General features: G+C 73.6%; 43 protein-coding genes (2 of these 43 only partly in view). 24 read left to right on the forward strand and 19 right to left on the reverse strand.

What is annotated here, in order from left to right; all coding sequences use genetic code 11:
• The 3 genes from ACSRUE_RS45190 to ACSRUE_RS45200 form a co-directional block, all read left to right on the forward strand.
• Positions 1-673, forward strand: partial view of an MlaE family ABC transporter permease gene (locus ACSRUE_RS45190; protein ID WP_437761690.1) — the 3' portion only. 281 nt of this gene lie to the left of the window's left edge; 673 of the gene's 954 nt are visible here — the last part of the coding sequence; its start codon lies off the left edge, out of view; its stop codon occupies positions 671-673.
• Positions 674-699: 26 nt separating this feature from the next.
• Entirely contained in the window at positions 700-1155 is a 456-nt protein-coding gene (locus ACSRUE_RS45195) for a hypothetical protein (protein WP_441288968.1), read from the forward strand.
• Positions 1156-1262: 107 nt separating this feature from the next.
• Positions 1263-2921: a phytoene desaturase family protein gene (locus ACSRUE_RS45200; protein WP_441288969.1), complete on the forward strand. Its 1659-nt coding sequence runs from the start codon at positions 1263-1265 to the stop codon at positions 2919-2921.
• A gap of 34 nt (positions 2922-2955) precedes the next feature.
• Here the strand turns inward: ACSRUE_RS45200 and ACSRUE_RS45205 are convergent, their stop codons facing one another.
• The 5 genes from ACSRUE_RS45205 to ACSRUE_RS45225 all read right to left on the reverse strand — a co-directional run bounded on the left by ACSRUE_RS45205 (position 2956) and on the right by ACSRUE_RS45225 (position 15436).
• A complete protein-coding gene (locus ACSRUE_RS45205; protein ID WP_437279621.1) occupies positions 2956-3372 on the reverse strand; it encodes a YkgJ family cysteine cluster protein in 417 nt (138 codons plus the stop codon).
• A gap of 22 nt (positions 3373-3394) precedes the next feature.
• A complete protein-coding gene (locus ACSRUE_RS45210; RefSeq protein WP_441288970.1) occupies positions 3395-9373 on the reverse strand; it encodes a hypothetical protein in 5979 nt (1992 codons plus the stop codon).
• On the reverse strand, positions 9370-14142 hold the full coding sequence (locus ACSRUE_RS45215) for a hypothetical protein (protein ID WP_441288971.1): 4773 nt from the start codon (positions 14140-14142) through the stop codon (positions 9370-9372). Before ACSRUE_RS45215 ends, ACSRUE_RS45210 begins: the two co-directional genes overlap by 4 nt.
• Before the next feature lie 335 nt (positions 14143-14477).
• A complete protein-coding gene (locus tag ACSRUE_RS45220; RefSeq protein WP_441288972.1) occupies positions 14478-14774 on the reverse strand; it encodes a polyhydroxyalkanoic acid system family protein in 297 nt (98 codons plus the stop codon).
• A gap of 56 nt (positions 14775-14830) precedes the next feature.
• Positions 14831-15436, reverse strand: coding sequence for a peptidyl-prolyl cis-trans isomerase (locus ACSRUE_RS45225; protein ID WP_441288973.1), 606 nt, complete (start codon positions 15434-15436; stop codon positions 14831-14833).
• Between the two features lie 398 nt (positions 15437-15834).
• Here ACSRUE_RS45225 and ACSRUE_RS45230 point away from each other — a divergent pair, with 398 nt between their 5' ends.
• From ACSRUE_RS45230 to ACSRUE_RS45245, 4 genes are all read left to right on the forward strand, one after another.
• Positions 15835-20127 carry a tetratricopeptide repeat protein gene (locus tag ACSRUE_RS45230; protein WP_441288974.1) on the forward strand — a complete coding sequence of 1431 codons (4293 nt, stop codon included), beginning with the start codon at positions 15835-15837 and terminating at the stop codon, positions 20125-20127.
• A gap of 37 nt (positions 20128-20164) precedes the next feature.
• Positions 20165-20656 carry an N-acetyltransferase family protein gene (locus ACSRUE_RS45235; protein WP_437761698.1) on the forward strand — a complete coding sequence of 164 codons (492 nt, stop codon included), beginning with the start codon at positions 20165-20167 and terminating at the stop codon, positions 20654-20656.
• An 822-nt stretch (positions 20657-21478) separates the two neighbouring features.
• Positions 21479-21625: a hypothetical protein gene (locus ACSRUE_RS45240; protein WP_441288975.1), complete on the forward strand. Its 147-nt coding sequence runs from the start codon at positions 21479-21481 to the stop codon at positions 21623-21625.
• 61 nt (positions 21626-21686) lie between these two features.
• A complete protein-coding gene (locus tag ACSRUE_RS45245; RefSeq protein ID WP_441288976.1) occupies positions 21687-22271 on the forward strand; it encodes a glutathione S-transferase family protein in 585 nt (194 codons plus the stop codon).
• A 16-nt stretch (positions 22272-22287) separates the two neighbouring features.
• Here the strand turns inward: ACSRUE_RS45245 and ACSRUE_RS45250 are convergent, their stop codons facing one another.
• Positions 22288-23157 (reverse strand): isocitrate lyase/PEP mutase family protein, encoded by an 870-nt coding sequence (locus ACSRUE_RS45250; protein ID WP_441288977.1) that lies wholly within the window; start codon positions 23155-23157, stop codon positions 22288-22290.
• Positions 23158-23346: 189 nt separating this feature from the next.
• On the opposite strand from ACSRUE_RS45250, the gene ACSRUE_RS45255 reads away from it, so the two are divergent.
• Positions 23347-24195, forward strand: a complete 849-nt coding sequence (locus ACSRUE_RS45255; protein ID WP_441288978.1) for an alpha/beta fold hydrolase — start codon at positions 23347-23349, stop codon at positions 24193-24195.
• Positions 24196-24223: 28 nt separating this feature from the next.
• Here ACSRUE_RS45255 and ACSRUE_RS45260 read toward each other — a convergent pair whose 3' ends face one another.
• Entirely contained in the window at positions 24224-24463 is a 240-nt protein-coding gene (locus ACSRUE_RS45260) for a DUF378 domain-containing protein (protein ID WP_441288979.1), read from the reverse strand.
• Between the two features lie 115 nt (positions 24464-24578).
• A complete protein-coding gene (locus ACSRUE_RS45265; RefSeq protein ID WP_441288980.1) occupies positions 24579-25388 on the reverse strand; it encodes an SIR2 family NAD-dependent protein deacylase in 810 nt (269 codons plus the stop codon).
• Positions 25389-25751: 363 nt separating this feature from the next.
• Here ACSRUE_RS45265 and ACSRUE_RS45270 point away from each other — a divergent pair, with 363 nt between their 5' ends.
• The 5 genes from ACSRUE_RS45270 (at position 25752) to ACSRUE_RS45290 (ending at position 32501) form a co-directional block, all read left to right on the forward strand.
• Positions 25752-27626: a vWA domain-containing protein gene (locus ACSRUE_RS45270; RefSeq protein WP_441288981.1), complete on the forward strand. Its 1875-nt coding sequence runs from the start codon at positions 25752-25754 to the stop codon at positions 27624-27626.
• Between the two features lie 35 nt (positions 27627-27661).
• Complete coding sequence (locus ACSRUE_RS45275; protein WP_012233229.1) at positions 27662-28507, forward strand: ribokinase; 846 nt, start codon at positions 27662-27664, stop codon at positions 28505-28507.
• Positions 28508-28623: 116 nt separating this feature from the next.
• Positions 28624-29730, forward strand: a complete 1107-nt coding sequence (locus tag ACSRUE_RS45280) for a hypothetical protein (RefSeq protein ID WP_441288982.1) — start codon at positions 28624-28626, stop codon at positions 29728-29730.
• Between the two features lie 3 nt (positions 29731-29733).
• Entirely contained in the window at positions 29734-30774 is a 1041-nt protein-coding gene (locus ACSRUE_RS45285; protein ID WP_441288983.1) for a retropepsin-like aspartic protease, read from the forward strand.
• A gap of 269 nt (positions 30775-31043) precedes the next feature.
• Entirely contained in the window at positions 31044-32501 is a 1458-nt protein-coding gene (locus ACSRUE_RS45290) for a cyclic nucleotide-binding domain-containing protein (RefSeq protein WP_437761710.1), read from the forward strand.
• Here ACSRUE_RS45290 and ACSRUE_RS45295 read toward each other — a convergent pair whose 3' ends face one another.
• The 5 genes from ACSRUE_RS45295 to ACSRUE_RS45315 form a co-directional block, all read right to left on the reverse strand.
• Positions 32502-33071, reverse strand: coding sequence for a hypothetical protein (locus tag ACSRUE_RS45295; protein WP_193790775.1), 570 nt, complete (start codon positions 33069-33071; stop codon positions 32502-32504).
• Between the two features lie 145 nt (positions 33072-33216).
• The gene (locus ACSRUE_RS45300; protein ID WP_437761711.1) at positions 33217-35355 is read right to left on the reverse strand and encodes an ATP-binding protein; all 2139 of its coding nucleotides are present in this window, start codon (positions 35353-35355) and stop codon (positions 33217-33219) included.
• A gap of 87 nt (positions 35356-35442) precedes the next feature.
• Entirely contained in the window at positions 35443-36531 is a 1089-nt protein-coding gene (locus tag ACSRUE_RS45305) for a MaoC family dehydratase (protein WP_441288984.1), read from the reverse strand.
• A 207-nt stretch (positions 36532-36738) separates the two neighbouring features.
• Positions 36739-38508, reverse strand: a complete 1770-nt coding sequence (locus ACSRUE_RS45310) for an acyl-CoA dehydrogenase family protein (RefSeq protein WP_441288985.1) — start codon at positions 38506-38508, stop codon at positions 36739-36741.
• Between the two features lie 401 nt (positions 38509-38909).
• A complete protein-coding gene (locus ACSRUE_RS45315; protein WP_437863441.1) occupies positions 38910-39821 on the reverse strand; it encodes a polyprenyl synthetase family protein in 912 nt (303 codons plus the stop codon).
• 98 nt (positions 39822-39919) lie between these two features.
• Here ACSRUE_RS45315 and crtD point away from each other — a divergent pair, with 98 nt between their 5' ends.
• Genes crtD through ACSRUE_RS45330 form a run of 3 tightly spaced genes read left to right on the forward strand, consistent with a single transcriptional unit; the run spans position 39920 to position 42866 of the window.
• On the forward strand, positions 39920-41497 hold the full coding sequence (crtD, locus tag ACSRUE_RS45320; RefSeq protein WP_441288986.1) for a 1-hydroxycarotenoid 3,4-desaturase CrtD: 1578 nt from the start codon (positions 39920-39922) through the stop codon (positions 41495-41497).
• Positions 41494-42378, forward strand: coding sequence for a carotenoid 1,2-hydratase (locus ACSRUE_RS45325; protein ID WP_437744088.1), 885 nt, complete (start codon positions 41494-41496; stop codon positions 42376-42378). Before crtD ends, ACSRUE_RS45325 begins: the two co-directional genes overlap by 4 nt.
• On the forward strand, positions 42375-42866 hold the full coding sequence (locus tag ACSRUE_RS45330; protein WP_437761717.1) for a beta-carotene hydroxylase: 492 nt from the start codon (positions 42375-42377) through the stop codon (positions 42864-42866). The genes ACSRUE_RS45325 and ACSRUE_RS45330 overlap by 4 nt, the downstream gene beginning before the upstream one ends.
• Positions 42867-43031: 165 nt before the next feature.
• On the opposite strand, the gene ACSRUE_RS45335 is transcribed toward ACSRUE_RS45330, so the two are convergent.
• The 3 genes from ACSRUE_RS45335 to crtI are packed head-to-tail and all read right to left on the reverse strand — an operon-like array spanning position 43032 to position 47051.
• The gene (locus ACSRUE_RS45335; protein WP_441288987.1) at positions 43032-44510 is read right to left on the reverse strand and encodes a lycopene cyclase; all 1479 of its coding nucleotides are present in this window, start codon (positions 44508-44510) and stop codon (positions 43032-43034) included.
• Positions 44507-45463, reverse strand: coding sequence for a phytoene/squalene synthase family protein (locus ACSRUE_RS45340; protein WP_441288988.1), 957 nt, complete (start codon positions 45461-45463; stop codon positions 44507-44509). The genes ACSRUE_RS45335 and ACSRUE_RS45340 overlap by 4 nt, the downstream gene beginning before the upstream one ends.
• Complete coding sequence (crtI, locus tag ACSRUE_RS45345) at positions 45444-47051, reverse strand: phytoene desaturase family protein (RefSeq protein WP_441288989.1); 1608 nt, start codon at positions 47049-47051, stop codon at positions 45444-45446. Before crtI ends, ACSRUE_RS45340 begins: the two co-directional genes overlap by 20 nt.
• 173 nt (positions 47052-47224) lie before the next feature.
• Between crtI and ACSRUE_RS45350 the strand changes: the two genes are divergently transcribed.
• Entirely contained in the window at positions 47225-48139 is a 915-nt protein-coding gene (locus tag ACSRUE_RS45350) for a MerR family transcriptional regulator (RefSeq protein ID WP_441288990.1), read from the forward strand.
• A gap of 36 nt (positions 48140-48175) precedes the next feature.
• Here the strand turns inward: ACSRUE_RS45350 and ACSRUE_RS45355 are convergent, their stop codons facing one another.
• Entirely contained in the window at positions 48176-48757 is a 582-nt protein-coding gene (locus ACSRUE_RS45355) for a YtfJ family protein (RefSeq protein WP_441288991.1), read from the reverse strand.
• Between the two features lie 277 nt (positions 48758-49034).
• Between ACSRUE_RS45355 and ACSRUE_RS45360 the strand changes: the two genes are divergently transcribed.
• Both ACSRUE_RS45360 and ACSRUE_RS45365 read left to right on the forward strand, forming a co-directional pair.
• A complete protein-coding gene (locus ACSRUE_RS45360) occupies positions 49035-49499 on the forward strand; it encodes an Hsp20/alpha crystallin family protein (protein ID WP_437761723.1) in 465 nt (154 codons plus the stop codon).
• Positions 49500-49597: 98 nt separating this feature from the next.
• The gene (locus ACSRUE_RS45365; RefSeq protein WP_441288992.1) at positions 49598-49978 is read left to right on the forward strand and encodes an Hsp20/alpha crystallin family protein; all 381 of its coding nucleotides are present in this window, start codon (positions 49598-49600) and stop codon (positions 49976-49978) included.
• A gap of 233 nt (positions 49979-50211) precedes the next feature.
• On the opposite strand, the gene ACSRUE_RS45370 is transcribed toward ACSRUE_RS45365, so the two are convergent.
• On the reverse strand, positions 50212-50919 hold the full coding sequence (locus tag ACSRUE_RS45370) for a hypothetical protein (RefSeq protein ID WP_441288993.1): 708 nt from the start codon (positions 50917-50919) through the stop codon (positions 50212-50214).
• 437 nt (positions 50920-51356) lie between these two features.
• Between ACSRUE_RS45370 and ACSRUE_RS45375 the strand changes: the two genes are divergently transcribed.
• From ACSRUE_RS45375 to ACSRUE_RS45385, 3 genes are all read left to right on the forward strand, one after another.
• Positions 51357-53111: an adenylate/guanylate cyclase domain-containing protein gene (locus ACSRUE_RS45375; protein WP_441288994.1), complete on the forward strand. Its 1755-nt coding sequence runs from the start codon at positions 51357-51359 to the stop codon at positions 53109-53111.
• A 151-nt stretch (positions 53112-53262) separates the two neighbouring features.
• Positions 53263-55059, forward strand: a complete 1797-nt coding sequence (locus ACSRUE_RS45380; RefSeq protein WP_441288995.1) for a glutamate--tRNA ligase — start codon at positions 53263-53265, stop codon at positions 55057-55059.
• A 67-nt stretch (positions 55060-55126) separates the two neighbouring features.
• The gene (locus ACSRUE_RS45385; protein WP_437761728.1) at positions 55127-56053 is read left to right on the forward strand and encodes a glutamate--tRNA ligase family protein; all 927 of its coding nucleotides are present in this window, start codon (positions 55127-55129) and stop codon (positions 56051-56053) included.
• A 12-nt stretch (positions 56054-56065) separates the two neighbouring features.
• Here ACSRUE_RS45385 and ACSRUE_RS45390 read toward each other — a convergent pair whose 3' ends face one another.
• The gene (locus ACSRUE_RS45390; protein WP_441288996.1) at positions 56066-56275 is read right to left on the reverse strand and encodes a hypothetical protein; all 210 of its coding nucleotides are present in this window, start codon (positions 56273-56275) and stop codon (positions 56066-56068) included.
• 155 nt (positions 56276-56430) lie between these two features.
• Here ACSRUE_RS45390 and ACSRUE_RS45395 point away from each other — a divergent pair, with 155 nt between their 5' ends.
• Entirely contained in the window at positions 56431-56634 is a 204-nt protein-coding gene (locus tag ACSRUE_RS45395) for a hypothetical protein (protein ID WP_441288997.1), read from the forward strand.
• 520 nt (positions 56635-57154) lie between these two features.
• Positions 57155-57471 carry the 5' end (the start) of a hypothetical protein gene (locus ACSRUE_RS45400; protein ID WP_441288998.1) on the forward strand. 322 nt of this gene lie beyond the right edge of the window, so only the first 317 of its 639 coding nucleotides appear in the window; the start codon lies at positions 57155-57157; its stop codon lies beyond the right edge, outside the window.

Genomic DNA, 57471 nt, shown 5'->3' on the forward strand with positions numbered 1-57471 from the left:
GATCCGCTCGACCCTCTATCAGATGGAGGCGCTCGGCGTCCGCTCGGCCGCCATCGCGTCGGTGACGGCGCTCTTCGTCGGGATGGTCATGGCGGTGCAGTTCGCCATCGGCCTGCAGAAGTTCGGCGGCATGGAGTACACGGGCCGCATCATCGGCCTGTCGTTCTCGCGCGAGCTGGCGCCGACGCTGACGGCGGTGATCGTCGGCGGCCGCATCGGCGCCGGCATCGCGGCCGAGGTCGGGTCGATGGCCGTCACCGAGCAGATCGACGCGATCCGCGCCCTCGGCGCCAGCCCGCTGAAGAAGCTCGTCTTGCCGCGGCTGCTCGCGAGCGTCGTGGTGATGCCCGTGCTCGGCGCGTTCGCGCTCGTGCTGGGCTTCGGCGGGGCGATGCTGGTCTGCGCGACCGAGTTCGGCATCCCCGCCGGCTTCTTCCTCCGGACGGCGCTCGGCTCGGTCACGTTCATGGATTACTTCAGCGGGATGTACAAGACGCCCTTCTTCGGGGCGATCATCGCGCTCGTCGGGTGCCACTTCGGGCTGATCACGCGGGGCGGAACGGAGGGCGTCGGCCAGGCGACAACGCGCACGGTGGTGGTGACGTCGATCACCATCCTGATCGCCGACTTCTTCCTGACCAAGATGTCCATCCTGCTCTTCCCGACCCGGTGAGCAGGGGCGGTCCGGGAGGCGCCCAGATGCCGCCGCCGACGTCGCAGCGAACGCTGGCCGGGCTCCTGCCGGTGCTGCTGTTCGGGGTGCCGTTCGGGGTGACCGCGTGCCAGGGGGACGCCGGGAGGGAGGGCGGGGTCGCGGAGGCGAGCGACGGCGGCGCCGCGCTCCCGGAGGGCACGCCGGCGCCGCGGCGGCCGACGCGGCACTACCACCTCCGCCGGACGGACGACGGGTGCGAGATCTTCTGGATCGACGGGGATCTCGTCTCCGCGTCCCAGGCGGTCGTGTGCCCGGCCGACCTCGAGGTGGGCGAGCGCCTCCGCCTGACCGGCAAGACTTGCCTCCGCGAGTCGGCGCAGACCCCCGCGCGCGCCGTGCCCGTCGTCTGCCCGCTGCCGCTCATGAACATGGAGAAGGCGGACAGGGTGCCGCCCGACGCCGGCGCGCCGCCCGACGCCGGCAAGCGAGACGGCGGGTAAGCGACGGGGAAGCGACGGGGAAGCGACGGGCAAGACGCGGGGCCATCGAGGGCACAAGCGCGCAGCCGGCCACGTCCCTGGAGCATCGTAGTCCGGGGGGTAGCGTCATGCGACACGCGGATACCGTCGTGATCGGATCGGGCGCCGGCGGGCTCACCGCGGCGCTCGCGCTGGCGCGCGCGGGACAGAAGGTGCTCGTCGTCGAGCAGCACTACCTGCCCGGCGGGTGGACACACAGCTTCTCGTTGAACGGGTACCTGTTCAGCCCGGGAGTCCATTATATCGGCGGGCTCGGCCCGGGGGGCGCCGTGCGGCGGCTCTACGAGGGGCTCGGGCTCTCGGGAGATCTCGAGTTCTGCGAGCTCAACCCGGACGGGCTCGATCACCTGATCATCGGCGACGAGCGGCTCGACGTGCCCAAGGGCCTCGATCGGCTCATCGCCCGGCTCACGGCGCGGTTCCCGCACGAGGCCGCGGGGATAGCGCGGTACTTCCGTGTCCTGCGAGCGGTCAACGACGATCTCGGGCGGCTCGAGGCGATGCTCGAGTTCCCGAGGGTGCTGCTCGCGCCGTTCAAGGCGCCGAGCCTCGTGCGCTGGGGCCTCCGCACCCAGGAGGATCTGCTGGACGCGACGATCCGCGATCCCCTGCTGCGCGCGTTCCTGTCGGCGCAGGGGGGCGATCACGGGCTGTCGCCGTCGCGCGTGGCGCTGCCGGTCCACGCGGGCATCGTCTGCCATTACATGGATGGCGGGTACTACCCGCGCGGGGGCGCGAAGCGCATCCCGCTCGCGATGATCAGGGCCCTTCGCCGGCTCGGCGGGCAGGTGCGGACGCGCGCGCGGGTGAAGCGGATCCTCGTCGAGCGAGGGAGAGCGGCCGGCGTCGAGCTGGAAGGGGGAGAGGTCCTGCGCGCGGCGAGCGTCGTCTCGAACGCGGACCCGGCGATCACCTATGGAGAGCTGCTGCCGCCCGAGCTGACCGCCCGGGAGCGCCGCAAGGTCCAGCGGATGGAGTACTCGGTCAGCCTGCTCAGCGTGTTCTGCGCGGTGGACATGGACCTCCGGTCGATGGGTTACGACTCGGGCAACTACTGGTGGTACCGCGGGCGGGACGTGGGGCGCCTCTACGAGCGCATGGAGCACCAGCTGCCGTGCGGGGCGGTGGACGGGCTGTTCCTGACCATCACGACGCTGAAGGACCCGGGGCACCCGACCCGGGGCAACCACCACACGATCGAGATGTTCACGTTCGTGCCCCACGGCCCCTTCACGCGCTGGGAAAAGACCCGCACGGGCGAGCGAGGGGCGCACTACGAGGCGTTCAAGGAGTCGATCGGAGATCAGATGATCGCGGCGGCGGAGAACGTCATCCCGGGCATCTCGCGCGCGCTCGTGTTCCGCTCGGTGGCGACGCCGCTGACCAACGACTTCTACTGCGCCACGTACCGCGGCGCCGCCTACGGCACCGCCAAGACGAGGTGGCAGCTCGGCCCGCTGTCGTTCTCCATCGGGACGAGGATCCCGGGGCTGTACCAGTGCGGGGCCAGCACGCTGAGCCACGGGGTGGCAGGCGCCGCGATGTCAGGCCTCATGGCCGCGCAGCGGATCACGGGCGCGGCGCGCGCGGAGGATCTGCTCGGGCCGGCCGACGGCTCGCTGCGGACCTACCCCGCCGATCGGCCGGAGGAGTGGCTGCAGGAGCGGAGGATGGCGAGCGCGGCGGCGCAGGCGGACACGGGCGACGAGGTGCCCGAGTGGACGTGAGGGGACGTGAGCCGCGCTGCCGCCCTGTCGAGCGCTAACCGGCCGGCGTCCTGGACCGGAACGTGATCTGCACGAGCGGCATCACGTCGGGATCGTCCTGTGTCTCCCGCTCGAACTGGAGCACGTCGTAATAGCCGCACCGCGGCCTGCCCGGGTAATCGCGGCAGACCTCGGGCCGGGCCTCGTAGATGGTGCAGCCGCGGGTGGTGAGATCGAGGAAGCGGCAGACCCGGCCGAGCACCGGATCCGACTGCCGCCGGAGGATGCGCTCGTCGTTGTAGCGCTTCGTGAAGCGCGCCTCGGCGGCCTCGAGCGTGAGGCCGAAATGGCGGGCGAGCCGGCGCAGGTCGCGCGGCGTGACCTCGACCCGCTCGTAGATGGAGCAGCAGTAGGCCGGGCACTTCGAGCAATCGTAAGAGACACGGGGCTTGGCCTTGAGGGTCGTCGTCATGGATCGTGGGGGGGACGTGCCTTCACTCGTTGAAGCCGAGCTGCTCCCGCGCCTCGGTCAGGCCGTCGCTCACGGCGAAGACGATGAGGTCGCGCGCCTCCGCGTTGCGCCCGATCCAGGTGACGCGCTCCTTGCCCGCGGCGGGCGGCGCGTTCGTGTTGCCGCCGGACCAGGCGATGCCCGTGAGGACGACGTTGATGTCACCCACGGCGAGGAACGCGGCCCGGTTCCCCCAGCCGTTGATCGCGGTGTTCAACGTCGAGGCGCGGTTGCCGATCGAGCCGATGACGTCGGCGGCGAGCACGCTGATCTTCGGATCCACGCCGCCCGCCATCACCCGCTCGATGCGGCCGTGGTACTCGCGCAGGCGCCCGGCGTCCGCGCCCTGCGGCGACCACGTCGGGACGAACACCTTCAGGTAAGCCGCGAGCAGCGGCCAGAGATCGATCGGCGCCGTCCGCGAGAAGGCCGAGGCGTTGGTCTGGAGGATCTTGACGGCGCGGTGGATGAGGGCGACCCGGACGTCCTCGCGCGGCGAGGTGACGAGCGCCTGGCCGAGGACGATCTTGGGCGGGCTCGTGGACGCCGGCACGCAGACGGCGCCGAGCGCGCCCGTCATGTAGACCTGCAGGCCGGGGAGGCCGTACGCCGCGCCGATGCCGCGCGCCAGATCGGTGATCTCGGCGTGCTGGGGCGGCAGCGGCGTCGCGCGGATCGAGTCGAGATCGAACGACACCGCGGCGTCGAGCAGCGGGCCCGTCTTGAGCAGGAGCTCCCGGAACGCCGGGGTCATGAGCTCCGGCGCGAGGTGGGCGTCGAGGCGGGCCGCGCCGGCGGCGTTGCCCGCGCCGCCCATCGCGGCGTCGCGGCCGTCGAGCGCGTCGACCGTCGCGCGCGCGATCCGCGCGGCGCCGGCGCGGCCGCGGAGCTCCGCGACCGTCGCGACCGTCGAGAAGAGGTAGGGCTCGAAGCGGCCGGTGTTGAGCGCGCGGCGCGCGTCGGCGAGGGCGCGATCGAGCAGGGTCGTCGCCGCGGCGGTCTGCTCGGTGCGCTGGTAGTAGCGGGCCAGCGCGCCGAGGGCGAAGTCGTCCTTCGGCCACGTCTTGCGGGCGGTGAGCAGCGTGGCCTCGGCCTTCTTCGCGTCCCCCATCGCCTCGTAGATCTCGGCGAGCTCCGCGGTGCGGCGGCACTTCTGCTCGGGCGCCTCCGCGGCGCTGATGAGGAGGTTCTGCTGCTCGAGCGCGCGGGCGCCGTCGCCGGCGCGCTTGTAGAGCGAGACGAGGCGCTCGCGCGCGCTCACGTCGCCCGGCGAGCGCTTCAGGATCTCCTGGTACGCGAGCTCGGCGCGCTCCGCGTTCGGGAGGTGCTCGTCGTAGAGCTCGCCGAGGCGGAGGTAGATCGCGACCTGCTTCGCGGGCTCGGGCACGAGGCGCGCGAGGCGGATCCACGCCTGCTCGGCGCCGGCCCAGTCGCCCTCGCCGGCGCAGACGTCGGCGAACGCGGACAGGGCCTCGACGTGATCGGGGTTCGCGTCGAGCGCGGCGGCGAGCGCGCGCTTCGCGGCCGCCGCGTCGCCGACGTCGGCGAGCGCCCGGCCGCGCAGGACCTCCATCTCGACCCGCTCCGCAGGATCGGTCACCGCCTCGAGGCGGCGCTCGAGGAGCGCGGCGAGCTCGGCGCGCGCCCCCTCGGCGATGTAGATGGCCCTGAGCCGCGAGAAGACGTCGGCGTACGACGGATCGACCGTGGCGACCGCCTCGAGGACGTCGCGCGCCCGCGCGACGTTCTGGACCTTGTCCTGCCAGAGCACGGCCGCGGCGTAGAGCGAGTGCGCGCGCCCCTCGGGGCCGACGCTCGCGCCCGCGGCGGACTCGAGCGCCGCGGCGGCGGCCGCCGGGTCGCCGCCGCGATCGAGCGCGTCGGCGAGATCGAGGTGCGCGACGAGGTAGTGCGGGACGAGCGTGATCGCGTGCCGGAAGAAGGCGACGGCGTCCTCGATCGAGCCCGCGAGCAGGGCGTCCCTGGCGGCGCGCACCGAGAGGGCCGCGGCCTCGGACGGGCGATCGGTGCGCTCGATGAGCTGGCGATCCGCCTCGATCGCGACGGCGTGATCCGCCTTCGCGCGGGCCTGGGCGGCCATCTGGCGCAGCGCCCAGATGCCGCGGGGCTCGTTCCTGTACGCGATCTGGACCGGCTCGAGCGCCTCCTCCCACGGGAGCACGCGCAGGCGCAGCCGCGCCGACAGGAGCGCGTGGGCGATCGCCTCCGGGCCGTCGAGGACACGGGCGATCTCGAGGGCGATCGGCTCGAGCTCCTCGTCGCGGCCCTCGCCGATGAGGTACGAGGCGACCCGGCGGAGCGTCGGCAGGTGGTGCGGCGTCTCCTCCAGGATGGAGCGGCGCCAGAGCAGGGCGCTGCCGGCGTCCTTGCGCCCGTGCTCGTCCAGCTCCGCGAGGCGCTCGTAGATCTCGAGGCGCTCCGCGGCGTCCGCCGCCTCGCGGGCGCGCGGGATCAGGGCGTCGACGAGCTCTCCCGTGCCGTGGCCCGCGACGGCCGCGCGGTAGAGGGCGATCGGCGCGAGCGCGTTGTCCCCGGCGGCGATCGCCTGGCGGGCGCACGCGGCGGCCTGCGCGAGATCGCCGGCGCGCTCGTGGTCGAGGGCGGCCTCGAGCGCGAGGCGAGCGGCCTCGGCGCCCGCGGCGGCGCGGTCGTCATCCGAGCGGCCGGCGTCGCCATCACCGCCTGCGTCGAGGGCGCGCAGGAGCTCGGCGGCGCGCTCGGCGCGCCAGGAGGCGCGGTCGGCGGGCGGCTCCGGCGCGAGCCGCTCGAAGAGCTCGCGCAGGCCGATGTCCTGGGGGCGCGAGCGGTGCGCCGTCTCGAGGAGCGACGCCGCGGCCGCGGGGTCGGCCTCGGCGACGAGGAGCGCCTCGCGGACGAGATCGTGGGCCCGCTCGAGGGGGTCGGCCGCGCCCTCGCGGCGGGTCCTGAGCCACTCGAGCAGGCCGTCGCGGTCCACCCGGGCGCGCGCGCTCCGCTCGCCGAGGTGGAGCGCGACGGGGAGCTTCGGATCGATCTGGGCGGCGCGCGAGAGCAGGCGCTCGCCCTCGTCGTTGTCGCCGCCGTCGAGCAGGCGGATCGCGGCCTCGGTGACGAGCACAGCGGCCCGCGGCCCCTCGTCGAGCGTGAGCGCGTGCTCCGCGAGGATGCGGGCCGCGCCGACGCCGCTCTCCTGCGCGGCGCGGGCGCGCGCGGCGCCCTCGTGCTGCGGGTCCGCGGCGCGGGCGCGATCGAGATCGCTCATCGCCGCGCGCTGATCGCCCGCGACCTCCGCGAGGACGGCGGCGGCGAGCGCGCTGTCGCGCTCGGACGCGACCTCGCGCAGCGACGCCACGGCCCTGGCGACGCGGGCGCCGCGATCGCCGTCGAGATCGAGCTCGAGCGCGAGCGCCCGGAAGAGCGGGCTCTCCGGCGCGGTGTCGCCGTAGGTGACGACCGCGCGGGAGAAGGCGTCGCTCGCGTCGACGCCGCCCTCGGCGGGGACGGCCTCGCGCGAGAGCGCGCGACCGAGGGCCGCGGCGGCGCGGGCCCTCGGGCCGCCGAGGGGGCGCACGCCCCTCGACGCGGGCGCGCCGTCCACGACGGAGGCCACCGCGGCGTCGCCGCCGGCGTCGCTCAGGGCGGCGCTCGCGGCGGCGCAGAGCGGCGCGAACTCGGGCTCGTCCGCGAGGGCGTCGAGCCACGGGTCGATCTCGCCGGCGGCGCCGCCGGCGAGCGCCGAGAGGACGATGCGATCGGCCGGCGAGAAGGCGCCGTCGTCGTCGAGCGTCGCGTCGCGCACGGCCGCGGCGTCGCCGAGCTCGATCGCCTGCGCCGCGAGGGCGCGGCGCGCCTGGCCGCCGTGCGAGCCGGCGGCGACGGCGCGGAGCGCGCCGAGCGACGCCGGGCGGGTCTCCTTGCGCGCGGCGCTCAGCGCGGCGGTGAGCCACGCGACGGCGGGCGCGAGCGAGGTGCCGCGCAGGGGATCGAGGGTCGCGAGGCCCTCGGCGAGGTCGCCGGCGCCGAGCAGGGCGCGGGCGCGGAGCAGCGCCTCGTACGGCGTGGCGGGGGCGGCGCGGCCGCGCGCCGGCCTCGGGGCGCCGCGGTGCGCTGCGACCTGAGCGCTCGCGGCGGCGAGCGGCGCGAGCTCGGGCGCCTCGGGGAGGCGGAACTTCGCGAGCACGGCGGAGGCCGCCGCGTCCGAGTCCGGCGCGGCGAGCGCCTCGCAGAAGCGCTGGACGTGCGCGCGGGGATCGGCGGGGTGCGTCCGCGCCGCGAGCTCGAAGCGTTTGTGGGCGCCCTCGGGATCCGCGAGCGGGATGCGGCAGAGCTCCGCGCCGAGCACGAGGTTGTGGCAGCGCGCGGCCGGCGTGCCGAGGACGCGGGTCTCGCTCTCCAGCGCCTCGAGCGCGGCGGGCACATCCCCCTCGCGCATCAGGAGGCCGCGGAGCTGGCGGTGCGCGAAGATCTGGCTCGGGGCGAGATCGCGCGCCTCGGCGGCGATGGCGCGGGCGGCGGCGTCCTCCCCGGCCATCACGTAGAGCTCGGCGACGGGAAGCAGCGCGCGCGCCCGGGCCGCGGGGTCCTCGATGAGCTCGGCCTCGGAGCGGAGCCACGCGGCGCGCGCCGCCCACACGTCGCGCTGCTGCGACTGGACGAGGATCGCGCTCGCGTCCTGCTCGCCCTCGAACACCGAGGCGGGCGGCGGGATCGACGGCAGCGGCGGGAGGCTCTCGGGCGCGCGGGAAGGCGACGACGACGACAGCGGGCCCGCAGGAGGCGCCGACGGGACGCGTGCTGACGAAGACGGGCGCGGCGGCGACGATGACCCGCGCGGCGATGAAGACGGCACGAACGACGGCGACGGCACGAACGACGGCGACGGCCGGACGTGGGACGGCGTGAACGGGCGCGGCGGCGACGACGCCGCGCGCGGCGATGAAGGCGGGCGCGGCGGCGCGAACGCGACGCCGCTGTCGGGTCTCCGGGTCGCGACGCGCGTCTGCGCGAGATCGTCCTCGAGCTCTTCGTCGGTCGGCTCGGTCGTCCCGCTGATCAGGCTGGACTCGTCCACGAGCTCGCCGGGATCGCTGTCGGCGGCGGGCTGATCCCAGCGGCTGGCGGAGGCGGACGACTGGCCGGCGTACGGCCGGGTCGTGGGCCCGGGCCCGTCGAGGGCGTTCGTCTCCTCGTCGTCGATGCCGTGCGTCTCCTCGTCGTCGATGCCGTGCGCCTCCGAGAACCGGCCGCTGCTGGCGCCGCTGGGCGGCGCGAACTCGAACGGGGAGTCGCCGCCGTCGGGGATGGGCGTCGCGCGGTCGCCCGGCTCGGCGGTGTCCTCCTCGAACACAGGCTCCCGGCGCACCGACGGCGGCGGCAGCGGGGGCGGCGGGGCGGCGGCCTGCGGGCGCGGCGCCGTGAACCTCGCGGACGGGGCCGGCGGCGGGATCTTCGGCGTCCTTTCGCCGGGCGTGAGCTCCGCGCCGAGCGACGCCCTCACGTCGCCCGGCCTGCTGCCCGAGCGGGGCGCGGCGGCGGGGCGGGGCAGCGACGGGGGGCGCGGCGGCGGGATGGGCGCCGGGGGCCGGCGCGTCCCGTGCAACGCCGGCGCCGAGGTCACGACCCCGTCGTCGGCGTCGTCGGCGCGCTGATCCTCGAACAGCATGTCGAGCAGCGCGTCGCTCTCTCCGGCGCTCTGCGCGGGCCTCGCGGGCACGGGCACGGGCTCGCGGGAGAACAGCTGCTTCAGGCCGCCTTCGCCGGCGCGCTCGCCCTCCTCCGCGCCGCGGATCGACTGGATGAGCTCTTCGGGGATCTTCGCGAGGAGCGTGGCCTCCTCGACGTCGCCCTCCGAGACCGCCGCGCCGTACATCGCCGGCGGGGGGACCGTGATCTTCTCCTGCGACGGCGCGCCCTCGTCGCCGCCGCCGCCAGAGGAGCTCTTGGATTGCGGATTCTTGCTCACCGGACCCCCATGCCGAGCTTCTTCCGGAGCTCGAGGTAGCTCTGCGAGAGGACGAACGCGACCAGCTGGCGCGCGCGCTCGCTCTCGACGACGACACCGCCGAGCTGCTCGCGCGGGGTGTTGAGGATGTCCGAGAGGACCAGCGAGACGTCGCCAGCGGCGATGACGGCCATGCGGTCGATGCTCCTGCGCGCGGCCTGCGCCCAGCGGAGCGGGTCCTGCTGGCTCGAGACGATGCGCTGGCAGACGTCGGCGATGGCCTTGCGGGTCGCGCGCGACATCTCCTTGTGGATGGCGCGCGAGACCTCGCCGAAGACGGCGTAGGGCGGCTGCGGGACCGCGAAGCCCGCCTCGATGCACGCGGCCGCGACGAGCGAGGCGACGGCGCTGTCGTCCCGCGTCCTGAGCGACGAGATGCCCCGGCGCAGCGCGAACGCCTCGCGCGCGATCGCCGAGCGCGAGGCGGCGTCGAGCGGCGTCGTGATCTCGGGGCCGAGCACGAGCGCCGGCAGCTGGCCGTAGACGCCGGTCGCGCCGCGAGGGCTGGGGCCGCCGACGTAGAGCTCGAAGTCCGTCTCGAAGCTGAGCGCGCCCATCCACTCGGCGACCGCCACGCGCAGCGGGTGGCCGCCGCGCGAGTCGATGCGGTCCTTCTTGCCGACGCCGAGCGACACGAGCGAGGGGCCGAGCGCCATGCAGATGGTCTCGGCCATCTTCGCGAACAGCTCGCCGACGGGCCCGGTGTCGAGCGGATCGGCGATGTCGGCCATGGCCTTGGCGTCGAGGGCGATCTGCGGCCGCGCCGGGACGCGGGCGTCGATCTTCCTGAGCTCCGCGGAGATGCCGTCGTCGATGCGGACGAGCGAGACGAGCGCGCCGAGCGTGGCCTGCCGGAGCGCCGCGTCCTGCCCCGCGCCGGCGATCTTCGCGAGGAGCGCGACCCGGTCCGCGTCGAGCGGCTCGGACGCGAGCGCCTGGATCAGCGTCGCCTTGGCGCGGCCGAGCACGCGGGTGCGGAAGGCGGGCTCGTAGTCCGTCGTGAGGACGAGATCGATCGCCTCGCCGTCGTCCGGCGCCTCTTCGAGGAGCTTGGCGACGGCCCGCTCGGCGCGGCGCGGCGCGCCGAGCTGATCCCGGTAGATGGCCATCGCGAGGCGCGCCGCCTCGATCCGCCCCTCGGGGGTGTCGCGCTCGACCATGAGCTCCTCGAGCAGGCGCGTCGCCTCGTCCCAGGAGCCGACCCGGGCGGCGACCCGGACGAGGCGCTCGCGGACGACGGGCGTCGACAGCCCGGCCCTGTGCAGGCCGATCAGCACCTCGAGCGCCCTGTCGTGCTCGCCGAGCTTCTCGTAGGCGTCGACGGCGGTGATCCCCGACATGAGGCGCTGCTCCCCCGGCGCCTTCGCGACGCGCGAGAGCTCGGCGTAGAAGGCGGCCGCCTGGCCGAGGTCGCCCTGCGCCTTCGAGATGTCGGCCGAGAGCGCCAGCGCGCCGATGTGGTCCGGCTCGAGCAGCGTCACGTTCTCGAGCGCGGCGAGCGCGTCGTCGAGCTTGCCCTTCTTGCGGAGCACGCGCGCGCGCTCCCAGAACAGCTTGCAGAGCTCGAGGTCGCTGTCCGCCACGCCGAGCCGCCTCTCGATGATGTCGAGCAGCCGATCGTCCTCGTTGCGCGCGCGGACGCGGCGGAACAGCCGGTCGAAGGCGACGCCGCGCCGCGGGTCGCGCGCGAACGCGCGATCGAAGGCGATCTCCGCGTCGTCGTGGGCCTCGGTGTGCTGGACGAGCAGGAGCCCAGCGCTCTCCCAGAACCCCGCGCCGCGCGCGTCGTCCCTGCAGAGCGCCCCGAGCTGCGCCGAGGCGAGCGCCGTCGACACGGGGTCGCGCAGCGCCTCGGACGTCGCGCGGACGCCCTCCCAGGCGGCGACGTCGTCGGGCCGCCGCTCGACGACCGCGCGGAACGCGGCGAGCGCGCGCTCGTGATCCCCGGCCGCGAAGTCCGACCAGCCCGCGACGCCGAGCGCGGTGAGCTGCGCCTCCTCGCCGAGCGCGTCGCCGAGCCCGTGCAGCGCCGCGGCGCGGCGCCGCGGATCGCAGCCGGGGAGCGCGAGCTCGAGGTTGGCGAGCTGCGCGGGCGCGTGCTCGCCCGTGAGGAACGGCCGCGGCAGGTTCGGCTGATCGAGCGCGCCGACGATGGCGGCCGAGGCCTCCATCGCGGCGCGGGCCTCGCCCTCCATGTGCCGCGCGAGCGCGCTCCGCGCGGCGACCTCCGCCTCGCGGTCCTCGGCGCCGAGCGCGGCGCCGAGCCACTCGAGCTCGGCGTGCGGGCTCGGGTCTGCCGCGGCCCACGCCGCCGCGCGCGCCGCGGTGCGCGCGCGATCCTGGTCCAGGGTCCGCGCGAGGCGGAAGCGCTCGGCGTGCGCGATCGTCGCGGCGGCGCCGCCGCGCTCCTCGATGTAGTCGAGCGCGCGCTCGACGGCGCTGCGCTGCTCGAGGGCCGGCTGCCAGAGGAGGCGCCCGAGCGCGGCGGCCAGGGCGAGGTCGTCGCTCGCCTGCGACTCCAGCGCCTCGAGCGTCGCGAGCGCCTCGTCGGCGTCGCCGCCCTCGGCGGCGCCGACCTCGAGGCCGAACCGCGACAGCGCGAGCGCCGCCGGGTCCTCGCCCGCCTCGCCGGCGACCTCGAGGGCGCGGCGCCGGCTCTCCAGATCGCCCGCCTCGTGGCCGCGAAGGGCCCAGGTGAGCGCCGTCGCGCCGGCGCGCGGCGCCTTGCCGCGCGCCGCCTCGAGCTCCTCGACGGCGCGCCCGCGCTCGCCGGCGCGCCAGAGCAGGATCGCCGCCTCGATGTGCAGCGCCGCCGAGAGATCGGCGTCGTCGATCGCCGCGGCGCAGGCCGAGAGCGTCGCGGCCGCGGCGGTGGGGCTCCCGGCGCGCCGGTGCAGCTCGGCCAGGAACACCGCGACGACCTCGTCGTCCGCGGATCGCTCGAACAGCGCGCGGAGCCGGCTGCGGGCGCGATCCAGATCGCCGCCGCGCGCGCTGCGCAGGGCAGCGACGAGCCACAGCCCGCGCGCGGTCTCCTCGCCCTCGACCTCGGCGAGCGCCTCGATGACCGTCGGCGAGCGCCGCGGGCCGGGGGCGCCGGGCTCGTCGCCGCGCTCGCGCCGGGTGCGGACGAGATCGACCGCGAAGGCGCCGAGCGCCCGCCCGAGCCACGCGTTCGGCGTGGCGCCGTCGTCGGCGCCGGCGTTGGCGAGCTCGGCGAAGGCGCCCTCGGCGCCGTTCGCGTCCCCCCGGAGGAGGCGGCTCCGGCCGATCTCGAACCACAGGCTCGCCTTCTCGGCCGGGTCGACGCCCGTCGAGAGCAGCCGCTTCGTCGACTCCTCGTACCAGGCCGCGTCGCCGCGGAGCGCCGCGAACGACCGGCCGAAGCGCGCGAGCACGCCCGGGTGGACGCCGGCCATGCCGGCCTGCGACAGGGCCGCCTTCGCCGCGCCGACGTCGTCCGTCCGCACCGCCCAGACGTAGGCCGCGAGCAGCAGCGCGCGCCCCCGCGCGTCGTCGCTGGCGTAGGAGGCCGCCGTCGCCTCGAGCGAGGCCGCGAACGCGGACGGGTCCTGACCGTCTCCGAGGAGATCGATCTCCAGCGCGCGGGCCGGGATGCACTGCGGGTCGGCCGCGAGCGCGCTCCGGAGCGCCGCGAGCGCGGCCTCGCGATCGCTCGCGAGCGCCGCCGCCTCGGCGACGCGGAGCCACAGGGCCGCGGCGCCGGGCCCGCTCGCGCCGCGCGCGATCTCCTGCTTGGCCAGGCTGGCGGCGGCCTCGGCCTCGCCGGCGGACTCGAGCGCGGCGATGCGCGCCCGGCCGAGGAGCGTCGACTCGGGCAGCCGCTCCGCGGCCCGCTCGAGGAGCGACGCGAAGCCGCCCGTCCCGGCCCGCTGCGTCAGCTCGGCGGCGCGGAGCCACGCGTCGGCCGCGTGCTCCGGCTTGCGCAGGGTCCGCGGGACGCCGTTGGCGTCGCCGCTCGCCTCGTCGTCGAGCGCGTCGGCGATGAGCTCCGCCTGCCCCTCGAGGGCGCGCGCGAGCGCGCCGAGGTCCTCCTCGCGCCGGGCGATGACCTCGAGCGCGAGCTGCGACCTGAAGCGCGCCCGCCCCTCCAGCGCGGCGGCCGCGTCGAGCAGCTCGTAGGCGCGCTCCACGTTCTCGGTCGCCGCCGCGAGGTCGGCGAGCTCGATGAAGAGCAGCCCCTTCCACGTCGCGTCCGTCGCGAGCTCCGCGCGGGCCTCCAGCGCGCGCATCCGGCCGGCGAGGTCCCCTTCCTTGGCCGCGATGAGCTCGAGCTCGAGCCACGGGGTCGCGTCCTCCGGGTTACTGAGCGCCGCCTCTTCGAGCGCCTCCTTGGCCGCCGCGAGGTTCTGCTCGTGGTCCTGGAGGTACGCCGCGCGCTCCCAGAACGAGCGCGCCCGCTCCTCGGGCGTGGCCGCGGCGCGCGTGAGCGCGTCGAGCAGCTTGCCGAGGTTCTTGATCGACTTGCGCCGCGTGAGGATGCGGACCAGCGCCTCGAGCGGCTCGCGGAACTGGGGATCCGCGTTGAACGCGGCGAGGTAGTCGCGCGCCGCCGTGGGCTCCTCGCCGAGCGCCTCCTCGAGCGCGCCGAGCTCGTGCAGCAAGAGCGCCTGGAGCTGCCGCTCCGGTTGCTCGCCTTGCTCCGCGCGGAGCCGCGCGATCAGGGCCGTCATGCTCTCCACCTGCCCCTCGGGTGCCTGAACCGTCATCTCGCTCGCGACGCCTCCGAACGGGGTCTCATCTGTGCGCACCGCATGACGATGGCGGAGAGTAGCGAACCGAACCTGACGGAGTAAAGCGCGCCGGGCAGGGAGCGGGCTCGAACAGCGCCGAGCGGCGTCGAGCGCCGTGCCTGGCCGCGCGCGATCGGTGGGTCGAGCGGCGGACACGAAGGTGCGCGCGCTCGCGCGCGGCGCGAGCAAGCGGGCGGAGGCCGCTCGCTCGCGAGGAGGAGGAGGCGGAGCGCGTGTCGGCCGGGGCGCCGCCCGCTGCGGGGCGGCTCGGTCGATCGAGCCGCCGGGGCGCGCCTGGCCCGGCCGCCGGGCTAGGCCCTGCCCAGCACGGCGTCGAGCTTGTCGTTGACCTTCGACTCGACCATGCCCTTCATCGCCTTCAGCAGGAACGGGAGATCGATCTCCACGTGGACAGCGGACACCTCGACGCGAACGAGGCCCTTCGTCCCCTTCGCGGCGCCGCCCGGCGCCTCGAACCGGATGACGTCGCCGTCCCATCGCCACTGGATGCCGAGCTTGTCTTCCATGCCCCGCGCAAGCTCTTCCGCGCGCTTCCTGGCATCGTCCTTGGTGAGCGCGTGCTGCCGACGGATGTCGATCGTCGCCATACGGTATCTCCACTCGTTCGCGTCCACGGCGACGCGCCGCGCGCGGTACGCTCTACTTACTCGATCCGACGCGCGATCCAAAAGCCGCGCGGCGTGTCGACCGGACCGCTCACGCCCCCCTTGGAGAGGCTGAACAGCTCGTACTCCGGCGCGGGCTCGAGCACGCCGCGCGGGATGTAGCCGAGGTCGTCGGTCGACCCCTTGTCGCCCTTCTCGATGGCGGCCTTGAAGTCCGTCTTGGCCACCTCGGCGAGCTCCCTGGCGAGCGCCAGCGCGGCGTCCTTGGAGCGCGCGGTCGGCGCCGCGCCCTGCGCGCCGCGGTACTGGATGAGCACGACGCCGAAGCGCACCTTCTTCGGCGCCTCGGCCGGCAGCGAGGGCGGCGCCTCTCCCGAGAGGAGCGTGACGCCCGCGTCGGATCGCCCCGCCGGCTCGGGGCCGCGCTCCTGGAGGATGCCCTCGGCGCCGGCGTCGCTCCCCGCGTCGGCGTCGCCCGCCGCGGCCGTCGCGGGCGAGGCGGCGGCGTCGGCGTCGGCGGCGTCGGGGCCTGCGTCGGGGGGCGCGCTGGCCGCGCCGCGCCCCTCCGAGCCGCCGTGCGTGATGACGAACGCCAGCGCGCCCGCGAAGAAGAGCGTGTAGATGACCGCCGTCGAGCGCTGCATGAGCGGCAGCGCGTTAGCACAAGTGGAGGACGCTTGGCGAGGCCGCGATGGCGACACGCGCCGCCTGCCAGACGGCGTCGCCGCTCCGTTGCCACCGTTGCCGCCGTTGCCGCCGCTCCCGCCCGTCTCCGCCCGCCCCCGCGTCCGTCCGTCCCCGGCCGCCCCGCGACTGCGCGCTGTCCGCTGTCCGCTTCCTGCTTCTTCCTGCTGCGGGACCACGCACGCGACATGCCCGAGGAAGTCGCCGATTTGAGGGCGCCGGCAGAAGAGGCGATCCTAAGGACCGCAACCCCTGCTAGTAAGGAGAGCGGATGTCGGGGCATCCCGGCCTTTCGCAGGTCGAACGAGCGTGGGGCGCCTGCGAAGGCGCTCGCAGCGCCGGCATCGGGTCGGGAAGCATGATCAAGGTCGAGTGCGACGGGTGCAAATCGCCGTACCAGGTCGACGAGAAGCGCGTCCCCCCTGCGGGGCTCAGGATGCGCTGTCCGAAGTGCGGTACGAGCCTGCTGGTGACCAAGGGGGGCGCAAGCGCAGCGCCCGCGCCGACGCCTGTGCCCACCCCCCCGCCGCGGGCGGGGGCGGGGGGCCTTCAGCTCTCGGAGCGGAGCGCCCCGGCGGCGCCCGAGGACGCCGATCTGCCCATGGCGGCTCCGGAGGACATCGCCTTCCCCGCGGTCGCGCCTCCCCGACGCCCCGGGCCGGCGCCGGCGCCGGTACCGACGCCGCCGCGCCGTGCGGCGCCCGCGGTGCCTGCGCCGCCCGCGCCGCCTCCTGAGCCGCCGGGTCCGGAGGTCTTCGGCGAGATCGGCTTGCCGGACGTCCCCGATCGCCCCGCGCCGTCCGATCGGCGGAACGCCAAGACCGTGCCGCAGCGGCGCGGCTTCGGAGAGATCGATCTCATGGTCGAGCTCCCGAGCCCGACGGACGCCGAGGTGCAGGGGCTCAACCCGGACGATCTGCCGGTCGTCTACGGCAATGCGTCGGTGGCGCTCCCGGCGCGATCGCGCGCGGAGTCCCGCACCGCCCCGGCGACACCGACCGCGTTCGCCGGTACCGACCTGCCGGCGCGGGTCGAGCCGCTGCCTCCGAGCAGCCGGCGCACCCTCGGGTTCGGCGAGCGAGAGTCGGCGCCGGGCGCCCCCTCGGGGCCTGGTGCGCGGGACGCGGGGCTCGGCGCGCGAAACGCCGGGGCCACCACGCAGCCGCTCGGTCGCGGGCGCACCCGCGGTGCGGGGGACGCGCCCCCGCGCGTGGTCCCGGAGTACGATTTCGGAGACCTGGACGACGACGCGCCCCCGGCTCCTCCGGCGCGTTCGAGCAGCGGCTCCATGTCGTTCGGCTTCGGTGAGCTCGAGCTGCCTCTCGAGGGCGACGGCGACGCCGAGCTGCCCGCGATGTCCGCGGGCGACCTGCCCATCGTCGCCGGCGATCTGCCGAGCTCGGCCCCGGCCGTCATCGGCATGCCCGCCCCGTTCTCGAACTCGGGCCTGCCCTCGCCGGCTTCCGCGCCGCTCCCCTCGCCGGCGCGCGCCGGGCTCCCGGCCGCGGCCCAGGCGGGCTTCCCTGCCCCGGCCCCCGCGGGCTTCCCCTCGAAGGCCACCGGCCCCGCCCTCCCCTCGAAGGCCGCCGGCTCCGCCCTCCCCTCGAAGGCCACCGGTACCGGCTCACCTGCAGGACCGGGGACCATCGTCGGCGCCGAGCTCTTCGACGAGGCCCCGCCGGACTACGACGACTCGCGCGTCGGCGCCGCATTCCAGGCGCCCGGGCCGCGCCCCCTCCCGCCGCAGGCAGCGCCGGAGCCGCCCAGCAGCGGCGCCATGCCGCCCGTCGACTTCGGCGCCGTTCCCCCCGCCGACTTCCTCGCCGCGCCGCCCGCCGACGCCCGCGCCTCGTCCACCACCGGCTTCGGCGCCGCGCCGCCCGCCGACGCCCGCGCCTCGTCCACCACCGGCTTCGGCGCCGCGCCCGCCGCCGGCTTCGGCGCCGACGATTTCGGCGACGAGATCGCGCTCGGCGAGAGCGTCACGCAGCTCGCCCCCGGCGCCGCGCCCACCCCTTACGATCCGTCCGACCGCTCCGCGAACTTCACGCAATCGCCCGCGGACGCCGACGATCGGGGCATCGAGCTCAGCGAGCCGCACCCCAGCGTCGGGGACGAGGTCGACCTGACCGGCGCGGGCACCGAGATCGGCGACCTGAGCGCCGGTCCCGGCGCGCAGGCCGAGAAGCCCGCGGCGACCACGGAAGCACCGCCGCAGAAGTCGAAGATCAAGCGCTACGTCGTGGCGGCGCTCGCGGTCGCCGCCGTCAGCGGCGGCGCGCTCGCGCTCGTTCCGGACGTCGGCGCCTTCGGCGTGAACCTCATCAGCGACCGGCTCAACGCCTTCGCGCACGAGGGGGCGCTCGCCGAGCTGCGCCAGCGGACCCAGACGGCCTTCGCCAAGGACACCGCGTCGGCCGCCAACGGCGCGCTGAACGACGCGAACGCCACGCGGGCCAATGCGCCGCGCCACCGGGCGACCATGGCCTACGCCGCGTACATCGCCTTCGCCCGGAGCATCCGCTTCGGGCACCGGACCGTCGACGACGCCTTCGGCAAGGAGATGCTCGCGCTCGCGAGCTCCCATCCGGGCGACCTGCTCTCCCTGGCCGTCGCGGCGCAGGCCGCGGCCAGCGGCGAGCTCCCGCGCGCGCGACAGGCCGCGCAGGCGCTCGCCGCGCAGCTCAAGGACGACATCGACCTCGCCGTCCTCGCGGCCGAGATCGAGCTCGCCGCCAGGGACGCCCCCAAGGCGATCGCGGCGTGGCAGCACGCGAGCGGCCTCCGGAAGAACGCGCGCACGCTCTACGGCCTGGCCCGGGCGCAGATCCTCGCCGGGGACGCCGCGGGCGCCGAGGCGAGCGCCCGCGGCGCGCTCGCGGCCTCGCCCGACCACGTCGGGGCCCGCACCCTGATCGCGTCGGCGCTCTGGCAGACCCCGGGCCGCGAGCAGGAGGCGCTCGATCTGCTCGGCCAGGTCACCGGCGACGGTCCGACCCGGGCCGCCGCGAGCGACCCCGAGATCGTCGACGCGTACACGCTGCTCGGCACCATCCACCTCGCGAGGTCGCGCATGAGCGCGGCGGAGCAGGCCTTCGCCGCCGCGGTGAAGCTCGACCCGCAGGCAGTGCGCGCCCTGATCGGCAACGGCGAGGTGCTCTACCGGTCAGGCCGCTACTCCGAGGCGCAGGCGCGCTTCGAGGCCGCGGCCCGCGCGGACGCCCGGAGCCTCGCCGCGCAGCTCGGCAAGGCGAAGACGTGGCTGGCGCAGGAGCGCATGAAGGAGGCGAAGGACCTCCTGAAGGAGCTGCAGAAGACCCACGCGGCAGACCCGCAGGTCGCCTACTGGCTCGGGCGCACCGAGCTCGCGCTCGGCAACAAGAAGGACGCGGAGCAGGCGTACCTCGACGCCGTGAAGTCGAACGAGAACCTCCCGGAGGTCGTCGACGCTTACGTGGCGCTTGCGTCGCTCCTGTCCAGCATGGGCCGCAACGAGGCGGCGGCGGAGAGGCTGTCGGAGGCGACGGCGAAGTTCCCGGACCTGCCCGCGCTGCACAAGGCCAAGGCGGAGGTCGCGCTCCAGACCGGGCGGTACGACGAGGCCCGGCAGGAGCTCGAGCTCGCGCTCGCGAAGGAGGACGACCTCGGCAGCCAGTTCAAGCTGGGCGTGGCGTACCGTCGCCTGCGGCGGTTCGAGGACGCCGCGAAGGTCTTCGACAAGGTCACGGCGGCCGACAAGGACTACCCGGGCCTCGCGCTCGAGCGCGGGCTCCTGTTCGAGGAGACCGGCCAGAGCGAGCGCGCGCTGGAGATGTACGCCGACGCGCTCCGCAAGGCGCCGAACGACATCGACCTGAAGCTGCGCGTCGGCTCGACCCAGGTCATGGCGGGGCACGCGAGCCAGGCGGAGCCCATCCTGCGCGACGTGCTCAAGGACCGCGCGAACTCCGCGGAGGCGAACCACTTCCTCGGCCGCGCGCTCCTCGTGCGCGGCACGAACATGGCCGAGGCGCTGCGCTTCCTGGAGCGCGCCGCGGAGCTCGACCCGAACCGCGCCGAGTACCACCTCTACGTCGGCTGGGGCGCCAACGAGACGGCCCAGACCGCGCGCGCGGAGATGGCGCTGAGGCGCGCGCTGGAGCTCGACGCGGAGCTCGGCGACGCGTACTGGCAGCGCGGCGTGCTGCTGCAGAAGCAGGGGGCGAGCCGGGACGCGCTGGCGGATCTGAAGATCGCGCTGGAGAAGCGGCCGTCCCGCTACGAGGCCTACGCCACGATGGCGCTCTGCTACCAGGATCAGGGCAACTGGGCGGCCGCGGAGGAGGCGTGGCGCAAGGCGATCGCGTTCAACGACAAGGTCCCCGAGTGGCACTACCGCCTCGGCAAGATCTACGCGTCGCGCGGCAACCGGGCCGGGACCGCGAGCGAGATGGAGCAGGCGGTCACCCTGGGCGAGGCGCCGGACCGCTCGACCCCGCCGTGGCTGTTCGACGCGCACTTCCTCCTCGCCGAGGCGCTCCGCGCGGCGAACAACCGGGAGAAGGCCGTCCACCATTACCAGCGCTTCCTGGAGACGGCGCCGACCGACAACGCCTACCGGCGCGACGCGGAGCAGGCGCTGGAGAGCCTGGGGGCGGGCAAGGGGCGCTGAGGCGGAGCGAGCGGCCGGCGCTCGGCTATCCTGGAGGATGCTCCCCTCCGTCAACGCCCGCCTCGCGGTGCGCGCCGACATGCCCGAGGTCGCGCGCTTCGCCGCGCAGCTCGTCCGCCTGCACCACGCCCTCGATCCGCACCGCTTCATGTGCCTGGAGCCGATCGAGCCGGGCTACGAGCGGTGGCTCACGGGCGAGCTCGCCAACCCCGACGCCGCGATCGTCGTCGCCGAGCGGACCGGCGCCGAGCCGGCGCTGGTCGGCTACGCCTACGGCCGCCGGGAGCCGCGCGACTGGAACAGCCTCCTCGACACCTGCGGCGCCCTCCACGACATCTATGTCGCCGAGCCCGCGCGCCGGCTGGGCGCGGGCGCGATCCTCCTGGAGGCCGTCATCGCGCGCCTCCGGGCCCTGGGCGCGCCGCGCATCGTGCTCCACACCGCGACGCAGAACGCCGCCGCGCAGCGCCTGTTCGAGCGGTTCGGCTTCCGTCGCACGATGATCGAGATGACGCTCGATCTCGAGTGACCGCGGCGTCCGCCCCGCCATCGGCGCGTCGGCCGCTCCGCGATCCGAACCTCCGAATCCGTTGGCGCTCACCTGTCATCGCGTCGCTCCATGCCTGTCGCCGTCATGCGCTTGACGACGACAACGCTGTCTTGCCCAGGCCATCGGACCACGCGACGGCCACGTCCCGAACCATACGAGACATGGAGTGCTCGGGCGTCGAGGCGAGCAGGCGCCACGCCACGCAGCGTACAACGAAGACACCCCTCGCACATCCGGTCAATCCCCGGGCACCGCAGCGATCATCGCCGTTGCACGCCGGTCCACACACCTCTTGCCGAGGACATCGACGCTGCCGAGGAGCGTCTTGACATGTCCGTTATAGCAGACTATCGTCCACCATAGAAGAGTAAAGCGAAAAACATCAGCGCGCCCTCCCGGCACACCGGGAGGAGGTCCACGTCCACGCCCGCGCGCGGACGACGGATGACCGCTCGAGCAGAGGTGCCATTGGCGGAGGTGGCGCGGACTGCGAACCATGACACGAGGAGGAAGGATGAAGATCTGAGCACGCCTCATCCCGACGGACGCGACGTCTCCCGGGTGCTCGACAGGGGTCGATCCTCGATCAGCAGAGGCCTTCCCACGCCCCACGCCGGATTCACTGCTGCCGCAGCAGCACATCACCAGCAATCCCTGCTCCCGTCGCAGCAAGCGCGCGGCCAGCGCAAACGATTGTGATCCGTTCCTGCAATAGAGCCCTGGCACGCTCCCTGCTCCCTGCCACGACGACGGCCCGTGAGCGGAGCGCCCCTTCTGCCTGAGGGCAGGAGAGCTCTTCGCGTGGCGCACGCCATCAAGGTCACGCGGCTCCGGGCGTGGATCGAGGCCGTGCAGGCGCGCCCCGCGGTCCGAGCCATCCAGAATCCTGTCGAGTTCTACGTGGAGCGCTTCGCGAAGTTCGTGAAGCCGGCGACGACGGCCGCCTGAGCGGCGCCGAGGGACAAGGAACATCATGTTGAAGCTCTGGGGTCACAAGAATTCTTCGAACGTGCAAAAGGTCCTCTGGGCGCTCGACGAGCTCAAGCTCGATTTCGAGCGCATCGACGCCGGCGGGCCGTTCGGGCGCGTCAAGGACGCCGACTATCTCACCCTCAACCCGAACGGGCTGGTCCCGACGCTCGAGGACGGCCCGCTGGTGCTCTGGGAGTCGCACGCGATCGTGCGTTATCTGTTCTCGCGCTACGGGTCGCCGCCGCTCCAGCCGAGCGATCTCGCCGACAGGGCGCGCGCCGACGCCTGGACCGACTGGCAGTTCGGGACCCTGTGGCCCCCGATCCGGACGCTCCTCGTGCAGCTCGTGCGCACGCCCGAAGAGCGCCGCGATCAGGCCGCGATCGACGCCGCCCGCAGGTCGGCGCTCGCCGCGCTGGGAATCCTCGACAGGCAGCTGTCACGACATGCGTGGGCCGCGGGAGAGTACTTCACGTTCGCCGATATCCCCCTCGGGGTCGCGGCGCAGCGGTGGTACAACCTGAAGACCGAGCGGCCCGCGCTGCAGCACGTCGACGCGTGGTACGGCCGCATCAAGCGCCGGCCTGGATTCGAGCGATGGGTGGATCTGCCCCTGGGATGAGGCGCGCGCCCGCGACTCACCCCTTGCGTGGCGGCTGCGCATAGCGCGCTTCTTCAGCGTAGTACTCGGGGAACCCGACGATCTCCTGGAGCGCCGCGAAGCTCATCCGCGGGTCGGGGTGCCGGCCGGCGCGCAGGGCCGCGAGCGCCTCGCGCATGGCGGCGGCGGCGACCGAGAGCAGGGTGAGCGGATAGGCCGCGATCTTGTAGCCGATCGCCTCGAGCTCGGCCGGCGGCAGCACCGGTGTCCTGCCGTGATCCACCATGTTGGCCATCGTCGGCGCACGCACCTCGCGGCAGAACGTTCGCATCTCCTCCACGCTCTCGGGCGCCTCCAGGAACACGATGTCTGCCCCGAGGTCGGCGAACGCCCGCGCGCGGGCGAGCGCCTCGTCGAAGCCGTGCGTCTGGCGGGCGTCGGTGCGGGCCATGATGAGCACGCCGGCGCCCTCGTCGCGCGCGTCCACGGCGGCCTGGACGCGGGTGAACGCCTCGTCGCGGGGCACGACCTGCTTGCCGCGCGTGTGGCCGCAGCGCTTGGGAGCGACCTGGTCCTCGATCATGACGCAGGCCAGCCCGGCCTGCGCATAACCGCGCACCGTGCGCTTCACGTTCATCGCATTGCCGTAGCCCGTGTCGCCGTCGCCGAGCACCGGAATCGACACGGCGCCGCAGATCGACCGCGCCTGATCGACCATCTCACCATACGAGATGAGCCCCGTGTCGGGGGCGCCCAGGCGCGCGGCGGAGACCGCGAAGCCGCTCATGAACGAGAGCGAGAAGCCGGCCTGCTCGATCAGCCGCGCCGACAGCGCGTCGAAGCAGCAAGGCATGACGAGGAGGCCGGGCGAGGCGAGCAGATCGCGGAGCTTCTGAGCGGGGGACACGGCAGGGACGATACCGCGATCGGCTGCCCGCGAGGCAAGCGCGAAGGGCCGAGAGGCGCCGCGCGCTCAGCCAACGCCCGCGCACGCACGAGGGAGGGACGGGGGCGCGCGCCGGCGTGCGTTCCTGTTGCGGGCACCCGGCGCCCGGGGGCAGGATGGCCCCGCGATGATCCCGCACAGGAGAGGGGCATGAGCACGGTTTCGTTGAAGGAGATCGCGATCGACGGCCGCCCTGCCAGCGTCCACGTGGGCGGGCAGGGCGAGCCGCTGCTGCTGGTGCACGGCGCCTGGGGCGGGGCGTCGATGCACTGGGCGCCTGTCTGGGAGCGATTGGCGGAGCGCTTCCAGGTGTTCGCGCCCGATCTGCCCGGCATCGGGCGCACGGACGCCCCGGGGCTCGGCTCCCTGGACGCCTATGCGCGCTGGCTCGATCGGCTCCTGGACGAGCTGGGTGTCTCCAGCGCGTGGTGCGTCGGCAACTCCTTCGGCGTCTCGGTCGTGTCGAGCTTCGCTACCCTGTTCGCGGCCCGCTGCCGAGGGCTCGTGTTCGTCAACGGCGTTCCCATCCCCCCGCTGCCGCGCCTCGTCGGCTGGCTCGGAGCGCGGCCGCTGCCCCGCCGGATGCTGCGCGCGTTGATGCGGAAGCAGACCTATGGCCCGCGGGTCCTGAGCCGCGCTTACGCCGATCCCGGCCGCGCCCCGGCTGCCCTGCGGGACGTCCTCGCGAGCGCCAATCCACCTCAGCTGGAGGCGGTGCTCGACGCCGCCATCCAGGGAGGTCTCAGTGCCCCGCTCAACCTGAATCCCCTCCTCGTCTGGGGCGAGGCGGACCAGCTCCTCGGCAACAGCGCGGACGACGCGAAGAAGCTTCACGCTTCGCTGCCGGGGTCGCAGCTCACCTTCATCCCGGCGACAGGGCACATGCCGCAGGTGGAGAACCCCGAGGCGTTCGTCGACGCGGTGTCGCGGTTCATCGAGGCGCGCGCATCCGCCGCCCGTCCGCGCGGCTTCGGCGGCCAGGCCAGCCCGGGCGCATGAGCGCCCGGGGTGCGGAGGCGCGTCGCCCTCAGGGCATCGTGGTGACCCGATCGCGCTTTCCGAGCTGGACCGCGGCGTAGAGCAGATAGAGCCCAGCGAGCCCGACGAGCACGTAGATGATGCGGCTGAGCGCGCTGAGCCTGCCGAAGAGCGCGGCGACCACGTCGAACTCGAACAGCCCGACGAACCCCCAGTTGACGGCGCCGATCACGACGAGGACGATGGCCGCCCACGTTAGCCCTGAGATCCCACGGTTGACCTGCTCCATGGCCCCGGCAGAAGCATGCGCCGCGCCGCGCGAGGCGTGCACCGCGCGCTCGCTGCGGCGCGACAGCGCGCCACGCTGACGCCGCCGGCTCGCCGCGCCCGTCGGGCCGCGGCGCTCACGCCGGCGTGACGTCGAGCAGCGAGGGCAGGATCGCGCCGGAGCCGCCGGTGAACACGACGTCGCAGAGGCCGGAGATCGCGCTCGGCTCGACGTTGACCTCGGCGATGAGGGCGCCGTGGCGCTTGGCCATGGGGACGAAGCCGGCGGCGGGGTACACCACGGCCGACGTACCGACGACGAGCAGGAGATCGCAGCCCTCGACGCCGGCGGCCGCCGCGGCGAGATCGCTCTCCTGGAGGGCCTCGCCGAACCAGACGACGTGAGGGCGAAGGACGCCGCCGCAGCCGCAGCGCGGCAGCTCCGCCGCCGTGAAGCGGCGGGCGGGGGCTTCCGGATCGGGGGAGCCGCTGCCCGCGAAGGCGGGCGTGATGGGCACGTCACGGTTCTCGGTCACGCTCCCGCACGAGAGACAGCGCACCTGCCACAGCGAGCCGTGGAGGCGCACCGGGCTCCGGGAGCCCGCCTGCTCGTGCAGGCCGTCGATGTTCTGGGTGATCAGGGTGAAGACCCCGCCGGCCTCCCGCCACCGCGCCTCCAGCTGCGCCAGCGCGTGATGACCCGGGTTCGGGGCGCAGCCGAGGGCGCGCTCCCGGCGGTGATTGTAGAACTCCCAGACGAGGCCCGGATCGCGCTGCCACGCCTCGGGCGAGGCGAGGCTCGTCGCCTCGTACCGCCGCCACAGCCCCCCAGCACCGCGGAACGTGGGGATACCCGACTCCGCCGAGACGCCTGCGCCGGTCAGGACGGCGATCTTCCTGGCGCGGCACAGGGTGGATTGGAAGCGCTCGCGGCTCGTTTCGCTCATCACGGACCCCTGAGGGAGGATAGATCGAGAGGGAGGCGGGCGGAGGACCCGATCCGAGCTCCCGTCGATTTCGGGTGTAAGCCGGCCGAGACGACCGCGTTTCCCTGGCACTCGGACGCGCCGAGCCCCGCCACGGCGGGCCCCGGCCGCGAGCCCCTTCGCCGGCTCGCCGGACGACCGGCGACACGCGGCGTTCACGCAGCGAAAGCGGCGAAGGGCCCGTCTCGCCCGTGGAAAACACACGATGGGGCAGCCGCGCGTGCGGCCCCCGCAAGGACCTGTGTGTGGCGCTCGGCGATGGCCGACCCACGAGGACGTACAGCAGGGATCCGCCCTCGCGATCCCCTTCAAGGAGGACACCTCATGCGCACCCGGCCCCTCGATCTCGTCGCCCCCGCCCTCGTCACCGCGCTGCTCATCGGCTGCGGTGGCGCCACGCCTGCCCCCACGGCGGCGACCGCATCGGCCGCGCCGACCGAGGCCGCCGCCGGGCAGCCGATGCAGCCGGAGTTCGACGCGCCGCAAGACGAGGGCCGCACGTCCACCGCCAGGCGCGAGGAGGCCGCGGCGAGCGACGCGGTCGACCGTGACGCCGCGCCCGCGGAGGCCGCGCCGCCGCCGGCCCCGCCCGTGGCGGCCGCCCCCGTGGCGCCCTCGCCGGCCTCGCCGGGGTCCGCGCAGCCCCGGGCGACCAAGGCGGGCGCCGCGCGCGGGGCGGACGCGCGCATCCAGGTGACAGGCGGCGCGCCGGCGCCCAAGAGGGCGCCCACCCCGGCGGCGACCGCCGTGGCGCGCCCCGCGCCCCCGCCCCCGGCCGTCGCCGTCACCGCGCCCGAGCCCCAGGGCAGCGAGACGTACCGGGACTACGGCGTCAACCCGGTCGAGGACCCCGCGAAGGACCGGCTCTCGACGTTCGCGATCGACGTGGACACGGCCTCTTACGCCATCGCGCGCCGCAAGATCATGGATGGCGCGCTGCCCCCGTATCAGGCCGTGCGCGCCGAGGAGTTCCTCAACTACTTCGATTACGGCTACGCGTCGCCCGCGACAGGCCCGTTCGCCGTGCACCTCGCGGCCGCGCCCTCGCCGTTCACGTCGGGCCACCACCTCGTGCGCGTGGCGGTCCAGGGCAAGCGCGTGCCGGTCAAGGAGCGGACCCCGGTGCACCTCGTGTACCTCGTCGACACCAGCGGTTCGATGCACTCGCCGGACAAGATCGAGCTCGCGAAGAAGAGCCTGAAGATGCTCACCGACACCCTCAAGCCGGGGGACACCGTCGCGCTCTGCACCTATGCGGGCAGCGTGCGAGAGGTGCTCGCGCCGACCGGCATCGAGAGCAAGGGGAAGATCCTCGCGGCCCTCGCCGACCTCACCGCGGGCGGCTCCACCGCCATGTCGAGCGGCATCGATCTCGCGTACAGCCTGGCCGAGCGGACGCTCGTGAAGGGGCACGTCAACCGCGTCATCGTGCTCTCCGACGGCGACGCGAACGTCGGCCCGACCTCCCACGACGAGATCCTGAAGACGATCAAGCGCGCGAGGGACAAGGGGATCACGCTGTCCACCATCGGCTTCGGCCAGGGCAACTACAAGGATCTCATGATGGAGCAGCTCGCCAACCAGGGCGACGGCAACTACGCCTATATCGACAGCGAGGCGCAGGCGCGGCGGGTCTTCTCCGAGCAGGTCGGCGGGATGCTCCAGGTCATCGCCCGCGACGTGAAGATCCAGGTCGAGTTCGACCCGAGCTTCGTCAAGAGCTACCGGCTCATCGGCTACGAGAACCGCGACGTGGCCGACCGGGACTTCCGGAACGACAAGGTGGACGCCGGCGAGATCGGCGCAGGGCACAGCGTGACGGCCCTCTACGACGTCGAGCTCAAGGCCGCCGCGCCGAAGGGCGAGGGCGCGGCGCCGATCGTCGTGCGCCTCCGCCACAAGGCGCCGCTCGGCTCGAACACGGCCGAGGAGACGCTGGTCAAGATGGCCCCGGGCGCCATCGCCCCCACCTTCGACGCGGCGCCGGCCGACCTCCGGTTCGCGTCCGCGGTGGCAGGGTTCGCGGAGGTCCTGCGCCACAGCCCGCACGCGCGCACCTGGAGGCTCGCCGACATCGAGAAGATCGCGAGGGCCGCCGCGTCCAGCAAGGGCGATCAGCAGGAGTTCATCGGCATCATCCGCCGCGCCGGCGCGCTCGCCAATGGCAAGACGGACGCCGTGGCCGTGAACGCCGACTGACGCGCGCGCCGCCTCGTTCGTGGTATGCGGCGGTGATGGGATTGCTCGCGATCTGCGGCTCGATCACCGCCGATCTCATCGGCTACGGCCCGCGGCTGCCGCGCCCCGGCGAGTCGGTGCTGGGCCGCCGCTTCCTCGTCGCGCCGGGCGGCAAGGGCGCGAACCAGGCGGTCGCGGCGGCGCGCTCCGGCGCGCGCGTGCGGCTCGCGGGCGCGCGCGGCGACGACGCGCACGGCGAGCTCTGCGCGGCCGCGCTCGCCGCCGACGGGGTGGAGCTCTCCGCCGTGGCGGTCCACCGCGGCGCGACGACGGGCGTGGCCCTGATCTGCGTCGACGAGGCCGGAGAGAACCAGATCCTCGCGATCCCCGGCGCCAACGCGCTCGTGACGCCGCCCTCGCCGTGCGGGGCCTCGGTCTGGCTCTGCCAGGGCGAGATCCCGGCCGCGGCGATCGACGGCGTGCTGGCGGCAGCGCGGGCCGACGGCGCGCTGTCGATCTGCAATCCGTCGCCCGTCAACGCCATCGATCCCGAGCTCGTCGGCCGGTTCGATCTCGCCGTGGTCAACGAGCTCGAGCACGAGGCGCTGCGCGGTCACCTGCCGGAGCGCGTGGTGCTCACGCGCGGCGCGCGCGGCGCGGTGCTGCTGCCGTCGGGCGAGGAGCTCCCCGCCCTGCCGGCCCGCGCAGTCGACACGACGGGCGCCGGGGACGCCCTCACGGGCGTGCTCGCCGGCGGGCTCGCCTCCGGGATGGCGATCGAGGCCACACTCCGGTTCGCGATCGCGGCGGCGGGCATCTCGGTCGAGCGCGAGGGGTGTCAGACATCGTATCCGACGCGCGCCGAGGTGGAGCGCCGCCTCCAGCGCTCCACGGTTCCGTGACGGCCTCTCCTCCCGGCGTCCCAGGGCACCTCGCCCATCACGCGCCCTCGCGGTGAGCGCCGCGCCTCCGGGACATGACGCTGCACCTCGCCTGCAAGGAAGGCTATCCTGGCGGCATGACGAACTTTCGCGGGCCTGCGATAGCAGCGCTCGTCAGCCTCTCGGCCTGCAGCGTCCAGGAGCGCAACTTCGCGGGCGCGGGCGGGTCGGGCGGCGGTGATGGCGCCGGGACGACCGAACATTCCAGCGCGAGCGCCGGCACGAGCGCGACGACCGGCACGAGCGCGAGCGCCGGCACGAGCGCGAGCGCCGGCACGAGCGCGGCGACCGGCTGCACGCAGGTCGAGGATTGCTTCAATGGGGGCGACGACGACTGCGACGACGCTGTCGACTGCGCGGACTCGGACTGCGCGGAGGGCGCGGTCTGCCTGACGGCACCCACGAACTTCGAGCTCGGCGTCGTCGTGGACGCGGCCGAGTCGTGCCCTGACGGGTTCACCGCGAAGGAGACGCTCCTCTTCCGCGGCCTCTCCGGCAGCGGCTGCGAGGGCTGCGGCTGCACGCCGAACCCCACCGACTGCGCGGCGGATCTCTACCTCTACGCCGACGAGTCGCAGTGCGAGGCCGACGCGGCCGGGACGCGCGGCACGCTCGCGAAGCGGGTCGGGTTCACGTGCGACGCGAAGCCGATCAACAACGGGTTCGTCGACTGGGGCGGCGTGCGCGCGAGCCTCTTCGACGTGATCCAGAGCTGCACCGCGACCGGCACGGCGATCCCCGCGCCGGCGACGTGGAAGGAGTCCAGGAAGTTCTGCCACGCGAGCGGCGGCGTGGGCGTGGGCTGCGGCGCCGGCGAGGCCTGCGTCCCGAGGCAGGCCTCGCCGGCGACGCAATGCGCGCTCGTGTCCGGCAGCGCCACCTGCAGCGGCTATGCGCGGCGCGAGAGCGACTGGTTCCGGGGGTACAACGACACCCGGACGTGCTCGTCGTGCTCGTGCACCGCGAGCGGCGGCGACTGCAACTACGTCCGCGTCGAGCTCGGCAACGACTACAGCTGCTTCGATCACGCCCAGATCTCGCAGGGCGGGCGGTACTGCGGGTACGCCTACTCGCCCCCGGCTCACCTCGTCGGCACGCCGACCAGCTCCACCTGCACCGCGCGCACGAACCTCAGCGGCTCGCTGGATCCCACGGGACAGTCGACGCTCTGCTGCGTCGAGTAGCGGATGCTCGTGCCGCGCGCTCGCAGGCAGCTCCTCGCCGCGCTCTCGGCCGCCGCCGCGGCCGGCGCGCTCGCGGTGGCCGGCTGCGCCGAGCCCGCCGCGGTCCGCGCCGCGCCGGCCTCGCCGCGCAGCGCGGCGTCGACCGGCGCCGGCGACGCGTCCTCACCCGCGGGCCCCCCGGCGGCGCCGGCGGCGGGCCCCGAGCGCCGGGCCAGCCTCCAGTACCACCTCAACGATCGCGCGTTCCCCTCGCCGCTCATCGACGCCGTCGTGGCGGGCCAGCCGGCCGTGCTGATCGTCGACACCGGCGCCTCCCACCACGTCCTCGCCCGCTGGCTCGCCGACGAGCTCGCGCTGCCCCTCTCGACCGCAGGCGACGTCGCCGTCGACCACGCGGGCAGGCCCCTCGCGGTGTCCCGCCTCGAGGACGCGAGCCTCGCGCTCTCCGGGTGGGGCCGGGTCGAGGTCTCCGCGCTGCTCGTCGTCCGCATGCCCGACGTCCTGCAGCGCATCGGCATCGGCGGCGTCGTTGCGCCTCAGGAGCTCGCGGGGCCGGGCCGCGCCGTCGTGCTCGACCTGCGCGAGGGCCGGATGACCGAAGCTCCGCGCGACGAGGCCGCACGCGCGCTCCGGGCGCGGTTCGGCGAGGCCGCCATCGTGGAGCTCGCCCGCTGCGGCGGACCGAACCAGGGCAGCGAGCTCACCGCGAAGGCGAGCGTCGAGGGGATCGCCGTCACGCTGAAGATCGACTCGGGTGCATCGCAGAGCTCGCTCTTCGCCGTCTCGCCGGCCGGCAAGAAGCTGTCGCGCCGGGCGACCGGCGATCGGAGCGCCTACGCCGCCTCCGGCAAGCACACCGTTCCCGTCCTTTCGGGCGCTCGCCTCCGGATGGCGGGGTTCGACGCCGCCGCGGAGTTCGATCTTCTTCCCGGCGAGCGGCGGGCGACCTGTCCGTCGGACGGATTTGCCGGCATGGATGTGCTCCGCGCCTGTGTGCTGGTGCTCGCCGAGGACGGCGGCGTCGCGGCCTGCGCCCCGCGGTGACCCGGTGAAGGACCGCGCGACGCGCGTTCGGCGCGAGCGCGGCGCGTGATCGACGAGGCGCCCCGCGGCAACCGCGGCGCGGTCAACGAGGCGCCCCGCGGCACCCGCGGCGCGATCGGCGCCGAGCCAGCGGGCGGACCGCCATGCCTCAGCGGAGGCGCGATGCGTCGTGGTAGAAGGGGCGCACGCGTGGACGCCTCTGTCGCCGCAGCGGGGGAGAGATCCGTTCCTCCGCGAGTCCGGGGCGCCCGCGGCGCTCGGGAGGCATCATGACGACAGGTTTCGAGTTCTTGACCCAGGACGACGAGCGGCTGCTGCTGGAGAAGTCGAGCTGCGTCACCTACCGACCGGGCGAGCAGATCCTCGAGGAGGGCTCGCGAAGGCAGGGCATCTTCATCGTGCGCAGCGGCCTTGTCGGGGTCGAGGTCGCCCATCTCGGGCGCGGCGTGGCCCTCCGCCAGCTCGGCCCCGGCGCCATCTTCGGCGAGATGTCGTTCCTCGAGAGCGCCGCCGCGAGCGCCTCCGTCGTCGCCCGCGAGGAGTGCACGCTCGACGTCATCGAGGGCCCGTATGTGCACTCGCTCCTCGCCTCCGTCCCCGGGCTCGCGGCGCGCTTCTACCAGTCGCTCGCGATCATGCTCGCCCAGCGCCTCCGCGAGAACACCGCGATGCTCCCGCCGCTCCTCGTCGAGGACGTGCCGCAGGTCAACCGCTTTCACGCCGCGAGGACGGGCCAGGCCGGCACCAACAACATCCCTCCGAAGCTCATCGACACGGTCGAACAGTTCAAGTTCGAGATGATGATCGCCGACAGGATGGTGAAGGAGGCCAAGCAGCCCGAGGCGGAGATCCAGGAGAAGGTGAGCGCCGCGTGCCAGACCATCGTGTCTGCGCTGCGCGAGCACATCGAGCGCGAGCGCCACCTCGAGAAGGGCATCGGCGCCTATGTCTTCCGCGAGACGTTCTCGCTCTTCATGCTGAGCCGCACCGTCGACCGGTGTTACACGAAGCCGCGCGGCTACGCGGGCGACTTCTACACCATCGAGATGATGTACAACGACGAGCCCGCGGGCGACGGCCGGCTCGGCCGCTTCATCGACCAGTGGGGGCTCGCCATCGACGCCTGCCGCGCCGTCAAGAACCGGAGAGGCGTGCTGAGCCGCGCGCTCCGGGACGCCTGCAGCGCGCACGCGTCCGGCCCGGTCCACATCACCAGCCTCGCGAGCGGCCCCGCCCGGGAGCTGTTCGACCTCTTCGCGGACGGGGGCGAGCTGCCCGACATCAAGGCGACGTGCATCGATATCGACAACCAGGCCCTCGCCTACGCGGCCGGCATCGCCGACCAGCTCGGCGTCATGGACCGCTTCAGCTTCGCGCAGGACAACGTGGTGCGGCTGGCGCACGGCCGCGGCAGGACGGTGCTCAAGCCCCAGCACATGATCTACAGCATCGGGCTCACGGACTATCTCCGCGACGATCTGGTCGTGAGCCTCCTCAATTGCATGCACGACAAGCTCCTCCCCGGGGGCGTCGCGGTCGTGGGCAATTTCGGGGTGAACAACCCGAGCAAGGCGTTCATGGACCACGTCCTCGAGTGGGAGCTGATCCACCGCAGCACCGATGATCTCAGGACGCTGTTCGCCCGCTCGAAGTTCGGGAGCACCCCCGTGGAGGTGGTCGCGGAAGAGGCGCAGGTGAACCTGTTCGCCTTCTGCACCAAGTGGTGACTACCGGAGCCAGCGCACCTCGTATTCACACGTGGGGTGTCCCTCGAAACGACACTTCGTGTGGAGGCTCTGCCCGCCTCGCGCGCCCGAGAGCCGGAGCGCGTTCTCCTGCCACGCCGGCACCGCGTCTCTGCAGATCTGGCGCCCCGGGTCGGACTGCGGGTCGACCCCCAGGTAAAGTATCAGCCGGAAGAACCGCTCTCCCTCGGCGAGGGGCGCGAGCCGGCCGCCGTTGAAGTACATGCCCCACATCACGCCGGCCTGCCGCATGACGAGCGCGGGCGTGCCGAGCTTGAGCAGCACCTTGTGCGCGAGCGTCAGGTCCTGCTCGGCCACGTAGGCCGCGAGATCGCGGATGACGCCGGACCGGTTGGGCCACCGCGAGATCTCGTCCGCGATCGCGTTCCAGACCGAGATGGGATACCAGCTGTGCGCCGCGAGATCGGGCGCCGTGAAGACCGCCCGCGCGGCGGCGGGCAGCTTGGCGTCGAGGGCGGACATGGCCTGGCTCCCCCACCGCGTCTGCAGGTAGGTCCTCGTGTGCATGAGCGCCGACCCCCGGATCTTCATCGCCAAAGCCGCCCGTCCAGGATAGATGCACCCGGGCGGTTGGGGCCAGCGTGGCGCGCTGCGGGCCGCCGCGCACGCGCGCGCACACGCCGACGATCGCGCGCGAAGGCCCCGCGAGCCCGCCTCCCGCGGCGCACGAGCGCGCTCACTGCAGGCGCTCGGCGGTCGGAGCCGGCGGCGGGGCGTCGCCGGAGCCCTTCGCCCATCGCGCCTGCGCGGACGCGTCGAGCACGGCGCGCACCGCCTTCGCGAGCTGCGTCGGCGTGTACGGCTTGGCGAGGAAGTGGGCGACCCCGTCGAGCAGATCGGTCTGGAGGAGGGCGTCCTCCGTGTAGCCCGAGGCGTAGAGCACGGGCAGCGGGGCGCGCGCGCGGGCGAGCATCGCCGAGAGCGCGGGGCCGCGCGCGTCCGGCAGGACCACATCGCTCACGAGCAGGTGGATGGGGCCTGGATAGGCGGCCGCGAGCGCGATCGCCTCCTTGCCGCTCCGCGCCGCGAGGACCGAGTAGCCGAAGGAGCGCAGCGCGGCGACGCAGAGCTCGCGCACCTGCGCCTCGTCCTCCACGACGAGCACGGTCTCCACGCCCCCGACGGCGGCCGCGGTCGCCCTCGCAGGCTGCTCGCAGGGCACGCCGCGCACGCGCGGGAAGCAGATCGTGAAGCGCGTGCCCTGGCCGGGGGCGCTGGCGAACCAGATGTGGCCGCCGTGCTGCTTCACGATGCCGTGGCACGTCGCGAGCCCGAGGCCCGACCCCTTGCCCGGCTCCTTGGTCGTGAAGAACGGCTCGAACACGTACTTCTGGACGGCGTCGTCGATGCCCTGCCCGGTGTCGGTGACCGTGAGCTCCACGTAATCTCCGGGCTCGATCTCTGGCCCCCACTCCCCGTCGCCCGCGCCGAGCGCCCTGTTCGCCGTCTCGATCACCAGGCGGCCCCCGCCGGGCATCGCGTCGCGCGCGTTCACCGCCAGGTTCATGAGCAGCTGCTCGAACTGCCCCCGATCGATGTGGATGGGCCAGATCTGGCTCCCCGGCAGCACGACGAGCTCCACGTCCTCGCCCACGAGCGGGCGGAGGAGCGGCTCGACCCCGAGGATCAGCGCGTTCGGGTCGACCACGCTCGGCTGGATCAGCTGCTTGCGCGCGAAGGCGAGCAGCTGCCGCGTGAGCGCCGCGGCCCGCTCCGCGGCGGTGCCGATCTGCGTGAGGTGCTCGGCGACGGGCGACGCCGCCGGCACCTTGCGCACCGCGAGCTCCCTGTGCCCGAAGATCGCGGTGAGCATGTTGTTGAAGTCGTGCGCGACCCCGCCGGCGAGGCGCCCGATCGCCTCGAGCTTCTGGCTGTGCAGGAGCTGCTCCTCGAGGCGCCGGCGCTCGGTGATGTCGAGGCTCGTGCCGACCAGCCCGGTGATCGTCCCGGCGTCGTCCATGACCAGCTGCGCCGCCATCTGCACGTGGCGCAGCTCCCCGCTGGACGGGCGCACGACGCGGCACTCGACGGGGCTCGCGATGCCGAGCGGTGACGCGGTCTCCGCGCCGCCGAAGACCCGGTGGCGATCCTCGGGGTGGATGAGGCCCGCGAAGAGCTCGAACGTCGGGCGCACCGAGGGATCGACGCCGAGGATGTGGTAGAGCTCCTCGGACCAGCAGATCGTCCGCGACGCGATGTCGTAGGACCAGCTGCCCACGTGCGCGATGCGCTGCGCCTCCTTCAGCATGCGCTCGCTGCGGCGGAGCTCCTGCTCGGCGCGGCGGCGCTCGGTGAGGTCGACGACCGCGCCGAAGAAGCGCGACGGCGGCCCCGCCCCCTCGACGAGGGGCAGGCTGCTCAGCAGGCATTCCCGCACCGTTCCATCCCGGTGGCGCACGCGGAACGCGATCGCGCCCGACCCCTCTCCTGTCTCGTTCGCCAGCTGCAGGCCGGCGTGCAGCCGCTCCCGGTCGTCGGGGTGGACGGCCTCGAGGAAGGTCTCCGTCGAGGGCGTATCCGTCTCGGGATCGCGGCCCAGGATCCGGAAGAGCTGCCGCGACCAGATGATGCTGCTCTGGCCGAGCTCCCAGAGCCAGTTGCCCATCTGCGCGGCCTGCTCGCCCTCGTCGAGCCGCCGCCGCGCCTCCTCGACGAGGGCGGAGCCCCTCGCGCTGCCCGGATCTCTGGCCGGCGCGTCCGGGCCTCCGGCGGCGGCGGCGACCCGACCTGGCGCGCGGGCGTGGGCCAGCTCCCGCTCCAGCTCGGCGACGCGCGCGCGGAGCGCGTCCAGCTCACGGCTCCCAGCGGTGCTCATGGCCGTCCCGTTCCTCGCTGGGGCAGAGCGGTGCTCATGGCCGCCCATTGTATGCCGCGGGCGGCCCGCCGGGGACCGTTTGTCACGCTAGCTCCGCCGGCGCAGGAGCAGCGTTCGCGTGATCTCCACGACCTTTTCCTTCACCCTGCCGTCGGCCTTGCCGAGCTCGGGCGTGAACAGGTCGGCGCCCTGCGCGATCAGGGCGCGCGGCGGCGTGTTCTTCACGCCGACGATCCGGAAGGTGACGCTCCCGGCGCCGCTCCTGGCCTCTTCCCTGGCGATCACCTTCGACGCGGCGAACAGCGTGTCGCCCGCGAGCACGCCGCTCGGGTGCGCCCCCTCGTCGAGGCCGAGGTCCCAGACGCCGCACCCGGCCGTGTCGCGGCTCGAGAGCGCGAGCACCCAGGACAGCACGAGCCCCCCGTGGACGACCCGCGTCTTCGCGAAGGAGCTCGACCTGGAGTACTGCTCGTCCACGTGCAGGGGGTGGGAGTTGCGCAGGAGGGTCGCGAGCTGCATGTGCTCGCTGTCCCCGATGGTCCTGCCGACCTCGTGGGTGATCACGTCGCCGACCTCGAAGTCGTCCCACGCGCAGGCGAAGCCGCCCTGGCGCGCCGGCGGAGGCAGCGGGCCGTCGAGCTCCTCCGGCAGGCGCGCCGGCGGCGCGTCCGGCTGCACGACCGCGTGCGGTGCGTCCGCGGGGCGCTCCGCGACGCGGCCAGGGGGCACGAGCGCCTTGCGCTCGAACGAGCAGACGAGCAGCCCGTCCTGGTTCACCACCTGGGTCCTCACGTGCACGACGCCCTTGTCCCCCGTCGAGACCGGCTTCTTGCCGAGGACCAGCGAGCTCGCGCGCAGCGTGTCCCCCGGGTAGCAGGCCGCCGGGAACCGGACGTCGGTGTACGCGAGGTGCGCGATCGCCTGCTCGCTCACGTCGTGCACGCTGAAGGAGATCCCGAGGTTGAGGAGCAAGAGCGGGCTCACCGGCCTGTCCCTGAGCCCCACCGACCGGGCCGCGACGCGGCTGGCGTAGGTCGGGATCGCGTCCTGGAACGAGGCCGCGAAGAGCGCGAGCATCCCCTCGTCCACGGTGACGTCCCAGGGGTGGGCATACACCGCGCCGACCGTGAAATCGTCGAGCTTGCGGCCGTAACGAGGAGAGCGGACGCGGACCATCGGTCCGCGCGATCATGGCACAGGCGCGCTCGGCTGACGACGGCATGCGCGCCACGCCTGCGCCACGCCTGCGCCGCGCCTGCGCCGCGCCTCCCGCGCCACGCCTCCGCGCACGCGCTCGCCCGCTGGCTCACGCGCCCGGCCGCCCGGCCGCGCCCCCCCTCTGCTCGTGCCCCCGCGCAGCGGCGCGCCGCGGCGGAGCGCGCCTCAGGGCAGCGGCCCTTCGAGCAGGGCGCGCGCGATGCCCTGCGCGAGCACCTCGTGCGGGCCCAGCTGGAAGAAGAGGCTGCGGGCGTCGAGCAGGAGCCGCGCCGCGGTCGAGCTCTCCGCGTAGCCGCTCGCCCCGTGGATCTGCATGCAGGCGTCGGCCGCGTCCCAGGCCACGCGGCTGGAGAAGAGCTTCGCCATCGCCGACGTGAGCTCGCACGGCTGCCCCGTGTCCGCCACGTGCGCCGCGGCGCGCGTGAGCTGCCGCGCGGCGGCGACGCGCGCGATGAGCCCTCCGAGCCGGTGCGCCACGCGCGGGAAGGAGATGAGCTGCGACCCGAACTGCACGCGCGTCTTCGCCCGCTCGAGCGCGAGCTCCAGCGCGGCCTGCGCCACGCCGACGCCGCACGCGGCCGCGTAGGTGCGGCCCGTCACGAGCGCCCGCTGGATCTGGGCGATCCCCTCGCCCTCGCGCTCGCCGAGCAGGGCCTCGCGGCCGATCTGGAGCCCCTCGATCCGGAGCTCGTAGTGCCCCATGCCGCGCTGCCCGAGCGCCCGCAGCTCGGTCCCGGCGATCCCGGCGTCCGGGAAGTCGGCGCCCGGCGCGCCGCGCCGCTTCGCGATGACGAAGAGGCTCGGCCCGAGCGGCAGCTGCCCCTGTCCTCCCGGCGTCGTGGTCCTCGCGAGGGTGAGCACCAGGTCGGCGCGGGACGCGCCGGTGACCCACGCCTTCTTTCCGATGAGGACGTAGCTGCCGTCGGTCTGGCGCTCGGCGCGCGTGACGACGCGCGCAAGGTCCGACCCGTACGCCGGCTCCGCGAACGCGAGGGCGCAGCGCGCCTCGCCGTTCGCGATGCGCGAAAGCCAGGTGCGGCGCTGCAGGTCCGTGCCGGATCGGGCGAGCAGGTCCGACGCGATGGAGGCCGTCATGGTGAGCACGCCGAAGCCGAGCGAGCCGCGCGCGAGCTCCTCGACGGCGGTCGCCATGGCGGCCACGCCGAGGCCGTCGCCCCCGTGCTCGGGCGCGGTGGCGAGCCGGAACACCCCGAACTGCCCCATGCGGCGGACGATCGACTCGGGGATGAGCCCGTTGCGGCGGTGGATCTCGGGGGCGAGCGGCTCGACGAGGCGCTCGACGAAGTCGCGCATGTTGTGCCGGATCCAGCCGATGCGCTCGTCCTCTGCGCCGGCGCTGGCGGGGATGCCCTGCTCGGCGGCCGCGCGCGCGATCGAGGCGACGGCGGCGCCGGCGCCCGCGTCGCGCGCCCACGCCGCGACCGCCGGGTGGCCGATCGCCTTGGCGACCTCGTCGTCGCGGAGCTCGAGCTCGCCGAGCGGCGCGACCTCTCCGCCGCCCAGATCGACGCCGCCGCGCAGCGACAGGAGCAGCGCCCCTGCGTGCGCCTCGGCGATGGCCCTGGCCTCCCCGCCCGCCTCGCAGGCCCAGCTGGCGAGCGAGCGGCAGGCCTCGATCTCCGCGTAGAGGTGGGCGAGCGCGTGGGCGGCGACCTGGTGTCGATCGAGCAGCATCCGCGACACGTGCAGCGGCACGGCGGCGGCGCCCGCCCGGACGAAGCTCGCGCTCCTCGGCGCACCCCGGAGGGCGGTGCCCACCGCGCTCCCGACGTCCACCACCCGGTCGCGGAGGCGCCCGCGCGCGACGCGCGCGAGCTGCTCGGCGGAGGTGATCGCCTCGCGCATCCCCCCGGGACTGTCGGCCTCGAGCTTTCGAGAAACGATCGTGGCGTGTTGCTCCCGAATCGCCCTCATCCCCCAATCCCCCCGCTCGCGGACTATGACCCACGCCTCGCTTCACGGGACGCAGGACACAGCGCCTTTGCACCGCGCCACAGCCACGCTCCCCGCGGCAGACGCGGAAAGGCCTGCCGAGGATGCCACCCCAAACCGCGTTCGTCGAGCCTGGGCGCAGCCCCACTATCGCCAGGCGACAGCGCATTAAGGCCCTCCCTGAATTTACCTCGTTTCTGGCTCACGTCGGTTCAGATCGGTTCACGTCGGTTCACGTCGGTTCAGATCGGTTCACGTCGGATTCACACGTTCCGTCCCGCGACGCGCAAACAACACAGCTCCACTCCCACCCATCAGTCTCAGACGTCCCGAGCCCCCCGACGGCCGCCCCGCATCGGACGTACGTCGGGCCGCCCGAGCCGTCACATGGAGCTCACGGTCGGCAGCGCCGCCGAAGGCCCCCTGCAGACCCGGAGGAGCCTGTCCCCCAGCTCGACCGCCCACGACCGCACGTCGTCCGCCCGCGGGCACTGCGGCACCGCCTCGACCGCGTCCTGGATGAGCCGCTGCAGCAGCCGGGTCGTGCCGGAGAGCCCGAGCTCCAGCGCCGTGTTCGGGCGCCCGAGCGCCCCGTCGCGCCCCGCCGGCTTGCCCATGTCCTCCGGCTTTCCGACCAGGTCGAGCACGTCGTCCGCGACCTGGTACGCCTCGCCGATGCGCTGCCCGAGGTCGCCCCAGGCGGCCCCGTCCTGGCCAGCGGAGAGCGCGCCGAGGGTCGCCGCCGCCTCGAAGAGCGCGCCTGTCTTCGCGCGCCGGTAGGCCGAGAGCGGGACCTTCGCCTCCGACTCCCACGCCTGCCCGGCGATGATCCCCTGCGGCATCCCGACGCCGCCCCCGAGCACCTCGAAGAACCGGACCGCCCTGCGCGCGTCGGTCACGCCGCTCGCCATCGCGTGGAAGGCGCCGCGCGCGAGCGCCTCGAAGGCGAGCACGATGAGCTGATCGCCGGCGAGCACCGCGATCGGCTCGCCGAAGGCCCGGTGGACCGACGGCCGGCCGCGCCGGATCGACGCGTCGTCGAAGCAGGGGAGGTCGTCGTGGACCAGCGACGCGCAGTGGATGAGCTCCACCGCCGCCGCCGCGGCGTCGGCGGCCTCCGGCGCGGGATCGCCGTACGCCGAAGCGACGGCCAGGCAGAGCCGCGGCCGGATGCGGGCGCCTCCAGGGAAGACGGCGTGCTGCGTCGCGGCCAGGAGCCCGGGCGGCGACGCGGGCGAGGAGAGCGGCTCGATGGCGGCGAGGAGGACGCGCTCGATCCGGCGATCGAAATCCATGGGGAGCGAGTCTTGGCGACCCTCAGGGGCTTGTCAACAGTTTGAACATTAGTTAAACAAAGTATAGACAAACTACCTCCGACGCGTACACTCCGACCATGGCGGACAGGAGAGATCGCGTCGTGGTGATCGGCGGGGGGATCGGCGGTCTGACCTCGGCCGCGCTCCTTGCTTCGAGCGGGCTCGACGTGGTGCTACTCGAGCGGGCGCCGCGCGTCGGCGGAAAGATACGCGAGGTGGTCCTCGGGGACCGCCGCGTCGACGTCGGCCCGACGGTGCTCACAATGCGGTGGGTCTTCGACGAGATCTTCGCGTCGCTCGGGCTCCGCTTCGGAGACCACGTGCCGCTCCGCCGGGCCGGGACGCTCGCGCGCCACGCCTGGCTGGACGGCTCGACGCTCGACCTCTTCGCGGACGTCGAGCGCACCGCGGACGCGATCGGCGCGCTCGCGGGGGCGCGGGAGGCGGACGGGTACCGCCGGTTCTGCCGGTACGCGCGCGAGATCTTCGACGTGGTGGAAGCGCCGTTCCTGCGCGCCGAGCGGCCCACGCTCAAGACGATCGCGACCACGGCGGGCAACCTGGGCCTCGGCGGGATGATGAAGATCGACGGGCACCGCACCCTCCACCGCGCGCTCGGCGACTTCTTCGCGGACGCGCGCCTCCGGCAGCTGTTCGGGCGTTACGCGACCTACTGCGGCTCGTCGCCGTACCTCGCGCCTGCGACGCTGAGCGTCATCGCGCACGTGGAGCGCGAGGGCCTCTGGCTCCCCGAGGGCGGCATGCGCCGCGTCGCCGAGGCGCTCGCCGCGGCGGCGACCCGCGCCGGGGCGACGCTGCGTTGCGGCGCGCACGTCGCAGCCATCGAGGAGGGCCGCGGCCGCGCGACGGGCGTCGTGCTCGAGGGCGGCGAGCGCGTCGAGGCCGACGCCATCGTGCTGAACGCCGACCCGGCGGCGCTGCGGGCCGGCCTGTTCGGCCAGCGCGCCGCCCGCAAGGCGCCGGGGAGCGAGCCGCGCTCGCTCTCGGCCGTCACCTGGGCGCTCGCGGCCGAGGCGAGCGGCTTCCCCCTCCTCCGGCACAACGTCTTCTTCTCCGGCGACTACGAGGCCGAGTTCCGCGCGCTGTTCGACCGCGCCGAGCTCCCGCGCGACGCCACGGTCTACGTCTGCGCCGAGGACCGCGGCGACGCGCCGGCGCACGAGCCCGGCGGGCCCGAGGCCGGGGCGCGCCCGGGCGCCGAGGGAGGCGGAGAGCGGCTGTTCTTCATCCTCAATGCGCCTGCGACCGGTGATAAACACACCCCCTCATCCACGGAGATCCACGAATGGGAGCAGCGCGTGTTCCAGCAACTGCAGCGGTTCGGCCTCTCGCTGAAGAGCACGGGCGCCTCCCCGGTGGCGACGACGCCGGCGGACTTCGAGCGGATGTTCCCGGCGACGGGAGGCGCGCTGTACGGGCCGGTGTCCCACGGGTGGAGCTCGACCTTCGCGCGCCCGGCCTCGCGCTCGAAGCTCCCGGGCCTGTACTTCGCCGGCGGGAGCGCGCACCCGGGGGCGGGCGTGCCGATGGCGGCGCTGAGCGGCCAGCTCGCGGCGCGGAGCGTGATGGAGGACCTCGCTTCGACCTCGAGATCCCGAGCGGCGGCTATGCCTGGTGGTACCTGGACGCGGTGAGCGACGACGGGCAGAGCGCGATCACGATCATCGCGATGCTCGGGAGCGTCTTCTCGCCCTACTACGCCAAGGCGCGATCGCGCGGCGCCGCGGATCCGCTCATGCACTGCGCGATGAACGTCGCGCTGTACGGAGCGCGCGCCGATCGCTGGGCGCTGACCGAGCGGCCGCGGGGCGCGGTCTCCAGGTCGCCGCGGTCGCTCGCCATCGGACCGAGCCTGATGGAGTGGTCCGGGGGTGAGCTCCGCGTCTCCTTCGACGAGATCACGGCGCCTCTGCCCTCCCGGCTCTCGGGCACGGTGCGCCTCCGCCCGTCCGTGCCCGGGCCCGCGGCGGACGGCGCGCACGATGGCGTCGCCCTGGACGGGCGGGGGCTCCACCGCTGGACGCCGATCGCGCCGATCGCGCGGGCCGAGGTCGAGCTCGCGCACCCCTCGCTGCGCTTCTCCGGCAGCGCCTACCTCGACACGAACGCCGGCGACGAGCCGCTCGACCACGCCTTCGAGCGCTGGACCTGGTCGCGCGCGCTCGGCTCGGACGGGATCGCCCTCACCTACGACGTCCGGCGCCGCGACGGCACGCGCATGCTCCTCTCGCCCGCGTTCGACGCGGCGGGCGGCGCGCGCGAGCTCCCGCCGCTCGCCCCGCGGCCGCTCGGCGACACGCGCTGGGGCATGGCGCGGGAGATCGCCGCCGACCCGGGGTCCGCGCCGCGGCTCCTCCGCACCCTCGAGGACACGCCGTTCTACGCGCGCTCCCTCGCGGCCGCGACGTTCGGCGGCAAGCCGGCGACGGTCGTCCACGAGGCCCTCTCGCTCGATCGCTTCGCCAGCCCCTGGGTGCAGCTCCTGCTGCCGTTCCGCATGAGGAGGGCGCGATGACGCTCGCGATCTGGATCGGCACGGCGCTCGCCGCCTTCGCGATCATGGAGGTGTGGGCCGCGCTCCTCCACGGCAAGGTCTGGCACCACGCGCTCTGGCGCATCCACCGCTCCCACCACACGAAGCGGCGCGGCGCCTTCGAGCAGAACGACGCGCTCGCGTTCCTCCACGCCCCGATCGCCGCCGGGCTCATCATCTACGGCTGCGACGGCGCGCCGGGGCCGCTGCGCGAGGCCGCGTTCGGCTTCGGCCTCGGCATGACCGCCTTCGGCCTCGCCTACGTCCTGGTCCACGACGGGCTCGTCCACGGGCGGCTCCCGGTCTCGGGCCTCGCGCGCGTCCCGTACCTCGCGCGCGTCCGCGACGCGCACCGCGTCCACCACGGCACCGGCGGCCCGCCGTACGGCCTGTTCCTCGGGCCCCTCGTCCTCGCGCGGCGCGCCGCCGCGGGCGGCCGCGTCCAGCGCGCCGCGCAGCGGGCGCGATAGAGCGGCGCTCAGCCGCCCCTGTTACACGCGTCGCCGAGCGGCGGTCACCCGCACAGGAGACGGGCCCAGATCGGCGTTTTCGGCGCGGAAGCGCACTCCAGTGCGCTGAGCACCGAAAACGTCGAGATGGGCCCGTATCCGACGCGGGTGACCGCCGCTCTAGCTTCAGCGGGCGCGGTAGAGCTCCCTCGCGAGCCCCGCCCCCCAGCGGCCGATGGCCCGGAGCGGCAGTGCGCTCACGACCTCGCGGTACACCTCGGGCCGCCGCGCCGCCGTCTCCCGCAAGAACCTCACGAAATCGGCCGGCTGCATCTCGTCGCGCAGCAGCGCCGCGTACGCGTCGTTGCCCATCGCGTGGAGCACGGCGAAGGCCGTGTTGAGGAGCGCGTTCATCTCCCCTGCCCTCGCCCCGCCGGCCGGCTTCGCCATGAGGGCCGCGAGCGCGCCGGTGCCCGAGTGCACAGGCGCGTCGCGCGCCGTGGCCAGCGCGCGACGCGCGCCCGGCTCCCGGACCGCCCGCGCCAGATCGGCGGCCGTCGCCGCGAGCTCGCGCACGTTCGCGCCGAAGCCGCAGAACGTCAGCGGCGAGTGCCGCGCCGCCGCGTCCCCCACGAGCCGCACCCGGCGCCCCGGCGCGCGCGGCGCGGCCGACAGCCGCGACCAGCCGGGGATGAAGCCGAACGTCGGGCGCACGAGGCGCGCGTCGCCCTCCTTGTAGCGCGAGAGGAGCCGGAAGAACCGCGCGTAGAGCGACAGGAGCGCGCCGGGCCCGACGTCCCCGGAGCGCGCGTAGTAGAAGAGGTAGACCGTCGTCTCGCCCGGCCGCCCCGGGAACGCCTCCCAGAGGTGCTGCCTGCCCTCCTCGACGTCCTCCGTGGTGGCGAGGATCTCGCCGACGTCCGGCCGGATCCGCCGCTCCCCGTCGCCCTCCGAGAGCCCCGTGAGCACGCCGCCGACGGTCGGGCAAAGGAGATCCGCGGTCGCGTAGGGGCTCGCCGCGCCGCGCGCGTCGACGAGGAGCCGCGCGGACAGCGCGCGCGGCGCGGCGCCCGGCTCCGCCTCGGCCACGGCGAGCGCGACCGCGTCCGGCCCCTCCGCGTGCCCGAGGAGCGCGTGCCCGTCGAGCAGCGTCACCCCCAGCGCCTCGGCCCGGGCCCGCGCCGCGGCGAGCAGCCCCCCCGCGTCGATGGCGTGGTCGAGCACGCCGCGCACAGGGTACGTCCCGCCGCCGTGCCAGCGGCAGAGCCCCTCGACGTAGCGGGCGATGACGAGCCGCTCGATCTCGTCCCTCGTGAAGATCCCCGACGCCGACAGCGCGGCCACCTCGGCCGTCCCGGCGTTCCACTCCCGGTGCGCGGCGCCGATCCGCGCCCGGTCGAGCACCGCGACCCGCAGCCCGGCCGACGCGAGCAGCGGCGCGAGCAGGAGCGACAGCCCGCCGCCCGCGACGACCACGTCGTAATCGGCGGTCGCGCCCCGCTCCGGCGGCCGCGGCGAGGGTCCCGGTCGAGGCGCCGGGGCGGCCCGCGCCGCGTCGAGGTGCTCGAGGCGCGCGAGCAGCGCCTCGCCGCCCGCCTCGCGCACGCGCCCCCGCGCCGCGTCGATCTCCCGCGCGGCTGAGCCCGGCGCGCCGCCGCGGCTCATCGCGCCGCCTCCAGGAGGAAGCGGACCTCGTCGAGCGGCGGCGCCGCGCCGTGCTCGCGGGCCTCCGCGGGCGCGACGGACCTGCGGAGCAGCGCCCGCAGCACGAGCCACGCCTTGCGGCCCGGCGACACCACCGCGCGCGTCGACACCGAGTCGAAGCCGCGGCGCGCGATGACCCGCCCGATGTCGGCGTAGATGAGCCGCGCCGCCTGGATCGCGGGGCGGCAGTCGCGCGGCAGCATCGGGATGCCGGCGCCCGCGCGGAGGTAGAGCGCCTCCGCCTCGGCGAGCAGCCGCGCCACGAGCCGCCCCAGCCGGTCGTCGAACACAGGCCGCGCGAGCCACCCGTCCGGCGCGATCCCGGCCTCCCGCATCCAGGCGAGCGGCAGGTAGATCCGCCCGCGCCGCGCGTCCTCGCCGACGTCGCGCGCGATGTTCGTGAGCTGCATGGCGACGCCCAGGTCGCACGCCCGCGCGAGCGCGTCGGGCCCCCGCGCCCCCATGAGCGTCGACATCGTCGCGCCCACGGTGCCCGCCACGCGCGCCGCGTAGGCGTTCAGGTCCGAGAGCGTCTCGTAGCGGCGCCCCTCCGCGTCCCACGCGAACCCCTCGAGCAGCGCCTCGATGAACGCGCGCGGCAGCCCGTGCTCCGCCATGACGTGGGCGAGCGCGCGATCGACCGGGCTGTCGTCCGGCCTGCCCGCCGCGGCGCGCGCGAGCCGCTCCCGCAGCGCCGCGACCGCGGCCGCGGCCGCGGACGGCGGCGCGTTCTCCCCGAGCTCGTCGACCGCGTCGTCGGCGACCCTGCAGAACGCGTAGAACGCCGCCGCCGGCTCCCTCACGCGCGCGGGCAGCAGGAGCGCCGCCGCGGCGAAGCTCTTCGACCCCTTGCGCAAGAGGTCCCTGCACGCGGCGAAGTCCGCCGCCGACGCCTCAGGCGAGCTTCGATGCATCCGGGACCACCCGATCCAGCACGCGGGCCGACGAGAGCACCCCGGGCAGACCGGCGCCCGGGTGCGTGCCTGCCCCGACGAGGTAGAGGCGCTCGACGTCCTCGCTCGCGTTGTGGGGCCGGAAGAAGGCGCTCTGCGCGAGCACCGGCTCCGGCCCGAACGCCGCGCCCCGGAACGACAGCAGTCGGTCCTGGAAGTCCTGCGGCGTGAGGAGCCGCGAGCTCGCGAGCGCGCCCTCGAGCCCCGGCAGGATCGTCGCCTCGAGCAGCGCCGAGATGGAGCGCCGGTACCGCTCCTGGGCCGTGGGCCAGTGGGTGCCGCTGAGCAGGTTCGGCACCGGGGACAGCACGTAGAACGCGTCGCAGCCGGGCGGGGCGAGCGCCGGATCGGTCGCGGTCGGGCGGTGCAGGTACAGGCTGAAGTCGTCGGCGAGCACGTGCTTCTCGAAGATGTCCTCGAGCAGCGGCCTGTACCGCGGGCCGAGGAGGATCGTGTGGTGAGCGACGTCCGGGTACTGCCGGCGCGTGCCGAAGTACCACACGAAGAGGCTCATCGAGTAGCGCTGCCGCTCGATGCGCCGGTCGGTCCAGCGCTTCCGCGCCTCGGGGGGCACGAGGTGCCGGTAAGTCCACGCCGAGTCCGCGTTCGAGACGACGACGTCGGCGGCGAGCCGCTCCCCCGACGCGAGCTCCACGCCCCGGGCGCGGCCGCCCTCCACGGAGATGCGCCGCACCTCGGCGCCGCACCGCACCGAGCCGCCGAGGCCCTCGATGAGCGACACGAGCCCCTTCACCAGCGCGCCCGTGCCGCCGATCGGGAAGTGGACGCCCCAGTTGCGCTCGAGGAACGCGATCAGGCTGTAGATCGAGGTCGTCGAGAACGGGTTCCCGCCCACGAGCAGCGGGTGGAAGCTCAGCACCTGGCGCAGGCGATCGTCCTTCACGTGCTTCGCGACGAGGCCGTACACCGTGCGGTAGCTCTCGAGCCGCACCATGTCCGGCACGATGCGCGCCATGTCCATCCACGACCCGAACGGCACGTGCGCGAGCTCCTCGAACCCGACGCGGAAGATCGCCTCGCTCCGCCGGACGAAGCGCTCGTACCCCTCGACGTCCCCGGGTGAGAGGCGCGCGACCTCGGCGCGCATCGCGGCGGCGTCGCCCGTGTAGTCGAACGTCACGCCGTCGTGGAACCGGATCCGGTAGAACGGCGCGACGGGCCGCATGTCGATGTCGTCGGCCATCTTCCGGCCGCAGAGCTGCCAGAGCTCTTCCAGGAGGAACGGCGCCGTGATGACGGTCGGCCCCGCGTCGAAGGTGAACCCGTCCTGGCGGTGGACGTACGCGCGCCCGCCCGGCTGGTCGAGCTTCTCGACCACCGTGACGTCGTAGCCCCGCACCCCGAGCCGCACGGCCGCCGCGAGGCCCCCGAAGCCGCTGCCGATCACGACGGCGCGCGGCGCGCGCGCTCCACGGAGGACGCCGCCCGCGCGCGCCGCTCGCGGGGGAGCGGCCACCTCGTCGCCCGGCGAGGCGTCAGGCCTGGCCGGATGCGCCGGATCCTGCGCCGAAGCGCTGGTGTTTTGCATGACGTTCAGTATAATGTTTGTCCTAGCCTTTGACAAAGGCGAATGACAAGCGCGAAAGACGTCGGCAGGAGGGGGTCTTTCTGGGCCTCGCTGCCCGCCGTTCCGATGCATCCCGGTGCGCCGGGCCGGCGCGGACGGCCGCGGCTCGGCGGGTCCTAGCAAGGTTTATCCAGTTGAGCCGCTACAGAATCCATGTCGTCTCGGAGATGTGTGGCGTGTCCTCGGCGACGCTGCGCGCGTGGGAGCGTCGTTATGGCGTGCCGTCCCCCGCGCGCACGGCGTCGGCGTACCGCCTGTACAGCGACGACGATGTGGCGGTGATCAAGAAGATGCGCGACCACGTGAACGGCGGGATCGCCGCGGCCGAGGCGGCGCGCATGGTGCTCGAGGCGGCGGGGCCGCGCGCGCCGGTGGGCGCGAGCGGCGGCGACGCGTTCGCGGGGGCGAGCGAGCGCATCGTCGACGCCGCGGTCCGGTTCGATCCTGACGGCCTCGAGGCCGAGGTGAACCGGGCCCTCTCGCTCGGCCCGGCGGTGACGATCTTCGAGCGCGCGCTCGGCCCGGCGCTCGAGCGCATCGGCGATCTCTGGCACGCGGGGAAGATCACGGTCGCGCAGGAGCACCTCGCCTCGCAGGTCCTCGGCGCGACGCTGCTGCACCTCCTGCGGCTCGCGCAGCCTGGCGAGAGCGGGCGTCGCGTGCTGCTCGCGGCCTTCGCCGACGAGGATCACGTGCTCGGGCTGTTCGGCATCGGCCTGCGCTTCTGCTCGTGGGGCTTCCGCTCCGTCGTGCTCGGCGCGAGGACGCCGCCCGCCGCGATCGCGCGGGCGGTCGAGGCGCTCGCGCCGGACCTCGTCGCGCTGACGGTCGCGATCCCGCCGCTCCCGCCGTCGGCGCGCGAGCTCGTCGACGCCTACGCGGACGCTTGCCGGGGCGTGCCGTGGCTCGTGGGCGGCGCGGGCGCCGGGGCGCTCCGGCCCTTCATCGAGGCGCGCGGCGGCCTCGTGGCGGCCGCGGAGGCGACGGAGATCCGCGCGCAGGTCGAGTCCGCGCTGCACGCGCGGCGGCGCCGCAAGGACGGGCGCTGAGCGCGCGCGCCCCGCCGGCCGGGGCGTTCGCTGCGGTCAGCCCTCGACTTCCTTGCGGAGCAGATCGAGGACCCTGCTCTGCGACTCCGGCTTGAGGGCGCCTTCGGCAGCGAAGAGCACGTGGCCGTTCTTGCCGACCACGACGACGTTGCTGACGCCGCGGCGGAGCTTGTAGGCCGCGCGGAAGGAGCCGTCCCAGTCGCAGTACACCGTCCCGCCGACCTTCCTCGACTCCTCCCGGATGGCGTCCTTCACGAAGCCTCTCGCCGGCCAGAAGTCGTAGGAGCTGACGTCGGCGATCGCGGCGACGGCGATGCCTCGCCGGTAGCGGTCGCCCTTCGTGAGCTTCGCCAGCGCGTCCTTGAGCGCCTGGTTCTGGGTCTTCGAGTCCTTGTCCTCGTAGACGATGAGGATCGGCTTGCCTTGAAGCGCCTTGATCTGGAGCGCGCGGCCGTCCGCGTCCTCGACGCGCGCGTTCGGCGCCCGGTCCCCCTCCGAGGGCAGCGCCAGCGCCGCGCCCGAGATCAGCGCGAGGGACAGCGCCGCCGCGGAGGCGACCGAGCGGAGGCGGGCGGCGAGGACGCCGCGGCGGCGGGGGGCGGGCGGGCAGGGCTGCATGTCCGGGGTTTCTAGCGCTTTCCGGGGTGCGCTCCCAGGGCTGTTCGAGTCTGACGAGTCCGTTCGCCGCCGTTCCCGCCCATCTGCCTCGAGGGGACGACGGCGCGCCGTGCTCTTGACACCCCACGTGCCGTGCAAAGATTGGGCGGTGCGAAGAGACCGGCTCTCGTAGCCAAGGTCCCGTAACGCTACAACAAATCGGCCGTCGCGAGCAGGGTGACGGCGCCGTGGGCGGAGCCCCGGCGCGCGCCGCGCGCGGCGGTCATGGAGGATTGACATGCTGCACCGAGCCACGGATTTCGATCGCGCGTTTGCCATGATGGATGAGCTTCGCCGGCGCCTGGACTGGGTGTTCGAGGAGGCGGACGCGCCCCGCGCGTCGCTCCGCGGCGATTTCGACCAGACGTCCCGGTACGTGGGTGGTCCGCGCGTTTACCTGTTCGACACGGGGAGCGCCCTTGTCGTCAAGGCCGATGTTCCGGGCCTGACGGAGAAGGATGTTCAGATCTCGCTGAATCAGGACGTCCTGACGGTGAGCGGCGAGCGCAAGTCGGATGCGCCGGAGGGCTACCTCGTCCACCGCAGGGAGCGGGGCGGAGTGCGCTTCAGCCGGAGCTTCACGCTGCCGAGCAAGGTCGATCCGGAGAAGACGACCGCCGTCCTGAAGAACGGCGTGCTGACGCTCACGCTGAACAAGGCCGCCGAGGCGCAGCCGCGTCAGATCGCGGTGACGGCGCGCTGAGAGAGCGGAGAACCGAGGAGCGAACGAAGCGAACGAAGAGGAGAGCGACGATCCTGCGACGAGCGGATCTGGAGTGTACCGAGAAAGGAGCGATGAACATGAGCACCGATCGCAGCTTGACCCACCGTGCCGAGAGCAACCCCGAGAAGATCCAGCAGCGCCCTGCGGTGGCGCCGGCGGTCGACATCTACGAGAGCGCCGACGAGCTCCTGGTCGTGGCCGATCTCCCGGGCGTGACGCAGGATCGCCTGGCGGTCCGCGTGGAGAAGGGCGAGCTCACGTTCGAGGGCCGGCGGACCGAGGCGGCCGAGCGGGAGCAGGGCGTCGAAGGCCTGCCGGACTTCCGCCGCAGCTTCGTCGTCCCGCAGGGCATCGATTCCGAGAAGATCTCCGCGGATCTCCGGGCGGGCGTCCTGCGGATCCACCTGCCGAAGAGCGCGTCGCTCAAGCCGCGTCAGATCCCGATCAGCGCGAGCTGAGGCGGTCTGTCGGGTGTCGAGGCACCGTGTTGCCGATCACCGACGGCCCCCTCCGGGGCGGCGTCGGGGCGGCGCGCGGTGCCTTTCGCGCGTACGAAGTCGAGACGAGCGGGCGCTGACGTGTCGCGTGCGCAGCCTGGAGTCACCACATCACCGAGGACCGGCGGTGTAACCTGGCGCGACATCTTCATGCTGCGTCGCTGTGCGCGCAGGCTCGAGGATCGGGTGGTGGATCAATAGCCTTTGACCGTCAGCGTCCAGGTGGCCTCGCTCCCGCACGCGGTCCCCTCGACGTGTCGGACCTCGATGGCGAACCAGCGGTGATCGTCGGGACCCGCGCGATCGTTCCAAGTGGTCGTGAACGATTCAGGCGTGCCTTGCCCTCTCACGCCGGACGTGAAGCAGTTCGGGGCATCGACTTCAAGCTCTCCCGGATATACTATCAGATCGAAGTTCATCCCCGGCGGAGAGGTGAGCGTGGCCTTGAAGACCTCGGAGCCAGGAACGTTGAACTTGTCGACGACGTAGACCTTGAACCACTTCGATGTTGTCCCTCTCTCCGTCAGCGTCACCGAGTCGCCGCCGTCATCGCCCGAGATCTCACCGAGATCCTCTGCTCCAGCGCACGTGTTCGGCGCCGCATAGTCGCACTCGGCCACCGCTCCCCCACCACCGCTGGCGCCACCATCGCCTTCATTGCTCCCCGCGTCACTGCCCTCGCCCTCAGCGCCGCCAACCCCGGTGGAGCCGACGCTCACGCTCGAGCTCGAGGTCGAGCTCGTGGACAGGTCTTCCCCTCCGGCGCCGCCATCACCGCCGAGCCCGCCTCCGCCGGCCTGCTCCTCGTAATAGCCGGGCAGCAGATCGTCGGTGCCGTTGGCGCACGCGGCGAGGGTGAGAAGGACCGCAGGAATGACAAGCAGCCGGCCGGGCGTGTGCATTGCACGCATTCTATCTGCTCTCACGACAGCGGTCCAAGGAAGCCACGAGGCAACGTGAGATACCGTAGCGTCGTTCATCACCGCCGGAAACGGAGACAACCGTTCAAGTTGTTTTCATTACTACGAACCTTAATTTCCGCGAATATCGATGAGGACTCGGCCCGAAACGACGGACGGGAACGTCCACGATACACATCTGGAACTCGATGCCTCGCGTGCCTCCGTAGAACGAGAATGAGACCTCACCTCCTGGCCCGCCCCGGAGCCCCCTCCACGCGCGCGGCCCGGACCGGGCCAGGGGCACCGCGCCGCACCACGCCGCCGCACCCCCGCTCCCGCCCGCCACGGGCCCGCGACGTCCCGGCTGGCGTCAGCGCGCTTCCGCGACGTCCCGCATTTCGGTAGTCTCGGCGCCGCTGAAGCCCGCCCTCGACGCCTTGCTCTCACTGCGCGCGAAGACGCTGCTGGCGATCGCCGCCACGCTGCTCGGGCTCAGCTTTGCCTTGTACGGCGTTTCCTCGAGGGCGCTCCTCGCCAACTCGATGGCCGCCGAGGCGCAGGACACCCGCCGTACCGTGCACGTGGCGCTCAACCTCTTCCGCCAGGCCAGCAGCGACTTCAACGCGCGCTGGACCGACTGGAGCCAGTGGGATGACGCCTACGCGTTCGTGCAGGACGGCAATCAAGAGTTCGTTCGCTCGAACCTCGTCGCCCAGCTCTTCGACATCGCCCGGATCGATCTCGCGGTCTTCGCCGGCGCAGACGGAAACGCCGTGTACAGCACCGGCTACGACCACGCCACGAAGAGCTGGGCCCCCCTGCCGCGCGGCGTCGCGGAGCGGCTCCGCGTCGGCGATCTCCTCTTCGGGCGGGACGCGCCCAGCAGCGCCGTCCGAGGCGGCATCGTCCTCCTCCCGGACGGGCCGATGCTCCTCTGCTCCCAGCCGAGCGTCGGCAGCTCCGGCCGCGGACCGGTCGCCGGCACCGTCACGTTCGGTCGCTTCTTGACCGACGCCGAGATCAAGCGCCTCACCGAGCCCGCCGGCCTCTCGCTCGCCGTGCGCCGCCTCGACGATCCCCGGTTGCCCGACGACTTCCGCGAGGCGCGCGCCGCCCTGTCCGACCGCGACCCGATCCTCGTCCACCCGCTCGGCGGCGACCGGATCGCCGGATACACCGTCCTCAACGACATCGACGGCAAGCCGGCGCTGCTCGTGCGCGTGGACAACGACCGGGCCATCCTCAGGATGGGTCATGACACATTGCGTTATCTCGTGCTCGTGACCGTGGTCGTGGGCCTGGTCTTCGGCGGCGTCACGCTGCTGCTCCTGGAGAAGCTGGTCCTGTACCGGCTCGCCCGCCTCAGCCGGGAGGTCACGGAGATCGGCGGCGTCGGCGACCTCTCGGCGCGGGTCGCGATGCCGGGCACCGACGAGCTGTCGCGCCTCACCGGCTCGATCAACGGCATGCTGTCGGCCCTGGAGGCGAACGCGCGGCGGCAGAGCCAGCAGAAGGCGGCGCTCGAGCAGGCGAAGGCGGCGGCCGAGCGAGCTCATGAGCGCTCGGACCGGCTCCTCCTCAACATCCTGCCGAGGACGATCGCCGATCAGCTGAAGGAGCACGAGCAGCTCATCGCCGAGCACTTCGAGGAGGTGACCGTCCTCTTCGCGGACATCGCGGACTTCACCCCGCTCGCCGCGCGGCTCCCCCCGGCGGAGCTCGTCGGCCTGCTCAACCGGATGTTCTCCTCGTTCGATCAGCTCGCCGAGCAGCACGGCTTGGAGAAGATCAAGACCATAGGAGACGCCTATATGGTCGTCGGCGGGCTGCCGGCGCAGCGCCCCGATCACGCGAGGGCCATCGCGCGGATGGCGATCGCCATGACGCACACCGTGCGCCAGTTCGTCGGCGACGACGGCGAGCCGTTCCAGCTCAGGATCGGCATCAACACCGGGCCTGTCATCGCCGGCGTGATCGGCAAGAAGAAGTTCAGCTACGACCTCTGGGGCGACGCGGTGAACGTGGCGAGCCGCATGGAGTCGAGCGGAGAGCCCGGCCGGATCCAGGTGAGCGAGGCGAGCTATTCCCTGCTCGCTCGAGATTTCCTCCTCGAGGAGCGGGGCCTCGTGGCGATCAAGGGCAAGGGCGCGATGAAGACCTATTGGCTCATCGGCGAGAACACACCGCAGTAGCGCGGCGCGCGCCACGACCCACGCTCGTTCGCGCTCGCTACCCCGCGATTGACAGGCCCCCAGCCGATTGACAGGCCCCCAGCCGATTGACAAGACCAGGCGGGCGTGCAATGGCTGCCCGCCGATGTCAGACCAGGAGCGAGGCGCCCTCATGGACAAGCAGGCCCCGAACGAGACGACGCTTCCCGTCACCGTCCGCGAACCGGGCCCCGGAGAGGACCGCGACGAGCTCGTGCGCCTCCTCTTCGGCGACGCCGCGGCGTCGGCCAGGCGGCCCGAGGAGTACGAGGCGCGCTATCCCCGGCGCGCGCTGCCCAAAGGCGCGATGGTCACCCGCTACGCGCCGAGCCCGACCGGGTTCATGCACATCGGCGGCATCTTCGTGTCGCTCATCAACAAGCGGCTGTCGCTCCAGAGCGAGGGCGTCTTCTACCTCCGCCTCGAGGACACCGACGTGAAGCGCGCCATCCCCGGCGCGCTCGACACCATCGTCGACTCCCTCGCGCGCTTCGATCTCTCCCCTCAGGAGGGCGTGCTCCGCGCGCCGGCGAAGGACGGTGGCGCGTCGTCGCGAGGCGAGTTCGTTCAGCAGGGCAACTACGGCCCCTACATCCAGACCGAGCGGGTCGGGATCTACCGGGATTACGCGATCGATCTCATCCGCCGCGGCTTCGCCTACCCCTGCTTCTGCACGGTCGAGGAGCTCGACGCCATCCGGCAGGAGCAGATGGCCCTCACGGTGAAGCCCGGGGTCCACGGCCGGTGGGCGAAGTGGCGCGACGCGCCGCTCGCCCGGGTGAAGGAGGCGCTCGCGGGCGGCACCCCGTTCGTGCTCCGGCTGCGCGCCCCGGACGACGTCTCCGGCCGCGTCGAGTGGAAGGACGGCGTGAAGGGCGTCATCTCGATGCCCGTCAACGATCTCGACACCATCCTCCTCAAGTCGGACGGCATCCCGACGTACCACTTCGCCCACGCGATCGACGATCACCTGATGCGCACGACGCACGTGATCCGGGGCGACGAGTGGATCTCGTCGATGCCGCTCCACCTGCAGCTCTTCCGCACGCTCGGCTTCAGGCCGGTCGAGTACGCCCACGTCCCGCCCATCCAGAAGCTCGATCGCGTGGAGGAGGTCGACCCGGAGACAGGCGAGACGAAGGTCTCGGACGCGCGGCGCAAGCTGAGCAAGCGCAAGGACCCCGAGGCGAACATCGCCTATTACCGGGAGATCGGCGTCCCCGAGACAGGCACCATCGAGTACCTCCTCAACATCGCCAACTCCGCGTTCGAGGACTGGCGCAAGGCGAACCCCGACAAGCCCTATTCCGCCTTCCCCCTCAAGCTCAACAAGCTCGCCCCCGGCGGCGCGCTGAGCGACATGGTGAAGCTGAAGAGCGTGAGCCAGGCGGTCGTGAGCCGGATGAGCGCCGAGGACGTCTATGCCCAGGGCCTCGACTGGGCCAGGGAGCACGACAAGGAGCTCGCCGCGCTGATGGAGCGAGATCCGGAGTACACGAAGCGCGCGCTCGGCATCGAGCGCGGCGGCAAGAAGTCGAACAAGCGCATCACCACCTGGCCCGACCTGCGGCCCCAGCTCTTCTTCTTCTACGACGAGCTCTACGACCGCGTCGACGCGCTCGATTTCCCCGAGAGCGTCCCGGAGGGCGATCGCCAGCCGCTGCTCCGGCAGATGCTCGACACGTTCGACCCGGCCGACTCGAAGGAGGCGTGGTTCGAGAAGATCCGGCAGATCGCGGTGGCCTCGGGCTACGCCGGCGAGGTGAAGCAGTACAAGGCCTCTCCCGAGTCGTGGAAGGGCCATGTCGGCGACGTCTCGATGCTCCTCCGGGTCGCGGTCTGCGGCACGAGGAACAGCCCCGATCTGACCGAGGTCATGGCGGTGCTGGGCGAGCCGCGCGTGCGGGCGCGCATCGCGCGCTTCCTCTGAGGCGCGGCGTGACGAGCCCGCGGGCCGCGCGACGAGGGCGCGGCCGGCAGCGGCAGGAGGAAGAGCGATGAGCGAGGTGTGCCGGTTCGCCCCGTCGACCACCGGGCCCGCCCACCTCGGCACGCTCGCCGCGGCGCTGCTCGCCTGGCTGGACGCGCGGTCGCGGGGCGCGCGGCTGGTCCTCCGGCTGGAGGACCTCGATCCCGACCGCTGCCGGCCCGAGTTCGCGCGCGCGATCGAGGAGGATCTCGCGTGGCTCGGGCTCGATTTCGACGAGCGCGTCGAGCAGCACGCGCGGAGGGCGCACCACGAGGCGGCGATGGACCGGCTCCAGGCGCTCGGCGCGCTGTACCCCTGCTCCGCGACGCGCGAGGAGGTGCGCGCGATCGGCCGGCGCGCCCCGGACGGCGGCTTCGCCTACGACAACCGCGCGCGCGGCCGCGCGCTGCCGCCCGGCGGGTGGCGCGCGAGCGTGGAGCCGATCCGGGCGCGGCTGCCCGACGGCGTGTTCCGGCCCCTGGACGAGGGCGGGCTCGACCTGTCGCAGGAGCCCGCGCTCGAGATGGGCGATCCCGTGGTTCGCCGGCGCGACGGCGCCTTCTCCTACCAGCTGGCGGTGGTGGTCGACGACGGCGCGGCGGGCGTCACGCGCGTCGTCCGCGGGCGCGACATCGCGCCGAGCACCGCGACGCAGGCGGCGCTCCAGGCGCTGCTCGGGCTGCCAGCGCCGGTCTACCGGCACCACCTGCTCCTCCTGGAGGAGCGCGGCGGCAAGCTGGCGAAGACGCACGGCGCGGCGCGCGGGGCGGCGCTCGCCCGGAGCGCGCCCGCGCTCACCGGCGCGCTCGCCTGCTGCGTCGGCCTGCGGGATCGCCCCGATCCGTGCACGCCGGCGGAGCTGCTCCGCGAGTTCGACTGGTCGCGCGTGGCGACCGCGGACCGCGTCGTGAGCCTCCGCGACGGCTCGCTCACGCTGGCGGCGAGCGGCCCCTGAGCGGCGCGTAGATCAGGCGGGCAGCGGCGAGACGGCGCGCCCCAGCATCGGGAGCCACGTGAGGATCGCGTTCGGCCGCGGGAAGTCGTCGTCGTCGTCGTCGTCGCGCCGGCCATCACGCCCGCGGCGGGAGCGGCTGCCAAACAGCGTCCAGGCGCGCCACGCCTGCCCGGCGAGGTCACGCGCCCGTCCCGTCGAAGTGTCATGTCCAAGGAGCATCATGTGGGGCAGCCGCTTACCACAGGTCCATGTCGGCGCGCCAGTGTTCCACGCCGAGGCCACGCGAACGTGACCGTCCCGAGGACCGGCCGCGGTGCCCGGACCGTCCCTGCTCTCCCTCACAGTGCCCGGGATGCAACCCCTCCACGGCGCGCGGGATGCAGCGACCTGGCGCTCGATCTCCCGGCTCGCGGCTGCTGCCCATCTACGCGACCGACGGGCTCGGGGTCGGCCCGCAGGGGTTCGGCTTCCTGCGCGCCGCGCCGGCCGTCGGGGCCGGGCTCATGGCCGTGGTCCTCGCCTTCCGGCCCCATCACGCGGCGCGCCGACCTGGACCTGCGGTCAGCGGCAGTTACACATGATGCTCCTTGGACAGGACACTTCGTCGGGACGGGCGCGCGACCTCCGACGAAGACGCCGCCGAGAAGGCCTGATGCGCCTCGCGACGAGCGCGCGCAGCACATCTTCGCTCCCTGCCCGGTGAGGGCCAGTCGCTCTCTCGAGGACTGGAGGCGACCACTCCATTCGTGAGCCCCGCGGCGAGCGCGCGAGGCAACTCGGCGCGAATTTGACCGCGAGCACACCCGCAATCTCGCGAGGCCGTGCGCAACAAATGCAACTGAACACAACCGAACACAACCGAACACAAATCCAGTGCGAACCAGCGCGAACCAGTGCGAAAACGATTGCGCACCACGTACGACGCACCGCTTCCCAGATCATTTGCAATTTGACGAGGACGTTATAATGCACACTGAGCGGCACGCGATCATACAACGCACGACGACAATCCCAGCCAGGCTGTCCGAATTGCTTGACACAGAGGTAGCCCATGACCTTACATGTCTTATGGATACGATTATCGCGTGGGCTGTTGGTATCATGATGACATGGGCCCCGCCTGGGAAGAGCTTCATCAAGGACGCGGTCGAGACGCCCGAGGAAGGCCGCGCGCGCTACCACGAGATCGCACGCGCGGCGGCGAAGGTTGCCTATGATCCCGCGTTGAAGCCGCTCTTCGGCGGCCCGCGCGGTCGAGCCGAGACGATGGCGCTGCTCTTGTCGATCGCGTACTTCGAGAGCGGTTACCGTCGCGACGTGGACCTCGGGCTCGGGAAGCTCGCGCGCGGCTCGGGGCTCGACTCCTGTCTGCTCCAGGTCCGCGTCGGCGCCGGCAAGACCCGGGAGGGGTGGTCGCA

Origin of the sequence: Sorangium sp. KYC3313 (assembly GCF_052075895.1) — a bacterium.
Lineage (GTDB): Bacteria > Myxococcota_A > Polyangia > Polyangiales > Polyangiaceae > Sorangium > Sorangium cellulosum_B.

Coding starts and splice junctions, on each gene's coding strand:
- ACSRUE_RS45195 (WP_441288968.1), top strand. CDS start 700: ATGCCGCCGCCGACGTCGCAGCGAACGCTGGCCGGGCTCCTGCCGGTG.
- ACSRUE_RS45200 (WP_441288969.1), top strand. CDS start 1,263: ATGCGACACGCGGATACCGTCGTGATCGGATCGGGCGCCGGCGGGCTC.
- ACSRUE_RS45205 (WP_437279621.1), bottom strand. CDS start 3,372: ATGACGACGACCCTCAAGGCCAAGCCCCGTGTCTCTTACGATTGCTCG.
- ACSRUE_RS45215 (WP_441288971.1), bottom strand. CDS start 14,142: ATGACGGTTCAGGCACCCGAGGGGCAGGTGGAGAGCATGACGGCCCTG.
- ACSRUE_RS45220 (WP_441288972.1), bottom strand. CDS start 14,774: ATGGCGACGATCGACATCCGTCGGCAGCACGCGCTCACCAAGGACGAT.
- ACSRUE_RS45225 (WP_441288973.1), bottom strand. CDS start 15,436: ATGCAGCGCTCGACGGCGGTCATCTACACGCTCTTCTTCGCGGGCGCG.
- ACSRUE_RS45230 (WP_441288974.1), top strand. CDS start 15,835: ATGATCAAGGTCGAGTGCGACGGGTGCAAATCGCCGTACCAGGTCGAC.
- ACSRUE_RS45235 (WP_437761698.1), top strand. CDS start 20,165: ATGCTCCCCTCCGTCAACGCCCGCCTCGCGGTGCGCGCCGACATGCCC.
- ACSRUE_RS45255 (WP_441288978.1), top strand. CDS start 23,347: ATGAGCACGGTTTCGTTGAAGGAGATCGCGATCGACGGCCGCCCTGCC.
- ACSRUE_RS45260 (WP_441288979.1), bottom strand. CDS start 24,463: ATGGAGCAGGTCAACCGTGGGATCTCAGGGCTAACGTGGGCGGCCATC.
- ACSRUE_RS45265 (WP_441288980.1), bottom strand. CDS start 25,388: ATGAGCGAAACGAGCCGCGAGCGCTTCCAATCCACCCTGTGCCGCGCC.
- ACSRUE_RS45270 (WP_441288981.1), top strand. CDS start 25,752: ATGCGCACCCGGCCCCTCGATCTCGTCGCCCCCGCCCTCGTCACCGCG.
- ACSRUE_RS45275 (WP_012233229.1), top strand. CDS start 27,662: ATGGGATTGCTCGCGATCTGCGGCTCGATCACCGCCGATCTCATCGGC.
- ACSRUE_RS45280 (WP_441288982.1), top strand. CDS start 28,624: ATGACGAACTTTCGCGGGCCTGCGATAGCAGCGCTCGTCAGCCTCTCG.
- ACSRUE_RS45285 (WP_441288983.1), top strand. CDS start 29,734: ATGCTCGTGCCGCGCGCTCGCAGGCAGCTCCTCGCCGCGCTCTCGGCC.
- ACSRUE_RS45290 (WP_437761710.1), top strand. CDS start 31,044: ATGACGACAGGTTTCGAGTTCTTGACCCAGGACGACGAGCGGCTGCTG.
- ACSRUE_RS45295 (WP_193790775.1), bottom strand. CDS start 33,071: ATGAAGATCCGGGGGTCGGCGCTCATGCACACGAGGACCTACCTGCAG.
- ACSRUE_RS45300 (WP_437761711.1), bottom strand. CDS start 35,355: ATGAGCACCGCTGGGAGCCGTGAGCTGGACGCGCTCCGCGCGCGCGTC.
- ACSRUE_RS45305 (WP_441288984.1), bottom strand. CDS start 36,531: ATGGTCCGCGTCCGCTCTCCTCGTTACGGCCGCAAGCTCGACGATTTC.
- ACSRUE_RS45310 (WP_441288985.1), bottom strand. CDS start 38,508: ATGAGGGCGATTCGGGAGCAACACGCCACGATCGTTTCTCGAAAGCTC.
- ACSRUE_RS45315 (WP_437863441.1), bottom strand. CDS start 39,821: ATGGATTTCGATCGCCGGATCGAGCGCGTCCTCCTCGCCGCCATCGAG.
- crtD (WP_441288986.1), top strand. CDS start 39,920: ATGGCGGACAGGAGAGATCGCGTCGTGGTGATCGGCGGGGGGATCGGC.
- ACSRUE_RS45330 (WP_437761717.1), top strand. CDS start 42,375: ATGACGCTCGCGATCTGGATCGGCACGGCGCTCGCCGCCTTCGCGATC.
- ACSRUE_RS45335 (WP_441288987.1), bottom strand. CDS start 44,510: ATGAGCCGCGGCGGCGCGCCGGGCTCAGCCGCGCGGGAGATCGACGCG.
- ACSRUE_RS45340 (WP_441288988.1), bottom strand. CDS start 45,463: ATGCATCGAAGCTCGCCTGAGGCGTCGGCGGCGGACTTCGCCGCGTGC.
- crtI (WP_441288989.1), bottom strand. CDS start 47,051: ATGCAAAACACCAGCGCTTCGGCGCAGGATCCGGCGCATCCGGCCAGG.
- ACSRUE_RS45355 (WP_441288991.1), bottom strand. CDS start 48,757: ATGCAGCCCTGCCCGCCCGCCCCCCGCCGCCGCGGCGTCCTCGCCGCC.
- ACSRUE_RS45360 (WP_437761723.1), top strand. CDS start 49,035: ATGCTGCACCGAGCCACGGATTTCGATCGCGCGTTTGCCATGATGGAT.
- ACSRUE_RS45365 (WP_441288992.1), top strand. CDS start 49,598: ATGAGCACCGATCGCAGCTTGACCCACCGTGCCGAGAGCAACCCCGAG.
- ACSRUE_RS45370 (WP_441288993.1), bottom strand. CDS start 50,919: ATGCACACGCCCGGCCGGCTGCTTGTCATTCCTGCGGTCCTTCTCACC.
- ACSRUE_RS45380 (WP_441288995.1), top strand. CDS start 53,263: ATGGACAAGCAGGCCCCGAACGAGACGACGCTTCCCGTCACCGTCCGC.
- ACSRUE_RS45385 (WP_437761728.1), top strand. CDS start 55,127: ATGAGCGAGGTGTGCCGGTTCGCCCCGTCGACCACCGGGCCCGCCCAC.
- ACSRUE_RS45390 (WP_441288996.1), bottom strand. CDS start 56,275: ATGATGCTCCTTGGACATGACACTTCGACGGGACGGGCGCGTGACCTC.
- ACSRUE_RS45395 (WP_441288997.1), top strand. CDS start 56,431: ATGCAGCGACCTGGCGCTCGATCTCCCGGCTCGCGGCTGCTGCCCATC.